This is a genomic window from Escherichia sp. S10b (genome assembly GCF_028421345.1).
In the GTDB taxonomy this organism is placed as follows: domain Bacteria; phylum Pseudomonadota; class Gammaproteobacteria; order Enterobacterales; family Enterobacteriaceae; genus ECMA0423.
This window is the reverse complement of the sequence record NZ_JAHZSO010000162.1, coordinates 1-57671: the sequence shown is the minus strand read 5'-3', so window position 1 is coordinate 57671 and position 57671 is coordinate 1. Positions and strand designations below refer to the sequence as shown.

51 protein-coding genes (1 of these 51 running past the window's edge) are annotated in these 57671 nt (G+C 52.3%); 35 read left to right on the top strand and 16 right to left on the bottom strand.

Annotation, left to right across the window (positions count from 1 at the left end; all coding sequences use genetic code 11):
- The 3 genes from leuB to leuL form a co-directional block, all read right to left on the bottom strand.
- Positions 1 to 949, bottom strand: partial view of a 3-isopropylmalate dehydrogenase gene (gene leuB / locus FTE26_RS12195; protein ID WP_000042353.1) — the 5' portion only. 143 nt of this gene lie to the left of the window's left edge; the window shows 949 of its 1092 coding nt (coding positions 1-949); its start codon is at positions 947 to 949; its stop codon lies beyond the left edge, outside the window.
- Entirely contained in the window at positions 949 to 2520 is a 1572-nt protein-coding gene (gene leuA / locus FTE26_RS12190; RefSeq protein WP_000082850.1) for a 2-isopropylmalate synthase, read from the bottom strand. The genes leuB and leuA overlap by 1 nt, the downstream gene beginning before the upstream one ends.
- A gap of 92 nt (positions 2521 to 2612) precedes the next feature.
- Positions 2613 to 2699, bottom strand: a complete 87-nt coding sequence (leuL, locus tag FTE26_RS12185; protein WP_001300467.1) for a leu operon leader peptide — start codon at positions 2697 to 2699, stop codon at positions 2613 to 2615.
- Positions 2700 to 3358: 659 nt separating this feature from the next.
- Here leuL and leuO point away from each other — a divergent pair.
- Positions 3359 to 4303 (top strand): transcriptional regulator LeuO, encoded by a 945-nt coding sequence (gene leuO, locus FTE26_RS12180; RefSeq protein WP_001115472.1) that lies wholly within the window; start codon positions 3359 to 3361, stop codon positions 4301 to 4303.
- A 154-nt stretch (positions 4304 to 4457) separates the two neighbouring features.
- On the opposite strand, the gene FTE26_RS12175 is transcribed toward leuO, so the two are convergent.
- Positions 4458 to 4502, bottom strand: a complete 45-nt coding sequence (locus FTE26_RS12175) for a protein YabR (protein ID WP_120795371.1) — start codon at positions 4500 to 4502, stop codon at positions 4458 to 4460.
- Positions 4503 to 4620: 118 nt separating this feature from the next.
- Between FTE26_RS12175 and ilvI the strand changes: the two genes are divergently transcribed.
- The 23 genes from ilvI to mutT all read left to right on the top strand — a co-directional run bounded on the left by ilvI (position 4621) and on the right by mutT (position 30436).
- Positions 4621 to 6345, top strand: coding sequence for an acetolactate synthase 3 large subunit (gene ilvI, locus FTE26_RS12170; protein ID WP_001295534.1), 1725 nt, complete (start codon positions 4621 to 4623; stop codon positions 6343 to 6345).
- Positions 6346 to 6347: 2 nt separating this feature from the next.
- Complete coding sequence (gene ilvN / locus FTE26_RS12165) at positions 6348 to 6839, top strand: acetolactate synthase small subunit (protein ID WP_001300383.1); 492 nt, start codon at positions 6348 to 6350, stop codon at positions 6837 to 6839.
- A gap of 11 nt (positions 6840 to 6850) precedes the next feature.
- Positions 6851 to 6937: a fruR/shl operon leader peptide gene (locus FTE26_RS12160; protein ID WP_001303787.1), complete on the top strand. Its 87-nt coding sequence runs from the start codon at positions 6851 to 6853 to the stop codon at positions 6935 to 6937.
- Positions 6938 to 7018: 81 nt separating this feature from the next.
- Positions 7019 to 8023 carry a catabolite repressor/activator gene (gene cra / locus FTE26_RS12155; RefSeq protein ID WP_000762401.1) on the top strand — a complete coding sequence of 335 codons (1005 nt, stop codon included), beginning with the start codon at positions 7019 to 7021 and terminating at the stop codon, positions 8021 to 8023.
- A gap of 601 nt (positions 8024 to 8624) precedes the next feature.
- On the top strand, positions 8625 to 9083 hold the full coding sequence (gene mraZ / locus FTE26_RS12150) for a division/cell wall cluster transcriptional repressor MraZ (protein WP_001295533.1): 459 nt from the start codon (positions 8625 to 8627) through the stop codon (positions 9081 to 9083).
- A 1-nt stretch (position 9084) separates the two neighbouring features.
- A complete protein-coding gene (gene rsmH, locus FTE26_RS12145; RefSeq protein WP_000970479.1) occupies positions 9085 to 10026 on the top strand; it encodes a 16S rRNA (cytosine(1402)-N(4))-methyltransferase RsmH in 942 nt (313 codons plus the stop codon).
- Positions 10023 to 10388, top strand: coding sequence for a cell division protein FtsL (ftsL, locus tag FTE26_RS12140; RefSeq protein WP_000625658.1), 366 nt, complete (start codon positions 10023 to 10025; stop codon positions 10386 to 10388). The genes rsmH and ftsL overlap by 4 nt, the downstream gene beginning before the upstream one ends.
- A gap of 15 nt (positions 10389 to 10403) precedes the next feature.
- Positions 10404 to 12182 carry a peptidoglycan glycosyltransferase FtsI gene (gene ftsI, locus FTE26_RS12135; protein WP_039023101.1) on the top strand — a complete coding sequence of 593 codons (1779 nt, stop codon included), beginning with the start codon at positions 10404 to 10406 and terminating at the stop codon, positions 12180 to 12182.
- Positions 12169 to 13656, top strand: a complete 1488-nt coding sequence (gene murE, locus FTE26_RS12130; RefSeq protein ID WP_000785139.1) for a UDP-N-acetylmuramoyl-L-alanyl-D-glutamate--2,6-diaminopimelate ligase — start codon at positions 12169 to 12171, stop codon at positions 13654 to 13656. Before ftsI ends, murE begins: the two co-directional genes overlap by 14 nt.
- Positions 13653 to 15011 carry a UDP-N-acetylmuramoyl-tripeptide--D-alanyl-D-alanine ligase gene (murF, locus tag FTE26_RS12125; protein WP_000626688.1) on the top strand — a complete coding sequence of 453 codons (1359 nt, stop codon included), beginning with the start codon at positions 13653 to 13655 and terminating at the stop codon, positions 15009 to 15011. Before murE ends, murF begins: the two co-directional genes overlap by 4 nt.
- Positions 15005 to 16087 carry a phospho-N-acetylmuramoyl-pentapeptide-transferase gene (mraY, locus tag FTE26_RS12120; protein ID WP_000964131.1) on the top strand — a complete coding sequence of 361 codons (1083 nt, stop codon included), beginning with the start codon at positions 15005 to 15007 and terminating at the stop codon, positions 16085 to 16087. Before murF ends, mraY begins: the two co-directional genes overlap by 7 nt.
- A gap of 2 nt (positions 16088 to 16089) precedes the next feature.
- Entirely contained in the window at positions 16090 to 17406 is a 1317-nt protein-coding gene (murD, locus tag FTE26_RS12115) for a UDP-N-acetylmuramoyl-L-alanine--D-glutamate ligase (RefSeq protein ID WP_000796467.1), read from the top strand.
- The gene (gene ftsW / locus FTE26_RS12110) at positions 17406 to 18650 is read left to right on the top strand and encodes a cell division protein FtsW (protein ID WP_001295532.1); all 1245 of its coding nucleotides are present in this window, start codon (positions 17406 to 17408) and stop codon (positions 18648 to 18650) included. The genes murD and ftsW overlap by 1 nt, the downstream gene beginning before the upstream one ends.
- Entirely contained in the window at positions 18647 to 19714 is a 1068-nt protein-coding gene (murG, locus tag FTE26_RS12105; protein WP_000016559.1) for an undecaprenyldiphospho-muramoylpentapeptide beta-N-acetylglucosaminyltransferase, read from the top strand. The genes ftsW and murG overlap by 4 nt, the downstream gene beginning before the upstream one ends.
- Positions 19715 to 19767: 53 nt before the next feature.
- Positions 19768 to 21243: a UDP-N-acetylmuramate--L-alanine ligase gene (gene murC / locus FTE26_RS12100; RefSeq protein WP_001096048.1), complete on the top strand. Its 1476-nt coding sequence runs from the start codon at positions 19768 to 19770 to the stop codon at positions 21241 to 21243.
- Positions 21236 to 22156 carry a D-alanine--D-alanine ligase gene (gene ddlB / locus FTE26_RS12095; protein WP_000130056.1) on the top strand — a complete coding sequence of 307 codons (921 nt, stop codon included), beginning with the start codon at positions 21236 to 21238 and terminating at the stop codon, positions 22154 to 22156. Before murC ends, ddlB begins: the two co-directional genes overlap by 8 nt.
- A 1-nt stretch (position 22157) precedes the next feature.
- Positions 22158 to 22988: a cell division protein FtsQ gene (gene ftsQ / locus FTE26_RS12090; RefSeq protein ID WP_000075744.1), complete on the top strand. Its 831-nt coding sequence runs from the start codon at positions 22158 to 22160 to the stop codon at positions 22986 to 22988.
- Positions 22985 to 24247 (top strand): cell division protein FtsA, encoded by a 1263-nt coding sequence (gene ftsA, locus FTE26_RS12085; protein ID WP_000588474.1) that lies wholly within the window; start codon positions 22985 to 22987, stop codon positions 24245 to 24247. The genes ftsQ and ftsA overlap by 4 nt, the downstream gene beginning before the upstream one ends.
- A 60-nt stretch (positions 24248 to 24307) precedes the next feature.
- Positions 24308 to 25459 carry a cell division protein FtsZ gene (gene ftsZ, locus FTE26_RS12080; protein WP_000462776.1) on the top strand — a complete coding sequence of 384 codons (1152 nt, stop codon included), beginning with the start codon at positions 24308 to 24310 and terminating at the stop codon, positions 25457 to 25459.
- Between the two features lie 100 nt (positions 25460 to 25559).
- Positions 25560 to 26477, top strand: coding sequence for a UDP-3-O-acyl-N-acetylglucosamine deacetylase (lpxC, locus tag FTE26_RS12075; RefSeq protein ID WP_000595482.1), 918 nt, complete (start codon positions 25560 to 25562; stop codon positions 26475 to 26477).
- A 230-nt stretch (positions 26478 to 26707) separates the two neighbouring features.
- Entirely contained in the window at positions 26708 to 27220 is a 513-nt protein-coding gene (gene secM, locus FTE26_RS12070) for a secA translation cis-regulator SecM (RefSeq protein ID WP_000014321.1), read from the top strand.
- Between the two features lie 61 nt (positions 27221 to 27281).
- Positions 27282 to 29987 (top strand): preprotein translocase subunit SecA, encoded by a 2706-nt coding sequence (gene secA, locus FTE26_RS12065; protein WP_000905789.1) that lies wholly within the window; start codon positions 27282 to 27284, stop codon positions 29985 to 29987.
- Positions 29988 to 30046: 59 nt separating this feature from the next.
- Positions 30047 to 30436: an 8-oxo-dGTP diphosphatase MutT gene (gene mutT, locus FTE26_RS12060; protein WP_000736013.1), complete on the top strand. Its 390-nt coding sequence runs from the start codon at positions 30047 to 30049 to the stop codon at positions 30434 to 30436.
- Positions 30437 to 30535: 99 nt separating this feature from the next.
- Here mutT and yacG read toward each other — a convergent pair whose 3' ends face one another.
- From yacG to coaE, 3 genes are read right to left on the bottom strand one after another with little or no spacing between them, the layout of a single operon-like run.
- Positions 30536 to 30733 (bottom strand): DNA gyrase inhibitor YacG, encoded by a 198-nt coding sequence (yacG, locus tag FTE26_RS12055; protein WP_000005042.1) that lies wholly within the window; start codon positions 30731 to 30733, stop codon positions 30536 to 30538.
- 9 nt (positions 30734 to 30742) lie between these two features.
- On the bottom strand, positions 30743 to 31486 hold the full coding sequence (gene zapD / locus FTE26_RS12050; RefSeq protein WP_001194734.1) for a cell division protein ZapD: 744 nt from the start codon (positions 31484 to 31486) through the stop codon (positions 30743 to 30745).
- Complete coding sequence (gene coaE / locus FTE26_RS12045; RefSeq protein ID WP_001269520.1) at positions 31486 to 32106, bottom strand: dephospho-CoA kinase; 621 nt, start codon at positions 32104 to 32106, stop codon at positions 31486 to 31488. Before coaE ends, zapD begins: the two co-directional genes overlap by 1 nt.
- A 24-nt stretch (positions 32107 to 32130) precedes the next feature.
- Here coaE and FTE26_RS12040 point away from each other — a divergent pair, with 24 nt between their 5' ends.
- Both FTE26_RS12040 and guaC read left to right on the top strand, forming a co-directional pair.
- Complete coding sequence (locus FTE26_RS12040) at positions 32131 to 32175, top strand: protein YacM (protein WP_120795372.1); 45 nt, start codon at positions 32131 to 32133, stop codon at positions 32173 to 32175.
- 155 nt (positions 32176 to 32330) lie between these two features.
- Positions 32331 to 33374, top strand: coding sequence for a GMP reductase (gene guaC, locus FTE26_RS12035; protein ID WP_001217338.1), 1044 nt, complete (start codon positions 32331 to 32333; stop codon positions 33372 to 33374).
- Between the two features lie 34 nt (positions 33375 to 33408).
- Here the strand turns inward: guaC and hofC are convergent, their stop codons facing one another.
- The 4 genes from hofC to nadC all read right to left on the bottom strand — a co-directional run bounded on the left by hofC (position 33409) and on the right by nadC (position 37532).
- The gene (gene hofC, locus FTE26_RS12030) at positions 33409 to 34611 is read right to left on the bottom strand and encodes a protein transport protein HofC (protein ID WP_000157236.1); all 1203 of its coding nucleotides are present in this window, start codon (positions 34609 to 34611) and stop codon (positions 33409 to 33411) included.
- Positions 34601 to 35986, bottom strand: a complete 1386-nt coding sequence (gspE, locus tag FTE26_RS12025; RefSeq protein WP_001025174.1) for a type II secretion system protein GspE — start codon at positions 35984 to 35986, stop codon at positions 34601 to 34603. The genes hofC and gspE overlap by 11 nt, the downstream gene beginning before the upstream one ends.
- A gap of 9 nt (positions 35987 to 35995) precedes the next feature.
- Entirely contained in the window at positions 35996 to 36436 is a 441-nt protein-coding gene (ppdD, locus tag FTE26_RS12020; protein ID WP_000360895.1) for a prepilin peptidase-dependent pilin, read from the bottom strand.
- A gap of 202 nt (positions 36437 to 36638) precedes the next feature.
- Positions 36639 to 37532: a carboxylating nicotinate-nucleotide diphosphorylase gene (gene nadC, locus FTE26_RS12015; protein WP_001135174.1), complete on the bottom strand. Its 894-nt coding sequence runs from the start codon at positions 37530 to 37532 to the stop codon at positions 36639 to 36641.
- An 87-nt stretch (positions 37533 to 37619) separates the two neighbouring features.
- Between nadC and ampD the strand changes: the two genes are divergently transcribed.
- Together ampD and ampE are read left to right on the top strand one after the other, a co-directional pair.
- On the top strand, positions 37620 to 38171 hold the full coding sequence (gene ampD / locus FTE26_RS12010) for a 1,6-anhydro-N-acetylmuramyl-L-alanine amidase AmpD (protein ID WP_000923721.1): 552 nt from the start codon (positions 37620 to 37622) through the stop codon (positions 38169 to 38171).
- Complete coding sequence (gene ampE, locus FTE26_RS12005) at positions 38168 to 39022, top strand: beta-lactamase regulator AmpE (protein ID WP_000172000.1); 855 nt, start codon at positions 38168 to 38170, stop codon at positions 39020 to 39022. Before ampD ends, ampE begins: the two co-directional genes overlap by 4 nt.
- Before the next feature lie 42 nt (positions 39023 to 39064).
- Here the strand turns inward: ampE and aroP are convergent, their stop codons facing one another.
- The gene (aroP, locus tag FTE26_RS12000; RefSeq protein WP_000969915.1) at positions 39065 to 40438 is read right to left on the bottom strand and encodes an aromatic amino acid transporter AroP; all 1374 of its coding nucleotides are present in this window, start codon (positions 40436 to 40438) and stop codon (positions 39065 to 39067) included.
- A gap of 540 nt (positions 40439 to 40978) precedes the next feature.
- Here aroP and pdhR point away from each other — a divergent pair.
- The 4 genes from pdhR to lpdA all read left to right on the top strand — a co-directional run bounded on the left by pdhR (position 40979) and on the right by lpdA (position 48223).
- Positions 40979 to 41743 carry a pyruvate dehydrogenase complex transcriptional repressor PdhR gene (gene pdhR, locus FTE26_RS11995; RefSeq protein ID WP_000331776.1) on the top strand — a complete coding sequence of 255 codons (765 nt, stop codon included), beginning with the start codon at positions 40979 to 40981 and terminating at the stop codon, positions 41741 to 41743.
- A 160-nt stretch (positions 41744 to 41903) separates the two neighbouring features.
- Positions 41904 to 44567: a pyruvate dehydrogenase (acetyl-transferring), homodimeric type gene (gene aceE, locus FTE26_RS11990; RefSeq protein WP_000003820.1), complete on the top strand. Its 2664-nt coding sequence runs from the start codon at positions 41904 to 41906 to the stop codon at positions 44565 to 44567.
- Positions 44568 to 44581: 14 nt separating this feature from the next.
- The gene (aceF, locus tag FTE26_RS11985) at positions 44582 to 46474 is read left to right on the top strand and encodes a pyruvate dehydrogenase complex dihydrolipoyllysine-residue acetyltransferase (RefSeq protein WP_000963518.1); all 1893 of its coding nucleotides are present in this window, start codon (positions 44582 to 44584) and stop codon (positions 46472 to 46474) included.
- A gap of 324 nt (positions 46475 to 46798) precedes the next feature.
- Entirely contained in the window at positions 46799 to 48223 is a 1425-nt protein-coding gene (lpdA, locus tag FTE26_RS11980; protein ID WP_000102485.1) for a dihydrolipoyl dehydrogenase, read from the top strand.
- Positions 48224 to 48293: 70 nt separating this feature from the next.
- Here the strand turns inward: lpdA and FTE26_RS11975 are convergent, their stop codons facing one another.
- Positions 48294 to 50051 carry a DUF3300 domain-containing protein gene (locus FTE26_RS11975; RefSeq protein WP_000784498.1) on the bottom strand — a complete coding sequence of 586 codons (1758 nt, stop codon included), beginning with the start codon at positions 50049 to 50051 and terminating at the stop codon, positions 48294 to 48296.
- A gap of 354 nt (positions 50052 to 50405) precedes the next feature.
- On the opposite strand from FTE26_RS11975, the gene acnB reads away from it, so the two are divergent.
- Both acnB and yacL read left to right on the top strand, forming a co-directional pair.
- A complete protein-coding gene (acnB, locus tag FTE26_RS11970; RefSeq protein WP_001307570.1) occupies positions 50406 to 53003 on the top strand; it encodes a bifunctional aconitate hydratase 2/2-methylisocitrate dehydratase in 2598 nt (865 codons plus the stop codon).
- A gap of 174 nt (positions 53004 to 53177) precedes the next feature.
- A complete protein-coding gene (gene yacL, locus FTE26_RS11965) occupies positions 53178 to 53540 on the top strand; it encodes a protein YacL (protein ID WP_000384306.1) in 363 nt (120 codons plus the stop codon).
- A 37-nt stretch (positions 53541 to 53577) separates the two neighbouring features.
- On the opposite strand, the gene speD is transcribed toward yacL, so the two are convergent.
- The 3 genes from speD to FTE26_RS11950 all read right to left on the bottom strand — a co-directional run bounded on the left by speD (position 53578) and on the right by FTE26_RS11950 (position 55707).
- Positions 53578 to 54372 (bottom strand): adenosylmethionine decarboxylase, encoded by a 795-nt coding sequence (gene speD, locus FTE26_RS11960; protein ID WP_000734287.1) that lies wholly within the window; start codon positions 54370 to 54372, stop codon positions 53578 to 53580.
- Between the two features lie 15 nt (positions 54373 to 54387).
- Complete coding sequence (gene speE / locus FTE26_RS11955) at positions 54388 to 55254, bottom strand: polyamine aminopropyltransferase (protein ID WP_000818411.1); 867 nt, start codon at positions 55252 to 55254, stop codon at positions 54388 to 54390.
- A 105-nt stretch (positions 55255 to 55359) separates the two neighbouring features.
- Positions 55360 to 55707 carry a YacC family pilotin-like protein gene (locus tag FTE26_RS11950; protein WP_001295568.1) on the bottom strand — a complete coding sequence of 116 codons (348 nt, stop codon included), beginning with the start codon at positions 55705 to 55707 and terminating at the stop codon, positions 55360 to 55362.
- Between the two features lie 165 nt (positions 55708 to 55872).
- On the opposite strand from FTE26_RS11950, the gene cueO reads away from it, so the two are divergent.
- Positions 55873 to 57423, top strand: a complete 1551-nt coding sequence (cueO, locus tag FTE26_RS11945) for a multicopper oxidase CueO (RefSeq protein ID WP_001189647.1) — start codon at positions 55873 to 55875, stop codon at positions 57421 to 57423.
- Positions 57424 to 57671: the final 248 nt, after the last annotated feature.

Below are 57671 nucleotides of genomic sequence, written 5' to 3'. Positions count from 1 at the left end.
CATCGGCATCCAGGCTGTAACGCAGCAGCAGTGCCAGCGAAAGGATTTGTGCAATCGGGTTGGCGATGTTTTTGCCTGCGATATCTGGTGCCGAGCCGCCCGCCGGTTCATACAGTCCAAAACCTTGCTCGTTCAGGCTGGCGGAAGGCAACATCCCCATCGAGCCAGTGATCATTGCGCACTCGTCAGACAGAATGTCGCCAAACAGGTTGGAGCACAGCAGAACGTCAAACTGTGATGGATCTTTAATCAGCTGCATGGTGGCGTTGTCGATGTACATATGCGCCAGTTCGACATCCGGGTATTCCGTGGCGATCTCGTTAACGATCTCCCGCCATAAAATAGAGGATTGCAGCACGTTGGCTTTATCGATCGACGTCACTTTGTGGCGACGCTTGCGAGCAGATTCAAACGCGATGCGGGCGATACGTTCGATCTCAAAACGGTGATACACCTCGGTATCAAAGGCTTTTTCATATTGTCCGCTACCTTCGCGGCCTTTTGGCTGACCGAAATAGATGCCGCCGGTCAGTTCGCGCACACACAGGATGTCGAAGCCGTTTGCGGCAATGTCTGCACGCAGCGGACAGAATGCTTCCAGCCCCTGATACAGTTTTGCCGGGCGCAGGTTGCTGAATAATTTGAAGTGCTTACGCAGAGGCAGCAGCGCGCCGCGTTCTGGTTGCTGGTCTGGTGGTAAATGTTCCCACTTCGGGCCGCCTACCGAGCCAAACAGCACGGCATCGGCTTGCTCACAACCTTCAACCGTCGCAGGCGGCAGTGGTTGCCCGTGGTTATCAATGGCTGCGCCGCCTACATCGTAATGGCTGGTGGTGATGCGCATCGCAAAGCGGTTGCGCACGGCATCCAGCACTTTCAGCGCCTGGGTCATCACTTCCGGACCAATACCGTCCCCCGGCAATACGGCAATATGGTAATTCTTCGACATCACACGGTTTCCTTGTTGTTTTCGTTGTGTTGAGCTTTGCGTTGCAACTCTTTTTCGACTTCTGCGGCACGCCAGATATTGTTCAGAACGTGCACCATGGCTTTGGCAGATGACTCGACAATATCGGTAGCCAGGCCGACGCCGTGGAAGCGGCGACCGTTGTAGTTAGCGACGATATCCACCTGACCCAGCGCATCTTTACCGTGGCCTTTGGCGGTCAGGCTGTATTTCACCAGTTCGACGTTATATTCAGTGATGCGGTTAATTGCCTGATAGACGGCATCGACCGGACCGTTACCGTTGGCGGCTTCTGCTTTGACTTCTTCGCCACAGGCCAGTTTGACGGCGGCGGTGGCGATATCGTTAGAGCCAGACTGCACGCTGAAGTAATCCAGACGGAAATGCTCCGGCTCTTCTTGCTGCTTACCGATGAAGGCCAGCGCCTCCAGATCGTAATCAAACACCTGACCTTTTTTGTCCGCCAGCTTCAGGAAAGCATCGTACAAATTGTCTAAATTATATTCACTTTCTTTATACCCCATCTCATCCATGCGATGTTTCACCGCCGCACGCCCCGAACGAGAGGTCAGATTCAGCTGGATTTGGTTCAGACCAATAGATTCTGGTGTCATGATTTCGTAGTTTTCGCGGTTTTTCAGCACGCCATCCTGGTGTATACCGGAGGAGTGTGCGAATGCGCCGCTGCCAACAATGGCTTTGTTTGCCGGGATCGGCATATTACAAATCTGGCTAACTAACTGGCTGGTGCGCCATATCTCCTGGTGATTAATGGCGGTGTGGACGTTGAGAATATCCTTACGAACTTTGATCGCCATGATGACTTCTTCCAGGGAACAGTTTCCGGCACGCTCGCCGATCCCGTTCATTGCGCCTTCCACCTGGCGTGCACCGGCATGTACCGCCGCCAGTGAGTTTCCGACCGCCAGGCCCAAATCGTCGTGGGTATGTACGGAGATAATGGCTTTGTCGATGTTAGGCACGCGTTCATACAGGCCGCTGATGATTCCGGCGAACTCAAACGGCATGGTGTAGCCCACGGTGTCCGGAATGTTGATGGTGGTGGCACCGGCATTAATCGCCGCTTCGACCACTCGCGCCAGATCGGCAATGGGTGTACGCCCGGCATCTTCGCAAGAAAATTCAACATCATCGGTGTAATTACGGGCGCGTTTCACCATATAGATAGCGCGTTCGATCACCTCGTCCAGCGTGCTGCGCAGCTTGGTGGCGATGTGCATTGGCGAAGTGGCAATAAAGGTATGAATACGGAAGGCTTCGGCGACTTTCAGGGATTCGGCCGCCACGTCGATATCTTTTTCCACGCAGCGAGCTAACGCACATACGCGGCTGTTTTTAACCTGGCGGGCGATGGTTTGCACCGATTCAAAATCGCCCGGCGAAGAGACGGGGAAACCGACTTCCATCACGTCAACACCCATACGCTCAAGGGCCAGCGCAATTTGCAGTTTTTCTTTCACACTCAAGCTTGCCTGTAACGCCTGTTCACCGTCGCGCAATGTGGTATCGAAAATAATGACTTGCTGGCTCATGGTTTGGGTCCTTGTCTCTTTTAGAGCGCCTCGCTTCGGGCATAAAAAAACCCGCGCAATGGCGCGGGTTTTTTGTTTGACTGCGTGCTGGCTTAATGCTGGATGCCGCTCACTCGTCTACCGCGCAAAGAAGATGCGTTTAGTAGTAGTAGACCGATAAAGCGAACGATGTGAGTCATTAAATCAGCTCCAGATGAATGCGATATGCTTTTAGAGTTACTGGATACAAAAACGGATGTCAACCCTGACGCAATAAAAACGTCCCGCCAGCGTGAGTTCTGCATCCGTAAAATTAGCTAATTGTGCTGCGGTGGTTAAAGTAAGCGATATTAATTTCTGCTTAACTACCGACGCTTTTCATCGGTTGACATATTTCAGCATAAATTTTTGCATCTAATCAACGAGGAAAAAGGGGACAAAATGCACGCGTTGCAAAACCTATCCTGATGATTTGTATTGAATTATATGTTTTGCGATTTTTTTTGATATTGATTTGGTGAATATTATTGATCAATTAATGTTAAGAATTAATGCATTAAATATATAAATTAATTATTAAATAAGCACATTTAATCCATTTTGTAGATGATTGAGTATTCGCGGTAGTTATGATTAGATTGTTTTCGCAACAAAAACATTATGGATTATTATGCTGTGGTAAATGACTCATTCCACGGCAATGGATTCTGTTTTTATCAGAACCCGTATCTTTATGTTTTCCGAATTTTACTCATTTTGCTTTTTCTTATTTTATATGCATGATAAATCATATTCTTCAGGATTATTTCTCTGCATTCCAATAAGGGAAAGGGAGTTAAGTGTGACAGTGGAGTTAAGTATGCCAGAGGTACAAACAGATCATCCAGAGACGGCGGAGTTAAGCAAACCACAGCTACGCATGGTCGATCTCAACTTATTAACCGTTTTCGATGCCGTGATGCAGGAGCAAAACATTACTCGTGCCGCTCATGTTCTGGGAATGTCGCAACCTGCGGTCAGTAACGCTGTTGCACGCCTGAAGGTGATGTTTAATGACGAGCTTTTTGTTCGTTATGGCCGTGGTATTCAACCGACTGCTCGCGCATTTCAACTTTTTGGTTCAGTTCGTCAGGCATTGCAACTAGTACAAAATGAATTGCCTGGTTCAGGTTTTGAACCCGCGAGCAGTGAACGTGTATTTCATCTTTGTGTTTGCAGCCCGTTAGACAGCATTCTGACCTCGCAGATTTATAATCACATTGAGCAGATTGCGCCAAATATACATGTTATGTTCAAGTCTTCATTAAATCAGAACACTGAACATCAGCTGCGTTATCAGGAAACGGAGTTTGTGATTAGTTATGAAGACTTCCATCGTCCTGAATTTACCAGCGTACCATTATTTAAAGATGAAATGGTGCTGGTAGCCAGCAAAAATCATCCAACAATTAAGGGCCCGTTACTGAAACATGATGTTTATAACGAACAACATGCGGCGGTTTCGCTCGATCGTTTCGCGTCATTTAGTCAACCTTGGTATGACACGGTAGATAAGCAAGCCAGTATCGCGTATCAGGGCATGGCAATGATGAGCGTACTTAGCGTGGTGTCGCAAACGCATTTGGTCGCTATTGCGCCGCGTTGGCTGGCTGAAGAGTTCGCTGAATCCTTAGAATTACAGGTATTACCGCTGCCGTTAAAACAAAACAGCAGAACCTGTTATCTCTCCTGGCATGAAGCTGCCGGGCGCGATAAAGGCCATCAGTGGATGGAAGAGCAATTAGTCTCAATTTGCAAACGCTAACTGATTGCAGAATAGGTCAGACATGAATGTCTGGTTTATTCTGCATTTTTTATTGAATGTAGAATTTTATTCTGAATGTGTGGGCTCTCTATTTTAGGATTAATTAAAAAAATAGAGAAATTGCTGTAAGTTGTGGGATTCAGCCGATTTATTATCAATTTAATCCTCTGTAATGGAGGATTTTATCGTTTCTTTTCACCTTTCCTCCTGTTTATTCTTATTACCCCGTGTTTATGTCTCTGGCTGCCAATTGCTTAAGCAAGATCGGACGGTTAATGTGTTTTACACATTTTTTCCGTCAAACAGTGAGGCAGGCCATGGAGATGTTGTCTGGAGCCGAGATGGTCGTCCGATCGCTTATCGATCAGGGCGTTAAACAAGTATTCGGTTATCCCGGAGGCGCAGTCCTTGATATTTATGATGCATTGCATACCGTGGGTGGTATTGATCATGTATTAGTTCGTCATGAGCAGGCGGCGGTGCATATGGCCGATGGCCTGGCGCGCGCGACCGGGGAAGTCGGCGTCGTGCTGGTAACGTCGGGTCCAGGGGCGACCAATGCGATTACTGGCATCGCCACCGCTTATATGGATTCCATTCCATTAGTTGTCCTTTCCGGGCAGGTAGCGACCTCGTTGATAGGTTACGATGCCTTTCAGGAGTGCGACATGGTGGGGATTTCGCGACCGGTGGTTAAACACAGTTTTCTGGTTAAGCAAACGGAAGACATTCCGCAGGTGCTGAAAAAGGCTTTCTGGCTGGCGGCAAGTGGTCGCCCAGGACCAGTAGTCGTTGATTTACCGAAAGATATTCTTAATCCGGCGAACAAATTACCCTATGTCTGGCCGGAGTCGGTCAGTATGCGTTCTTACAATCCCACTACTACCGGACATAAAGGGCAAATTAAGCGTGCTCTGCAAACGCTGGTAGCGGCAAAAAAACCGGTTGTCTACGTAGGCGGTGGGGCAATCACGGCGGGCTGCCATCAGCAGTTGAAAGAAACGGTGGAGGCGTTGAATCTGCCCGTTGTTTGCTCATTGATGGGGCTGGGGGCGTTTCCGGCAACGCATCGTCAGGCACTGGGCATGCTGGGAATGCACGGTACCTACGAAGCCAATATGACGATGCATAACGCGGATGTGATTTTCGCCGTCGGGGTACGATTTGATGACCGAACGACGAACAATCTGGCAAAGTACTGCCCAAATGCCACTGTTCTGCATATCGATATTGATCCTACTTCCATTTCTAAAACCGTGACTGCGGATATCCCGATTGTGGGGGATGCTCGCCAGGTCCTCGAACAAATGCTTGAACTCTTGTCGCAAGAATCCGCCCATCAACCACTGGATGAGATCCGCGACTGGTGGCAGCAAATTGAACAGTGGCGCGCTCGTCAGTGCCTGAAATATGACACTCACAGTGAAAAGATTAAACCGCAGGCGGTGATCGAGACTCTTTGGCGGTTGACGAAGGGAGACGCTTACGTGACGTCCGATGTCGGGCAGCACCAGATGTTTGCTGCACTTTATTATCCATTCGACAAACCGCGTCGCTGGATCAATTCCGGTGGCCTCGGCACGATGGGTTTTGGTTTACCTGCGGCACTGGGCGTCAAAATGGCGTTGCCAGAAGAAACCGTGGTTTGCGTCACTGGCGACGGCAGTATTCAGATGAACATCCAGGAACTGTCTACCGCGTTGCAATACGAGTTGCCCGTACTGGTGGTGAATCTCAATAACCGCTATCTGGGGATGGTGAAGCAGTGGCAGGACATGATCTATTCCGGCCGTCATTCACAATCTTATATGCAATCGCTACCCGATTTCGTCCGTCTGGCGGAAGCCTATGGGCATGTCGGGATCCAGATTTCTCATCCGCATGAGCTGGAAAGCAAACTTAGCGAGGCGCTGGAACAGGTGCGCAATAATCGCCTGGTGTTTGTTGATGTTACCGTCGATGGCAGCGAGCACGTCTACCCGATGCAGATTCGCGGGGGCGGAATGGATGAAATGTGGTTAAGCAAAACGGAGAGAACCTGATTATGCGCCGGATATTATCAGTCTTACTCGAAAATGAATCAGGCGCGTTATCCCGCGTGATTGGCCTTTTTTCCCAGCGTGGCTACAACATTGAAAGCCTGACCGTTGCGCCAACCGACGATCCGACATTATCGCGTATGACCATCCAGACCGTGGGCGATGAAAAAGTACTTGAGCAGATCGAAAAGCAATTACACAAACTGGTCGATGTCTTGCGCGTGAGTGAGTTGGGGCAGGGCGCGCATGTTGAGCGGGAAATCATGCTGGTGAAAATTCAGGCCAGCGGTTACGGGCGTGACGAAGTGAAACGTAATACGGAAATATTCCGTGGGCAAATTATCGATGTCACACCCTCGCTTTATACCGTTCAATTAGCAGGCACCAGCGGTAAGCTTGATGCATTTTTAGCATCGATTCGCGATGTGGCGAAAATTGTGGAGGTTGCTCGCTCTGGTGTGGTCGGACTTTCGCGCGGCGATAAAATAATGCGTTGAGAATGATCTCAATGCGCAATTTACAGCCCAACATGTCACGTTGGGCTTTTTTTGCGAAATCAGTGGGAACCTGGAATAAAAGCAGTTGCCGCAGTTAATTTTCTGCGCTTAGATGTTAATGAATTTAACCCATACCAGTACAATGGCTATGGTTTTTACATTTTACGCAAGGGGCAATTGTGAAACTGGATGAAATCGCTCGGCTGGCGGGAGTGTCGCGGACCACTGCAAGCTATGTTATTAACGGCAAAGCGAAGCAATACCGTGTGAGCGACAAAACCGTTGAAAAAGTCATGGCTGTGGTGCGTGAGCACAATTACCACCCGAACGCCGTGGCAGCTGGGCTTCGTGCTGGACGCACACGTTCTATTGGTCTTGTGATCCCCGATCTGGAGAACACCAGCTATACCCGCATCGCTAACTATCTTGAACGCCAGGCGCGGCAACGGGGTTATCAACTGCTGATTGCCTGCTCAGAAGATCAGCCAGACAACGAAATGCGGTGCATTGAGCACCTTTTACAGCGTCAGGTTGATGCCATTATTGTTTCGACGTCGTTGCCTCCTGAGCATCCTTTTTATCAACGCTGGGCTAACGACCCGTTCCCGATTGTCGCGCTGGACCGCGCCCTCGATCGTGAACACTTCACCAGCGTGGTTGGTGCCGATCAGGATGATGCCGAAATGCTGGCGGAAGAGTTACGTAAGTTTCCCGCCGAGACGGTGCTTTATCTTGGTGCGCTACCGGAGCTTTCTGTCAGCTTCCTGCGTGAACAAGGTTTCCGTACTGCCTGGAAAGATGATCCGCGCGAAGTGCATTTCCTGTATGCCAACAGCTATGAGCGGGAGGCGGCTGCCCAGTTATTCGAAAAATGGCTGGAAACGCATCCGATGCCGCAGGCGCTGTTCACAACGTCGTTTGCGTTGTTGCAAGGAGTGATGGATGTCACGCTGCGTCGCGACGGCAAACTGCCTTCTGACCTGGCAATTGCCACCTTTGGCGATAACGAACTGCTCGACTTCTTACAGTGTCCGGTGCTGGCAGTGGCTCAACGTCACCGCGATGTCGCAGAGCGTGTGCTGGAGATTGTCCTGGCAAGCCTGGACGAACCGCGTAAGCCAAAACCTGGTTTAACGCGCATTAAACGTAATCTCTATCGCCGCGGCGTGCTCAGCCGTAGCTAAGCCGCGAACAAAAATACGCGCCAGGTGAATTTCCCTCTGGCGCGTAGAGTACGGGACTGGACATCAATATGCTTAAAGTAAATAAGACTATTCCTGACTATTATTGATAAATGCTTTTAAACCCGCCCGTTAATTAACTCACCAGCTGAAATTCACAATAATTAAGTGATATCGACAGCGCGTTTTTGCATTATTTTGTTACATGCGGCGATGAATTGCCGATTTAACAAACACTTTTCTTTGCTTTTGCGCAAACCCGCTGGCATCAAGCGCCACACAGACGTAACAAGGACTGTTAACCGGGGAAGATATGTCCTAAAATGCCGCTCGCGTCGCAAACTGACACTTTATATTTGCTGTGGAAAATAGTGAGTCATTTTAAAACGGTGATGACGATGAGGGATTTTTTCTTACAGCTATTCATAACGTTAATTTGCTTCGCACGTTGGACGTAAAATAAACAACGCTGATATTAGCCGTAAACATCGGGTTTTTTACCTCGGTATGCCTTGTGACTGGCTTGACAAGCTTTTCCTCAGCTCCGTAAACTCCTTTCAGTGGGAAATTGTGGGGCAAAGTGGGAATAAGGGGTGAGGCTGGCATGTTCCGGGGAGCAACGTTAGTCAATCTCGACAGCAAAGGGCGCTTATCAGTGCCTACCCGTTATCGGGAACAGCTGCTTGAGAACGCTGCCGGTCAAATGGTTTGCACCATTGACATTTATCACCCGTGCCTGCTGCTTTACCCCCTGCCTGAATGGGAAATTATCGAGCAAAAATTATCGCGTCTGTCGAGCATGAACCCGGTTGAGCGCCGTGTGCAGCGCCTACTGTTAGGTCATGCCAGCGAATGTCAGATGGATGGCGCAGGTCGATTGTTAATCGCGCCAGTACTGCGGCAACATGCCGGGCTGACAAAAGAAGTGATGCTGGTTGGACAGTTCAACAAGTTTGAGCTGTGGGATGAAACAACCTGGCATCAACAGGTCAAGGAAGATATCGACGCAGAGCAGTTGGCTACCGGAGACTTATCGGAGCGACTGCAGGACTTGTCTCTATAAAATGATGGAAAACTATAAACATACTACGGTGCTGCTGGATGAAGCCGTTAATGGCCTCAATATCCGTCCTGATGGCATCTACATTGATGGGACTTTTGGTCGCGGTGGTCACTCACGTCTGATCCTCTCGCAGCTTGGCGAAGAGGGGCGTTTGCTGGCGATCGATCGCGACCCGCAGGCTATCGCCGTTGCGAAGACTATTGATGATCCGCGCTTCTCCATCATCCACGGACCTTTCTCCGCGCTGGGCGAATACGTTGCCGAGCGCGATCTTATCGGCAAGATCGACGGCATTCTCCTCGATCTTGGCGTCTCTTCACCGCAACTTGATGATGCTGAACGTGGCTTTTCCTTTATGCGCGATGGTCCGCTGGACATGCGTATGGACCCAACCCGTGGGCAGTCAGCCGCTGAATGGCTACAAACCGCAGAAGAAGCCGATATCGCCTGGGTATTGAAAACCTATGGTGAAGAGCGTTTTGCCAAACGCATTGCCCGCGCCATTGTCGAGCGTAACCGCGAACAGCCGATGACCCGCACCAAAGAACTGGCGGAAGTCGTGGCTGCTGCAACGCCGGTGAAAGATAAGTTTAAACATCCCGCGACCCGTACCTTCCAGGCGGTGCGCATTTGGGTAAACAGTGAACTGGAGGAGATAGAGCAGGCGCTAAAAAGCTCGCTCAACGTGCTGGCCCCGGGTGGGCGGCTTTCGATCATCAGCTTCCACTCGCTGGAAGACCGTATTGTGAAACGTTTTATGCGTGAAAACAGCCGCGGTCCGCAAGTTCCGGCAGGGTTACCGATGACTGAAGAGCAGCTCAAAAAACTGGGTGGCCGTCAGCTGCGAGCACTAGGCAAGTTAATGCCGGGCGAAGAAGAGGTGGCTGAGAACCCTCGTGCCCGTAGTTCAGTTCTGCGTATTGCAGAGAGGACGAATGCATGATCAGCAGAGTGACAGAAGCTCTAAGCAAAGTTAAAGGATCGATGGGAAGCCACGAGCGCCATGCATTGCCTGGTGTTATCGGTGACGATCTTTTGCGATTTGGGAAGCTGCCACTCTGCCTGTTCATTTGCATTATTTTGACGGCGGTGACTGTGGTAACCACGGCGCACCATACCCGTTTACTGACCGCTCAGCGCGAACAACTGGTGCTGGAGCGAGATGCTTTAGACATTGAATGGCGCAACCTGATCCTTGAAGAGAATGCGCTCGGCGACCATAGCCGGGTGGAAAGGATCGCCACGGAAAAGCTGCAAATGCAGCATGTTGATCCGTCACAAGAAAATATCGTAGTGCAAAAATAAGGATAAACGCGACGCATGAAAGCAGCGGCGAAAACGCAGAAACCAAAACGTCAGGAAGAACATGCCAACTTTATCAGTTGGCGTTTTGCGTTGTTATGCGGCTGTATTCTCCTGGCGCTGGCTTTTCTGCTCGGACGCGTAGCGTGGTTACAAGTTATCTCCCCGGATATGCTGGTGAAAGAGGGCGACATGCGTTCTCTTCGCGTTCAGCAAGTTTCCACCTCCCGCGGCATGATTACTGACCGTTCTGGTCGCCCGTTAGCGGTGAGCGTGCCGGTAAAAGCGATTTGGGCTGACCCGAAAGAAGTGCATGACGCTGGCGGTATCAGCGTCGGTGACCGCTGGAAGGCACTGGCTAACGCGCTCAATATTCCGCTGGATCAGCTTTCAGCCCGCATTAACGCCAACCCGAAAGGGCGCTTTATTTATCTGGCGCGTCAGGTGAACCCTGACATGGCGGACTACATCAAAAAACTGAAACTGCCGGGGATTCATCTGCGTGAAGAGTCTCGCCGTTACTATCCGTCCGGCGAAGTGACTGCTCACCTCATCGGCTTTACTAACGTCGATAGTCAAGGGATTGAGGGCGTTGAGAAGAGTTTCGATAAATGGCTTACCGGGCAGCCGGGTGAGCGCATTGTGCGTAAAGACCGCTATGGTCGCGTAATTGAAGATATTTCTTCTACTGACAGCCACGCAGCGCACAACCTGGCGCTGAGTATTGATGAACGCCTGCAGGCGCTGGTTTATCGCGAACTGAACAACGCGGTGGCCTTTAACAAGGCTGAATCTGGTAGCGCCGTGCTGGTGGATGTCAACACCGGTGAAGTGCTGGCGATGGCTAACAGCCCGTCATACAACCCTAACAATCTGAGCGGCACGCCGAAAGAGGCGATGCGTAACCGTACCATCACCGACGTGTTTGAACCGGGCTCAACGGTTAAACCGATGGTGGTAATGACCGCGTTGCAACGTGGCGTGGTGCGGGAAAACTCGGTACTCAATACCATTCCTTATCGAATTAACTATCGAATTAACGGCCACGAAATCAAAGACGTGGCACGCTACAGCAAATTAACCCTGACCGGGGTATTACAGAAGTCGAGTAACGTCGGTGTTTCCAAGCTGGCGTTAGCGATGCCGTCCTCAGCGTTAGTAGATACTTACTCACGTTTTGGACTGGGAAAAGCGACCAATTTGGGGTTGGTCGGAGAACGCAGTGGCTTATATCCTCAAAAACAACGGTGGTCTGACATAGAGAGGGCCACCTTCTCTTTCGGCTACGGGCTAATGGTAACACCGTTACAGTTAGCGCGAGTCTACGCAACTATCGGCAGCTACGGCATTTATCGCCCACTGTCGATTACCAAAGTTGACCCCCCGGTTCCCGGTGAACGTGTCTTCCCGGAATCCATTGTTCGCACCGTGGTGCATATGATGGAAAGCGTGGCGCTACCAGGCGGCGGCGGCGTGAAAGCGGCGATTAAAGGCTATCGTATCGCCATTAAAACCGGTACCGCGAAAAAGGTCGGGCCGGACGGTCGCTACATCAATAAATATATTGCTTATACCGCAGGCGTTGCGCCTGCGAGTCAGCCGCGCTTCGCGCTGGTTGTTGTTCTCAACGATCCGCAGGCGGGTAAATACTACGGCGGCGCCGTTTCCGCGCCGGTCTTTGGTGCCATCATGGGCGGCGTATTGCGTACCATGAACATCGAGCCGGATGCGCTGACAACGGGCGATAAAAATGAATTTGTGATTAATCAAGGCGAGGGGACAGGTGGCAGATCGTAATTTGCGCGACCTTCTTGCTCCGTGGGTGCCAGACGCACCTTCGCGAGCACTGCGAGAGATGACACTCGACAGCCGTGTGGCTGCGGCGGGCGATCTCTTTGTAGCTGTAGTAGGTCATCAGGCGGACGGGCGTCGATATATCCCGCAGGCGATAGCGCAAGGTGTGGCTGCCATTATTGCAGAGGCGAAAGATGAGGCGACCGATGGTGAAATCCGTGAAATGCACGGCGTACCGGTCATCTATCTCAGCCAGCTCAACGAGCGTTTATCTGCACTGGCGGGCCGCTTTTACCATGAACCCTCTGACAATTTACGTCTCGTAGGCGTAACGGGCACCAACGGCAAAACCACGACTACCCAGCTGCTGGCGCAGTGGAGCCAACTGCTTGGCGAAACCAGCGCGGTAATGGGCACCGTTGGTAACGGTCTGCTTGGGAAAGTGATCCCGACAGAAAATACTACCGGTTCGGCAGTCGATGTTCAGCATGAGCTGGCGGGGCTGGTGGAGCAGGGCGCGACGTTTTGCGCAATGGAAGTTTCCTCCCACGGGCTGGTACAGCACCGTGTGGCGGCATTGAAATTTGCGGCGTCGGTCTTTACCAACTTAAGCCGCGATCACCTTGATTATCATGGTGATATGGAACACTACGAAGCTGCGAAATGGCTGCTTTATTCTGAACATCATTGCGGTCAGGCGATTATTAACGCCGACGATGAAGTGGGCCGCCGCTGGCTGGCAAAACTGCCGGACGCGGTTGCGGTATCAATGGAAGATCATATCAATCCGAACTGTCACGGACGCTGGTTAAAAGCGATCGACGTGAACTATCACGACAGCGGTGCGACGATTCGCTTTAGCTCAAGTTGGGGCGATGGCGAAATTGAAAGCCATCTGATGGGCGCTTTTAACGTCAGCAACCTGCTGCTCGCGCTGGCGACACTGCTGGCACTCGGCTATCCACTGGCTGATCTGCTGAAAACCGCCGCGCGTCTGCAACCGGTTTGCGGACGTATGGAAGTGTTCACTGCGCTAGGCAAACCGACGGTGGTGGTGGATTACGCGCATACGCCGGATGCACTGGAAAAAGCCTTACAGGCGGCGCGCCTGCACTGTGCGGGCAAGCTGTGGTGCGTCTTTGGCTGTGGTGGCGATCGCGATAAAGGTAAGCGTCCACTGATGGGCGCAATTGCCGAAGAGTTTGCTGACGTGGCGGTGGTGACGGACGATAACCCGCGTACCGAAGAACCGCGTGCCATCATCAACGATATTCTGGCGGGAATGTTAGATGCCGGACATGCCAAAGTGATGGAAGGCCGTGCTGAAGCGGTGACTTGCGCCGTTATGCAGGCTAAAGAGAATGATGTGGTACTGGTCGCGGGCAAAGGCCATGAAGATTACCAGATTGTTGGCAATCAGCGTCTGGACTACTCCGATCGCGTCACGGTGGCGCGTCTGCTGGGGGTGATTGCATGATTAGCGTAACCCTTAGCCAACTTACCGACATTCTCAACGGTGAACTGCAAGGTGCAGATATCACCCTTGATGCTGTAACCACTGATACCCGAAAACTGACGCCGGGCTGCCTGTTTGTTGCCCTGAAAGGCGAACGTTTTGATGCCCACGATTTTGCCGACCAGGCGAAAGCTGGCGGCGCAGGCGCACTACTGGTTAGCCGTCCGCTGGACATCGACCTGCCGCAGTTAATCGTCAAGGATACGCGTCTGGCGTTTGGTGAACTGGCTGCATGGGTTCGCCAGCAAGTTCCGGCGCGCGTGGTTGCTCTGACGGGGTCCTCCGGCAAAACCTCCGTTAAAGAGATGACGGCGGCGATTTTAAGCCAGTGCGGCAACACGCTTTATACGGCAGGCAATCTCAACAACGACATCGGTGTACCGATGACGCTGTTGCGCTTAACGCCGGAATACGATTACGCAGTTATTGAACTTGGCGCGAACCATCAGGGCGAAATAGCCTGGACTGTGAGTCTGACTCGCCCGGAAGCTGCGCTGGTCAACAACCTGGCAGCGGCGCATCTGGAAGGTTTTGGCTCGCTTGCGGGTGTCGCGAAAGCGAAAGGTGAAATCTTTAGCGGCCTGCCGGAAAACGGTATCGCCATTATGAACGCCGACAACAACGACTGGCTGAACTGGCAGAGCGTAATTGGCTCACGCAAAGTGTGGCGTTTCTCACCCAATGCCGCCAACAGCGATTTCACCGCCACCAATATCCATGTGACCTCGCACGGTACGGAATTTACCCTACAAACCCCAACCGGTAGCGTCGATGTTCTGCTGCCGTTGCCGGGGCGTCACAATATTGCGAATGCGCTGGCAGCCGCTGCGCTCTCCATGTCCGTGGGCGCAACGCTTGATGCTATCAAAGCGGGGCTGGCAAATCTGAAAGCTGTTCCAGGCCGTCTGTTCCCCATCCAACTGGCAGAAAACCAGTTGCTGCTCGACGACTCCTACAACGCCAATGTCGGTTCAATGACCGCCGCTGTTCAGGTACTGGCTGAAATGCCGGGCTACCGCGTGCTGGTGGTGGGCGATATGGCGGAACTGGGCGCTGAAAGCGAAGCCTGCCATGTACAGGTGGGCGAGGCGGCAAAAGCTGCTGGTATTGACCGCGTGTTAAGCGTGGGTAAACAAAGCCATGCTATCAGCACCGCCAGCGGCGTTGGCGAACATTTTGCTGATAAAACTGCGTTAATTACGCGTCTTAAATCACTGATTGCTGAGCAACAGGTAATTACGATTTTAGTTAAGGGTTCACGTAGTGCCGCCATGGAAGAGGTAGTACGCGCTTTACAGGAGAATGGGACATGTTAGTTTGGCTGGCCGAACATTTGGTCAAATATTATTCCGGCTTTAACGTCTTTTCCTATCTGACGTTTCGCGCCATCGTCAGCCTGCTGACCGCGCTGTTCATCTCATTGTGGATGGGCCCGCGTATGATTGCTCATTTGCAAAAACTTTCCTTTGGTCAGGTGGTGCGTAACGACGGTCCTGAATCACACTTCAGCAAGCGCGGTACGCCGACCATGGGCGGGATTATGATCCTGACGGCGATAGTGATCTCCGTACTGCTGTGGGCTTACCCGTCCAATCCGTACGTCTGGTGCGTGTTGGTGGTGCTGGTAGGTTACGGTGTTATTGGCTTTGTTGATGATTATCGCAAAGTGGTGCGTAAAGACACCAAAGGGTTGATCGCTCGTTGGAAGTATTTCTGGATGTCGGTCATTGCGCTGGGTGTCGCCTTCGCCCTGTACCTTGCCGGCAAAGACACGCCCGCAACGCAGCTGGTGGTCCCATTCTTTAAAGATGTGATGCCGCAGCTGGGGCTGTTCTACATTCTGCTGGCTTACTTCGTCATTGTGGGTACTGGCAACGCGGTAAACCTGACCGATGGTCTCGACGGCCTGGCAATTATGCCGACCGTATTTGTCGCCGGTGGTTTTGCGCTGGTGGCGTGGGCGACCGGCAACATGAACTTTGCCAGCTATTTACACATACCGTATCTGCGACACGCCGGGGAACTGGTCATTGTCTGCACGGCGATAGTCGGGGCAGGACTGGGCTTCCTGTGGTTTAACACCTATCCGGCGCAGGTCTTTATGGGCGATGTAGGTTCGCTGGCGTTAGGTGGTGCGTTAGGCATTATCGCCGTACTGCTACGTCAGGAATTCCTGCTGGTGATTATGGGGGGCGTGTTCGTGGTAGAAACGCTTTCTGTCATCCTGCAGGTCGGCTCCTTTAAACTGCGCGGACAACGTATTTTCCGCATGGCACCGATTCATCACCACTATGAACTGAAAGGCTGGCCGGAACCGCGCGTCATTGTGCGTTTCTGGATTATTTCGCTGATGCTGGTTCTGATTGGTCTGGCAACGCTGAAGGTACGTTAATCATGGCTGATTATCAGGGTAAAAATGTCGTCATTATCGGTCTGGGCCTCACCGGGCTTTCCTGCGTGGACTTTTTCCTCGCTCGCGGTGTGACGCCGCGCGTTATGGATACGCGTATGACACCGCCTGGCCTGGATAAATTACCCGAAGCCGTAGAACGCCACACGGGCAGTCTGAATGATGAATGGCTGATGGCGGCAGATCTGATTGTCGCCAGTCCCGGTATTGCACTGGCGCATCCATCCTTAAGCGCTGCCGCTGATGCCGGAATCGAAATCGTTGGCGATATCGAGCTGTTCTGTCGCGAAGCACAAGCACCGATTGTGGCGATTACCGGTTCTAACGGCAAAAGCACGGTCACCACGCTAGTGGGTGAAATGGCGAAAGCGGCGGGGGTTAACGTTGGTGTGGGTGGCAATATTGGCCTGCCAGCGTTGATGCTGCTTGATGCTGAGTGCGAACTGTACGTGCTGGAACTGTCGAGCTTCCAGCTGGAAACCACTTCCAGCTTACAGGCGGTGGCGGCGACCATTCTGAACGTGACTGAAGATCATATGGACCGCTATCCGTTTGGTTTGCAGCAATACCGTGCGGCAAAATTGCGTATTTACGAAAATGCGAAAGTTTGTGTCGTCAATGCTGATGATGCCTTAACAATGCCGATTCGCGGTGCTGATGAACGCTGCGTCAGCTTTGGCGTCAACATGGGTGACTATCACCTGAATCATCAGCAGGGAGAAACCTGGCTGCGAGTGAAAGGCGAGAAAGTGCTGAACGTGAAAGAGATGAAACTTTCCGGGCAGCATAACTACACCAATGCGCTGGCAGCACTGGCACTGGCAGACGCAGCTGGTTTGCCGCGCGCCAGCAGCCTGAAAGCGTTAACCACCTTCGCCGGTCTGCCGCATCGCTTTGAAGTGGTGCTGGAGCACAATGGCGTACGCTGGATTAACGATTCGAAAGCCACTAACGTCGGCAGTACGGAAGCGGCGTTGAATGGCTTGCAGGTAGACGGCACGCTGCATTTGTTGCTGGGCGGCGATGGTAAATCGGCGGACTTCAGTCCACTGGCGCGCTATCTGAATGGCGACAACGTGCGTTTGTACTGTTTTGGTCGTGACGGTGCGCAGCTGGCGGCGCTACGCCCGGAAGTGGCAGAACAAACCGAAACTATGGAACAGGCGATGCGCTTGCTGGCTCCGCGTGTTCAGCCGGGCGATATGGTTCTGCTCTCCCCGGCCTGTGCCAGCCTTGATCAGTTCAAGAACTTTGAACAACGAGGCAATGAGTTTGCCCGTCTGGCGAAGGAGTTAGGTTGATGCGTTTATCTCTCCCTCGCCTGAAAATGCCGCGCCTGCCAGGATTCAGTATCCTGGTCTGGATCTCCACGGCGCTAAAAGGCTGGGTGATGGGCTCGCGGGAAAAAGATACCGACAGCCTGATCATGTACGATCGCACCTTACTGTGGCTGACCTTCGGCCTTGCGGCGATTGGCTTTATCATGGTGACCTCGGCGTCAATGCCCATAGGGCAACGCTTAACCAACGATCCGTTCTTCTTCGCGAAGCGTGATGGCGTCTATCTGATCCTGGCATTCATTCTGGCGATCATTACGCTGCGTCTGCCGATGGAGTTCTGGCAACGCTACAGTGCCACGATGCTGCTCGGATCTATCATCCTGCTGATGATCGTGCTGGTAGTGGGTAGCTCGGTTAAAGGGGCATCGCGTTGGATCGATCTCGGTTTGCTGCGTATCCAGCCTGCGGAGCTGACAAAACTGTCGCTGTTTTGTTATATCGCCAACTATCTGGTGCGTAAAGGCGACGAAGTACGTAATAACCTGCGCGGCTTCCTGAAACCGATGGGCGTGATTCTGGTGTTGGCAGTGTTACTGCTGGCACAGCCAGACCTTGGTACGGTGGTGGTGTTGTTTGTGACTACGCTGGCGATGTTGTTCCTGGCGGGAGCGAAATTGTGGCAGTTCATTGCCATTATCGGTATGGGCATTTCAGCGGTTGTGTTGCTGATACTCGCCGAACCGTACCGTATCCGCCGTGTTACCGCATTCTGGAACCCGTGGGAAGATCCCTTTGGCAGCGGCTATCAGTTAACGCAATCGCTGATGGCGTTTGGTCGCGGCGAACTTTGGGGACAAGGTTTAGGTAACTCGGTACAAAAACTGGAGTATCTGCCGGAAGCGCACACTGACTTTATTTTCGCCATTATCGGCGAAGAACTGGGGTATGTCGGTGTGGTGCTGGCACTTTTAATGGTATTCTTCGTCGCTTTTCGCGCGATGTCGATTGGCCGCAAAGCGTTAGAAATTGACCACCGTTTTTCCGGTTTTCTCGCCTGTTCTATTGGCATCTGGTTTAGCTTCCAGGCGCTGGTTAACGTAGGCGCGGCGGCGGGGATGTTACCGACCAAAGGTCTGACATTGCCGCTGATCAGTTACGGTGGTTCGAGCTTACTGATTATGTCGACAGCCATCATGATGCTGTTGCGTATTGATTATGAAACGCGTCTGGAGAAAGCGCAGGCGTTTGTACGAGGTTCACGATGAGTGGTCAAGGAAAGCGATTAATGGTGATGGCAGGCGGAACCGGTGGACATGTATTCCCGGGACTGGCGGTTGCGCACCATCTAATGGCTCAGGGTTGGCAAGTTCGCTGGCTGGGGACTGCCGACCGTATGGAAGCGGACTTAGTGCCAAAACATGGCATCGAAATTGATTTCATTCGTATCTCTGGTCTGCGTGGAAAAGGTATAAAAGCACTGATAGCTGCGCCGCTGCGTATCTTCAACGCCTGGCGTCAGGCGCGGGCGATTATGAAAGCGTACAAACCTGACGTGGTACTCGGTATGGGCGGCTATGTATCAGGTCCAGGTGGTCTGGCCGCGTGGTCGTTAGGCATTCCGGTTGTACTTCATGAACAAAACGGTATTGCGGGCTTAACCAATAAATGGCTGGCGAAGATTGCCACCAAAGTGATGCAGGCGTTTCCAGGCGCTTTCCCTAATGCGGAAGTGGTGGGTAACCCGGTGCGTACCGATGTACTGGCGCTGCCGTTGCCGCAGCAACGTTTGGCTGGACGTGAAGGTCCGGTTCGTGTGCTGGTAGTGGGTGGTTCCCAGGGCGCACGCATTCTTAACCAGACAATGCCGCAGGTTGCTGCGAAACTGGGTGATTCAGTCACTATCTGGCATCAGAGCGGTAAAGGTTCGCAACAATCCGTTGAACAGGCGTATGCCGAAGCGGGGCAACCGCAGCATAAAGTGACGGAATTTATTGATGATATGGCGGCGGCGTATGCGTGGGCGGATGTCGTCGTTTGCCGCTCCGGTGCTTTAACGGTGAGTGAAATCGCCGCGGCAGGACTACCGGCGTTGTTTGTGCCGTTTCAACATAAAGACCGCCAGCAATACTGGAATGCGCTACCGCTGGAAAAAGCGGGCGCAGCCAAAATTATCGAGCAGCCACAGCTTAGCGTGGATGCTGTCGCCAACACCCTGGCCGGGTGGTCGCGAGAAACCTTATTAACCATGGCAGAACGCGCCCGCGCTGCATCCATTCCGGATGCCACCGAGCGAGTGGCAAATGAAGTGAGCCGGGCTGCCCGGGCGTAATTGTAGCGATGCCTTTTGCATCGTATGAATTTAAGAAGTTAATGGCGTAAAGAATGAATACACAACAATTGGCAAAACTGCGTTCCATCGTGCCCGAAATGCGTCGCGTTCGGCACATACATTTTGTCGGCATCGGTGGTGCCGGTATGGGCGGTATTGCCGAAGTTCTGGCCAATGAAGGTTATCAGATCAGTGGTTCCGATTTAGCGCCAAATCCGGTCACGCAGCAGTTAATGAATCTGGGAGCGACGATTTATTTCAACCATCGCCCGGAAAACGTACGTGATGCCAGCGTGGTCGTTGTTTCCAGCGCCATTTCTGCCGATAACCCGGAAATTGTCGCAGCTCATGAAGCGCGTATTCCGGTGATCCGTCGTGCCGAAATGCTGGCTGAGTTAATGCGTTTTCGTCATGGCATCGCCATTGCAGGAACGCACGGCAAAACGACAACCACCGCGATGGTTTCCAGCATCTACGCAGAAGCGGGGCTCGACCCAACCTTCGTTAACGGCGGGCTGGTAAAAGCGGCGGGGGTTCATGCGCGTTTGGGGCATGGTCGGTACCTGATTGCCGAAGCAGATGAGAGTGATGCATCGTTCCTGCATCTGCAACCGATGGTGGCGATTGTCACCAATATCGAAGCCGACCACATGGATACCTACCAGGGCGACTTTGAGAATTTAAAACAGACTTTTATTAATTTTCTGCACAACCTGCCGTTTTACGGTCGTGCGGTGATGTGTGTTGATGATCCGGTGATCCGCGAATTGTTACCGCGAGTGGGACGTCAGACCACGACTTACGGCTTCAGCGAAGATGCCGACGTGCGTGTAGAAGATTATCAGCAGATTGGCCCGCAGGGGCACTTTACGCTGCTGCGCCAGGACAAAGAGCCGATGCGCGTCACCCTGAATGCGCCAGGTCGTCATAACGCGCTGAACGCCGCAGCTGCGGTTGCGGTTGCTACGGAAGAGGGAATTGATGACGAGGCTATTTTACGTGCGCTGGAGAGCTTCCAGGGGACTGGGCGCCGTTTTGATTTCCTCGGTGAATTCCCGCTGGAGCCAGTGAATGGTAAAAGCGGTACGGCAATGCTGGTCGATGACTACGGCCACCACCCGACGGAAGTTGACGCCACCATTAAAGCGGCGCGCGCAGGCTGGCCGGATAAAAACCTGGTAATGCTGTTTCAGCCGCACCGTTTTACCCGTACGCGCGACCTGTATGATGATTTCGCCAATGTGCTGACGCAGGTTGATACCCTGTTGATGCTGGAAGTGTATCCGGCTGGCGAAGCGCCAATTCCGGGAGCGGACAGCCGTTCGCTGTGTCGCACAATTCGTGGACGTGGGAAAATTGATCCCATTCTGGTGCCGGACCCTGCGCAGGTAGCCGAGATGCTGGCACCGGTATTAACCGGTAACGACCTGATTCTCGTTCAGGGGGCTGGTAATATCGGAAAAATTGCCCGTTCTTTAGCTGAAATCAAACTGAAGCCGCAAACTCCGGAGGAAGAACAACATGACTGATAAAATCGCGGTCCTGTTGGGCGGGACTTCCGCTGAGCGGGAAGTTTCTCTGAATTCTGGCGCAGCGGTGTTAGCCGGGCTGCGTGAAGGCGGTATTGATGCGTATCCTGTCGACCCGAAAGAAGTCGACGTGACGCAACTGAAGTCGATGGGTTTTCAGAAAGTGTTTATCGCGCTACACGGTCGCGGCGGTGAAGATGGTACGCTGCAGGGCATGCTCGAGCTGATGGGCTTGCCTTATACCGGCAGCGGAGTGATGGCATCTGCGCTTTCAATGGATAAACTACGCAGCAAACTGCTGTGGCAAGGTGCCGGTTTACCGGTCGCGCCGTGGGTAGCGTTAACCCGCGCAGAGTTTGAAAAAGGCCTGAGCGATAAGCAGTTAGCAGAAATTTCTGCTCTGGGTTTGCCGGTTATCGTTAAGCCGAGCCGCGAAGGTTCCAGTGTGGGAATGTCAAAAGTAGTAGCAGAAAATGCTCTACAAGATGCATTAAGATTGGCATTTCAGCACGATGAAGAAGTATTGATTGAAAAATGGCTAAGTGGGCCGGAGTTCACGGTTGCGATACTCGGTGAAGAAATTTTACCGTCAATACGTATTCAACCGTCCGGAACCTTCTATGATTATGAGGCGAAGTATCTCTCTGATGAGACACAGTATTTCTGCCCCGCAGGTCTGGAAGCGTCACAAGAGGCCAATTTGCAGGCATTAGTGCTGAAAGCATGGACGACGTTAGGTTGCAAAGGATGGGGACGTATTGACGTTATGCTGGACAGCGATGGACAGTTTTATCTGCTGGAAGCCAATACCTCACCGGGTATGACCAGCCACAGCCTGGTGCCGATGGCGGCACGTCAGGCAGGTATGAGCTTCTCGCAGTTGGTAGTACGAATTCTGGAACTGGCGGACTAATATGTCGCAGGCTGCTCTGAACACGCGAAACAGTGAAGAAGAGGTTTCTTCTCGCCGCAATAATGGAACGCGTCTGGCGGGGATCCTTTTCCTGCTGACCGTTTTAACGACAGTGTTGGTGAGCGGCTGGGTCGTGTTGGGCTGGATGGAAGATGCGCAACGCCTGCCGCTCTCAAAGCTGGTGTTGACCGGTGAACGCCATTACACGCGTAATGACGATATCCGGCAGTCGATCCTGGCATTGGGTGAGCCGGGTACCTTTATGACCCAGGATGTCAACATCATTCAGACGCAAATAGAACAACGCCTGCCGTGGATTAAGCAGGTGAGCGTCAGAAAGCAGTGGCCTGATGAATTGAAGATTCATCTGGTTGAATATGTGCCGATTGCGCGGTGGAATGATCAACATATGGTAGACGCGGAAGGAAACACCTTCAGCGTGCCGCCAGATCGCACCAGCAAGCAGGTGCTTCCAATGCTGTATGGCCCGGAAGGCAGCGCCAATGAAGTGTTGCAGGGCTATCGCGAAATGGGGCAGATGCTGGCAAAGGACAGATTTACTCTGAAGGAAGCGGCGATGACCGCGCGGCGTTCCTGGCAGTTGACGCTGAATAACGATATTAAGCTCAATCTTGGCCGGGGCGATACGATGAAACGTTTGGCTCGCTTTGTAGAACTTTATCCGGTTTTACAGCAGCAGGCGCAAACCGATGGCAAACGGATTAGCTACGTTGATTTGCGTTATGACTCTGGAGCGGCAGTAGGCTGGGCGCCCTTGCCGCCAGAGGAATCTACTCAGCAACAAAATCAGGCACAGGCAGAACAACAATGATCAAGGCGACGGACAGAAAACTGGTAGTAGGACTGGAGATTGGTACCGCGAAGGTTGCCGCTTTAGTAGGGGAAGTTCTGCCCGACGGTATGGTCAATATCATTGGCGTGGGCAGCTGCCCGTCGCGTGGTATGGATAAAGGCGGGGTGAACGACCTCGAATCCGTGGTCAAGTGCGTACAACGTGCCATTGACCAGGCAGAATTGATGGCAGATTGTCAGATCTCTTCGGTATATCTGGCGCTTTCTGGTAAGCACATCAGCTGCCAGAATGAAATTGGTATGGTGCCTATTTCTGAAGAAGAAGTGACGCAAGAAGATGTGGAAAACGTCGTCCATACCGCGAAATCGGTGCGTGTGCGCGATGAGCATCGTGTGCTGCATGTGATCCCGCAAGAGTATGCGATTGACTATCAGGAAGGGATCAAGAATCCGGTAGGACTTTCGGGCGTGAGGATGCAGGCAAAAGTGCACCTGATCACATGTCACAACGATATGGCGAAAAACATCGTCAAAGCGGTTGAACGTTGTGGACTGAAAGTTGACCAACTGATATTTGCCGGACTGGCATCAAGTTATTCGGTATTGACGGAAGATGAACGTGAACTGGGTGTCTGCGTCGTCGATATCGGTGGTGGTACAATGGATATCGCCGTTTATACCGGTGGGGCATTGCGCCACACTAAGGTAATTCCTTATGCTGGCAATGTCGTGACCAGTGATATCGCTTACGCCTTTGGCACGCCGCCAAGCGACGCCGAAGCGATTAAAGTTCGCCACGGTTGTGCGCTGGGTTCCATCGTTGGAAAAGATGAGAGCGTGGAAGTGCCGAGCGTAGGCGGTCGTCCGCCGCGGAGTCTGCAACGTCAGACCCTGGCAGAGGTGATCGAGCCGCGCTATACCGAGCTGCTCAACCTGGTCAACGAAGAGATATTGCAGTTGCAGGAAAAGCTTCGCCAACAAGGGGTTAAACATCACCTGGCGGCAGGCATTGTATTAACCGGTGGCGCAGCGCAGATCGAAGGTCTTGCAGCCTGTGCTCAGCGCGTGTTTCATACGCAAGTGCGTATCGGCGCGCCGCTGAACATTACCGGTTTAACGGATTATGCTCAGGAGCCGTATTATTCGACGGCGGTGGGATTGCTTCACTATGGGAAAGAGTCACATCTTAACGGTGAAGCTGAAGTAGAAAAACGTGTTACAGCATCAGTTGGCTCGTGGATCAAGCGACTCAATAGTTGGCTGCGAAAAGAGTTTTAATTTTTATGAGGCCGACGATGATTACGGCCTCAGGCGACAGGCACAAATCGGAGAGAAACTATGTTTGAACCAATGGAACTTACCAATGACGCGGTGATTAAAGTCATCGGCGTCGGCGGCGGCGGCGGTAATGCTGTTGAACACATGGTGCGCGAGCGCATTGAAGGTGTTGAATTCTTCGCGGTAAATACCGATGCACAAGCGCTGCGTAAAACAGCGGTTGGACAGACGATTCAAATCGGTAGCGGTATCACCAAAGGACTGGGCGCTGGCGCTAATCCAGAAGTTGGCCGCAATGCGGCTGATGAGGATCGCGATGCATTGCGTGCGGCGCTGGAAGGTGCAGACATGGTCTTTATTGCTGCGGGTATGGGTGGTGGTACCGGTACAGGTGCAGCACCAGTCGTCGCTGAAGTGGCAAAAGATTTGGGTATCCTGACCGTTGCTGTCGTCACTAAGCCTTTCAACTTTGAAGGCAAGAAGCGTATGGCATTCGCGGAGCAGGGGATCACTGAACTGTCCAAGCATGTGGACTCTCTGATCACTATCCCGAACGACAAACTGCTGAAAGTTCTGGGCCGCGGTATCTCCCTGCTGGATGCGTTTGGCGCAGCGAACGATGTACTGAAAGGCGCTGTGCAAGGTATCGCTGAACTGATTACTCGTCCGGGTTTGATGAACGTGGACTTTGCAGACGTACGCACCGTAATGTCTGAGATGGGCTACGCAATGATGGGTTCTGGCGTGGCGAGCGGTGAAGACCGTGCGGAAGAAGCTGCTGAAATGGCTATCTCTTCTCCGCTGCTGGAAGATATCGACCTGTCTGGCGCGCGCGGCGTGCTGGTTAACATCACGGCGGGCTTCGACCTGCGTCTGGATGAGTTCGAAACGGTAGGTAACACCATCCGTGCATTTGCTTCCGACAACGCGACTGTGGTTATCGGTACTTCTCTTGACCCGGATATGAATGACGAGCTGCGCGTAACCGTTGTTGCGACAGGTATCGGCATGGACAAACGTCCTGAAATCACTCTGGTGACCAATAAGCAGGTTCAGCAGCCAGTGATGGATCGCTACCAGCAGCATGGGATGGCTCCGCTGACCCAGGAGCAGAAGCCGGTTGCTAAAGTCGTGAATGACAATGCGCCGCAAACTGCGAAAGAGCCGGATTATCTGGATATCCCAGCATTCCTGCGTAAGCAAGCTGATTAAGAATTGACTGGAATTTGGGTTTCGAGGCTCTTTGTGCTAAACTGGCCCGCCGAATGTATAGTACACTTCGGTTGGATAGGTAATTTGGCGAGATAATACGATGATCAAACAAAGGACACTTAAACGTATCGTTCAGGCGACGGGTGTCGGTTTACATACCGGCAAGAAAGTCACCCTGACGTTACGCCCTGCGCCGGCCAACACCGGGGTCATCTATCGTCGCACCGACTTGAATCCACCGGTAGATTTCCCGGCCGATGCCAAATCTGTGCGTGATACCATGCTCTGTACGTGTCTGGTCAACGAGCATGATGTACGGATTTCAACCGTAGAGCACCTCAATGCTGCTCTCGCGGGCTTGGGCATCGATAACATTGTTATCGAAGTTAACGCGCCGGAAATCCCGATCATGGACGGCAGCGCCGCTCCGTTTGTATACCTGCTGCTTGACGCCGGTATCGACGAGTTGAACTGCGCCAAAAAATTTGTTCGCATCAAAGAGACTGTTCGTGTCGAAGATGGCGATAAGTGGGCTGAATTTAAGCCGTACAATGGTTTTTCGCTGGATTTCACCATCGATTTTAACCATCCGGCTATTGATTCCAGCAACCAGCGCTATGCGATGAACTTCTCCGCTGATGCGTTTATGCGCCAGATCAGCCGTGCGCGTACGTTCGGTTTCATGCGTGATATCGAATATCTGCAGTCCCGTGGTTTGTGCCTGGGCGGCAGCTTCGATTGTGCCATCGTTGTTGACGATTATCGCGTACTGAACGAAGACGGCCTGCGTTTTGAAGACGAATTTGTGCGTCACAAAATGCTCGATGCGATCGGTGACTTGTTCATGTGTGGTCACAATATTATTGGTGCATTTACCGCTTATAAATCCGGTCATGCACTGAATAACAAACTGCTGCAGGCTGTCCTGGCGAAACAGGAAGCCTGGGAATATGTGACCTTCCAGGACGACGCAGAACTGCCGTTGGCCTTCAAAGCGCCTTCAGCTGTACTGGCATAACGACATTTATACTGTCGTATAAAATTCGACTGGCAAATCTGGCACTCTCTCCGGCCAGGTGAACCAGTCGTTTTTTTTTGAATTTTATAAGAGCTATAAAAAACGGTGCGAACGCTGTTTTCTTAAGCACTTTTCCGCACAACTTATCTTCATTCGTGCTGTGGACTGCAGGCTTTAATGATAAGATTTGTGCGCTAAATACGTTTGAATATGATCGGGATGGCAATAACGTGAGTGGAATACTGACGCGCTGGCGACAGTTTGGTAAACGCTACTTCTGGCCGCATCTCTTATTAGGGATGGTTGCGGCGAGTTTAGGTTTGCCTGCGCTCAGCAACGCCGCCGAACCAAACGCGCCCGCAAAAGCGACAACCCGCAACCACGAGCCTTCAGCCAAAGTTAACTTTGGTCAATTGGCCTTGCTGGAAGCGAACACACGCCGCCCGAATTCGAACTATTCCGTTGATTACTGGCATCAACATGCCATTCGCACGGTAATCCGTCATCTTTCTTTCGCAATGGCACCGCAAACACTGCCCGTTGCTGAAGAATCTTTGCCTCTTCAGGCGCAACATCTTGCATTACTGGATACGCTCAGCGCGCTGCTGACCCAGGAAGGCACGCCGTCTGAAAAGGGTTATCGCATTGATTATGCGCATTTTACCCCACAAGCAAAATTCAGCACGCCCGTCTGGATAAGCCAGGCGCAAGGCATCCGTGCTGGCCCTCAACGCCTCACCTAACAACAATAAACCTTTACTTCATTTTATTAACTCCGCAACGCGGGGCGTTTGAGATTTTATTATGCTAATCAAATTGTTAACTAAAGTTTTCGGTAGTCGTAACGATCGCACCCTGCGCCGGATGCGCAAAGTGGTCAACATCATCAATGCCATGGAACCGGAGATGGAAAAACTCTCCGACGAAGAACTGAAAGGGAAAACCGCAGAGTTTCGTGCACGTCTGGAAAAAGGCGAAGTGCTGGAAAATCTGATCCCGGAAGCTTTCGCCGTGGTACGTGAGGCAAGTAAGCGCGTCTTTGGTATGCGTCACTTCGACGTTCAGTTACTCGGCGGTATGGTTCTTAACGAACGCTGCATCGCCGAAATGCGTACCGGTGAAGGTAAAACCCTGACCGCAACGCTGCCTGCTTACCTGAACGCACTAACCGGTAAAGGCGTGCACGTAGTTACCGTCAACGACTACCTGGCGCAACGTGACGCCGAAAACAACCGTCCGCTGTTTGAATTCCTTGGCCTGACTGTCGGTATCAACCTGCCGGGCATGCCAGCACCGGCAAAGCGCGAAGCTTACGCAGCTGACATCACTTACGGTACGAACAACGAATACGGCTTTGACTACCTGCGCGACAATATGGCGTTCAGCCCTGAAGAACGTGTACAGCGTAAACTGCACTATGCGCTGGTGGACGAAGTGGACTCCATCCTGATCGATGAAGCGCGTACACCGCTGATCATTTCCGGCCCGGCAGAAGACAGCTCGGAAATGTATAAACGCGTGAATAAAATTATTCCGCACCTGATCCGTCAGGAAAAAGAAGACTCCGAAACCTTCCAGGGCGAAGGCCACTTCTCGGTGGACGAAAAATCTCGCCAGGTGAACCTGACCGAACGTGGTCTGGTGCTGATTGAAGAACTGCTGGTGAAAGAGGGCATCATGGATGAAGGGGAGTCTCTGTACTCTCCGGCCAACATCATGCTGATGCACCACGTAACGGCGGCGCTGCGCGCTCATGCGCTGTTTACCCGCGACGTCGACTACATCGTTAAAGATGGTGAAGTTATCATCGTTGACGAACACACCGGTCGTACCATGCAGGGCCGTCGCTGGTCCGATGGTCTGCACCAGGCTGTGGAAGCGAAAGAAGGTGTGCAGATCCAGAACGAAAACCAAACGCTGGCTTCGATCACCTTCCAGAACTACTTCCGTCTGTATGAAAAACTGGCGGGGATGACCGGTACTGCTGATACCGAAGCTTTCGAATTTAGCTCCATCTACAAGCTGGATACCGTCGTTGTTCCGACCAACCGTCCAATGATTCGTAAAGATCTGCCGGACCTGGTCTACATGACTGAAGCGGAAAAAATTCAGGCGATCATTGAAGATATCAAAGAACGTACTGCGAAAGGCCAGCCGGTGCTGGTGGGTACTATCTCCATCGAAAAATCGGAGCTGGTGTCAAACGAACTGACCAAAGCCGGTATTAAGCACAACGTCCTGAACGCCAAATTCCACGCCAACGAAGCGGCGATTGTTGCTCAGGCAGGTTATCCGGCTGCGGTGACTATCGCGACCAATATGGCGGGTCGTGGTACAGATATTGTGCTCGGTGGTAGCTGGCAGGCAGAAGTTGCCGCGCTGGAAAATCCGACCGCAGAGCAAATTGAAAAAATTAAAGCCGACTGGCAGGTACGTCACGATGCGGTACTGGAAGCAGGTGGCCTGCATATCATCGGTACCGAGCGTCACGAATCCCGTCGTATCGATAACCAGTTGCGCGGTCGTTCTGGTCGTCAGGGGGATGCTGGTTCTTCCCGTTTCTACCTGTCGATGGAAGATGCGCTGATGCGTATTTTTGCTTCCGACCGAGTATCCGGCATGATGCGTAAACTGGGTATGAAGCCAGGCGAAGCCATTGAACACCCGTGGGTGACTAAAGCGATTGCCAACGCCCAGCGTAAAGTTGAAAGCCGTAACTTCGACATTCGTAAGCAACTGCTGGAATATGATGACGTGGCTAACGATCAGCGTCGCGCCATTTACTCCCAGCGTAACGAACTGCTGGATGTCAGCGATGTGAGCGAAACCATCAACAGCATTCGTGAAGATGTGTTCAAAGCCACCATTGATGCCTACATTCCGCCACAGTCGCTGGAAGAAATGTGGGATATTCCGGGGCTGCAGGAACGTCTGAAGAACGATTTCGACCTCGATTTACCAATTGCCGAGTGGCTGGATAAAGAACCAGAACTGCATGAAGAGACGCTGCGTGAGCGCATTCTGGCGCAGTCCATCGAAGTGTATCAGCGTAAAGAAGAAGTGGTTGGTGCTGAGATGATGCGTCACTTCGAGAAAGGCGTCATGCTGCAAACGCTTGACTCCCTGTGGAAAGAGCACCTGGCAGCGATGGACTATCTGCGTCAGGGTATCCACCTGCGTGGCTATGCACAGAAAGATCCGAAGCAGGAATACAAACGTGAATCGTTCTCCATGTTTGCAGCGATGCTGGAGTCGTTAAAATATGAAGTTATCAGCACGCTGAGCAAAGTCCAGGTACGTATGCCTGAAGAGGTTGAGGAGCTGGAACAACAGCGTCGTATGGAAGCCGAGCGTTTAGCGCAAATGCAGCAGCTTAGCCATCAGGATGACGACTCTGCAGCCGCAGCTGCACTGGCGGCGCAAACCGGTGAGCGCAAAGTAGGACGTAACGATCCTTGCCCGTGCGGTTCTGGTAAAAAATACAAGCAGTGCCATGGTCGCCTGCAATAAAAGCTAACAGTTGAAGTAAAAGGCGCAGGATTCTGCGCCTTTTTTATAGGTTTAAGACAATGAAAAAGCTGCAAATTGCGGTAGGTATTATTCGCAACGAGAACAATGAAATCTTTATAACGCGTCGCGCAGCAGATGCGCACATGGCGAATAAACTGGAGTTTCCCGGCGGTAAAATTGAAATGGGCGAAACGCCGGAACAGGCGGTGGTGCGTGAACTTCAGGAAGAAGTCGGGATTACCCCACAACATTTTTCGCTATTTGAAAAACTGGAATATGAATTCCCGGACAGGCATATAACTCTGTGGTTCTGGCTGGTCGAAAGCTGGGAAGGGGAGCCGTGGGGTAAAGAAGGGCAACCCGGTGAGTGGATGTCGCTAGTCGGTCTTAATGCCGATGATTTTCCGCCAGCCAATGAACCGGTAATTGCGAAGCTTAAGCGTCTGTAGGTCGGATAAGGCGTTCACGCCGCATCCGACATTTGCACAAGATGCCTGATGCGACGCTGTCCGCGTCTTATCAGGCCTACGTGCGGCATCAGACAAATGTCACTGCTTTGGCTCTTCGCTCCAGTCATCGCTTTCGGAAAGATCGCCACTGCTGGGGATTCGTTTTTCTTCAGCAGCCCATTCTCCGAGGTCGATCAACTGACAACGTTTGGAGCAAAATGGCCGAAACGGGCTGATTTCACCCCACACCACCGTTTTCCCGCAGGTTGGGCAATTCACCGTAATAGTTTCTGACATTTTCACTCCTTAGCAACAGGCCAGTTCGAAATCCAGACGTTCCGGTACCTGTCCGTTTTCAGTGTCCAGCGGCATAAAACGAATGGCAAAACGGCTCTTATGTCCGGAAATTTGCGGATAAAGCTGTGAATCGAGCGACAGATTCAGGCGCAGCAAGTCGGCATCGCCACCGTTATCCTGATAAAAACCATTCAGGCTGGTTTGTTTACGGAAGGGAGCCGACTGGCGAATTAAATCCAGCACCATGGTAAGTGCCTGGGTGAGCGGGTTCAGGCTGGCAATCCAGGTTTCTACCTGGCTGTCGCGCTGCGCCTGGGGTAGATGCAGCCAAATGTGCAATGTAGGTAAATCAAAGCTGCAACAGCCGCCTGGGATGCTCAGTCGCTGACGCACCAGAGCAATCAAACGATCTTCACGCAGAAATTGCCCGATACGCGGCGCGGAAATTAATACGCTCCCCGCCGCTTTTAACTGCTGAATTAATGCTTCAATACGGCTCTGGTCCACGCCAGGCACGCCAATCCAGGTCTGGAGTTTACGTTGCTGCCGGTCAAGTTCTTTCAACAGCTCAGTGCGGACTTCGCCGCGCTCGAAAACATCCAGTAATTCACTGACATTACGGAAGAAATGCAGCGCGCCAGCGTGGTCAACGATGGGTAAATTAACGGTGAGTTGCTGAATCAAAAACTCAATGCGCAGCCATGTACGCATTTTTTCATTTAGTGGATGTTCAAAAAGGACCTGGGTCTGCATTACGGTTTTTCCTGTGAGACAAACTGCGACGCAAGCTGCAAATAGTGTGCGTGCAGGCGGGCAACATCCGATGCGATAGCATCCGGTGCGCCGTTATTATCAATGACGTCATCTGCCACGGCAAGGCGGGCTTCGCGCGTTGCCTGAGCAGCAAGGATTTGTTCGACATGCTCGCGAGTTACATCATCGCGCTGCATGGTGCGCTTAAGTTGCGTTTCTGGGCTGACATCCACCACCAGCACTCGATTCGCTTTTTTATACAGTGAGTTTTCTACCAGCAATGGCACAACCCACAGTACATAGGGGGAAGTAGCTTGCTGGATCTGGTGTTGCGTCTCTTGCTGAATCAGCGGATGCAGCAGGGCGTTAAGCCAGTTTTTCTCTTCCGGGTTGGCGAAGATCCGCTCGCGCAAGGCCCGGCGCTGCAATGTTCCATCAGCAGCAATCATGTTAGCGCCAAAGTGATCAGCAATGGCATGTAGCGCAGGTGCACCTGGTTCAACCACCTGACGCGCAATAATATCGGCATCAATGACGTTAATTCCGAGATCAGCAAACGCATTGGCAACGGTACTCTTGCCACTGCCAATGCCTCCCGTTAAGGCAACTATATACCTCATAATTTATATTCCCGGGAATTCATCATGATTATCAAAACGTTAAAAATGAGTGCACGAAAGCGAAATTGATGAAACGTTCGCTCACTATTTACCAGGTAAATTTATGGGATTGTAGCGTAAAAAAAGACAATTTCGCAGTCTTGCGCCGCATTGATTAGTGCGTATGATAGCGTCACTGGAGTTGCGCTCTTACCCTTATAGCCATTAACCCCAGGAATCCGCACATGCGTATTGAAGAAGATCTGAAGTTAGGTTTTAAAGACGTTCTCATCCGCCCTAAACGCTCCACTCTTAAAAGCCGTTCCGATGTTGAACTGGAACGTCAATTCACCTTCAAACATTCAGGTCAGAGCTGGTCCGGCGTGCCAATTATCGCCGCAAATATGGACACCGTAGGTACATTTTCTATGGCCTCTGCGCTGGCTTCTTTTGATATTTTGACTGCTGTGCATAAACACTATTCTGTCGAAGAGTGGCAAGCGTTTATCAACAATTCTTCCGCTGATGTGCTGAAACATGTGATGGTTTCTACCGGTACGTCTGATGCGGATTTCGAAAAAACTAAACAGATTCTCGACCTGAACCCGGCATTAAACTTCGTTTGTATTGATGTGGCGAATGGTTATTCCGAACACTTCGTGCAGTTCGTTGCGAAAGCGCGTGAAGCGTGGCCGACCAAAACCATTTGTGCTGGCAACGTAGTGACTGGTGAAATGTGTGAGGAGCTTATCCTCTCCGGTGCTGATATCGTTAAAGTTGGCATTGGCCCAGGTTCTGTTTGTACAACTCGCGTCAAAACAGGCGTCGGTTATCCGCAGCTTTCTGCGGTAATCGAATGTGCCGATGCGGCGCACGGTCTGGGCGGAATGATCGTCAGCGACGGTGGCTGCACCACGCCGGGCGATGTCGCAAAAGCCTTTGGCGGCGGTGCCGATTTCGTCATGCTTGGCGGCATGCTGGCGGGCCACGAAGAGAGCGGCGGTCGCATCGTTGAGGAGAACGGCGAGAAATTTATGCTGTTCTACGGCATGAGCTCCGAGTCTGCGATGAAACGTCACGTTGGCGGCGTTGCGGAATATCGCGCAGCAGAAGGTAAAACCGTTAAGCTGCCGCTGCGAGGCCCGGTTGAAAATACCGCGCGTGATATTTTGGGCGGCTTGCGTTCAGCTTGTACATACGTTGGGGCTTCACGCCTGAAAGAACTGACCAAGCGCACCACGTTTATTCGGGTGCAGGAACAAGAAAACCGCATCTTCAACAACCTGTAATCTCCCAACGCTGGCGTGGAGCAACACGCCAGCGTTATCCCATCCCACTCATCGCATCGCCTAAATGGAAAATTGGCAGATACATCGCCACCACCAGCGTACCGATAATTCCTCCCGTTATGATCAGCAACGCCGGTTCCAGTAAGGCTGCGAGGTTATCCGCCAGCGCCATTGTGTTATCCCGATGATGATGGGCGAGGTTGTCTAACATGAGATCCAGCGAGCCGGATGCCTCTCCCGTTCTCACTAATTGCAAACAGAGCGGGCTAAACTCACCGGCATTTTTTAGCGCCAGCCAGATGGGATGACCGTTACTGATATCGTGCTGGATTTGTGTCAGAAGTTGCACCCAGTACGGGCAGCGCATTGTTTCTCTGACGCTCTCTACGCCCTGTAAAAAAGTAATGCCTGCACTTTGTGTCAGCGCCAGAATCGTAAAGATCTGCGTGAGTTTTTGTCCCCTCATCAGTGAACCCATAATCGGGATTCGTAACAACAATTTCTGCCGCGCGATAAGCCAGGTAGGGCGGCGCATCAGCAACTTATTGGCTATCGCCAGCAGAAAGCCGAACAACACCAGCAGCCAGCCCCATTCGCCACTAAAGTCTGCCAGCGTCATGATCCCCTGCGTTAGTGCCGGTAGTGGGGTGTTGAAGGTCTTATAGATAGCGGCAAACTCCGGCAGAACAAAATGCAGCATTGCCACAACCACCATGATTGCCATCGCTAAAATGATGATGGGATAGCGCAACGCTGATTTCACTTTTTCGGTCAACTGACGCTGGGCTTTTTGCTGACGCGCCAGTTCAAAGCAGCATTCATCCAGCTTACCGGTCAGTTCACCCGTGCGGATCATCGCCTGATAGAGTGGCGGAAATACCTCTGACCAGGGTAATAAGGCATTGGAAAAAGCAATGCCCTGTTCGAGATCGTGCGCCAGCGATTGCAGCAACGCTTGCCATTGCTTACTGGGATGCTGTTCCGCCAGCAGTGCCAGCCCTTCAGAAAGCGTTAACCCGGCTTTGAGTAGCGTCGCCAGTTGATGAATGACTTCCGCGCTTTTATCTCCTCGCCACTGCGCAGAATTGATGGCGATTCGCTTCAGGCTAAGTGGGGTAACCATCTGTTGCTGTAGTGCCATGAGCAGCAAAGCACGGCTCTCTGCCCATAGCATCCCATCTTGCGCATTGCCGTCGCCGGTTATGCCATGCCAGCGCCAGAGTTGCTTACTCGCCATGCGGCATCCCCAGTACGCGGATTAACTCTTCAAAGGTGGTTAAGCCTTGCTCCACGGCCAGGCAGCCGTTTTCAAAAAGCGTACACATACCCGCCTGTCGTGCGTGCGTTTCCAGCGATTCAACGTCGGTATTAGCGGAAATAAGCTGACGAATGACCGGCGTTATGGGCAGAACTTCAAATAAGGCCGTACGACCATAAAAACCGTGGTAGCAATGTACACAACCGGGTGCCTGCCAGTGGGGCAGCGGCGACGGCCATACATTGACTGGAATATGGATGGGCTCCCCTTGCTGCCGGCGACAATGTGGGCAAAGTTTGCGTACCAGACGCTGGGCTATTACCAGCGTAAGCGCCGATGATAGCATCCAGCGGGCGACCCCCATTTGCTGTAAACGTACCAGCGTTTCGCAGGTGGAATTAGTGTGTAGGGTAGACAACACCAGGTGACCAGTTTGCGCCGCTTTAATAGCGATCTCTGCTGTTTCGCCATCGCGGATCTCTCCGATCATGATGACGTCAGGATCCTGGCGCAATAACGCACGCAAAACGCCCTGAAAGGTGAGCCCGGCACGCGGATGGATTTGCGTCTGGTTTAGTCCGGCTATGGGGATCTCAACCGGATCTTCGACGCTACAAATATTAATGTCAGCGGTATTCAGCGTTTGCAGGGCACTATAAAGCGTGACCGTTTTGCCGCTGCCGGTAGGGCCAGTTACCAGCACCAGTCCCTGTGGTTGTTGCAAGGCATGAGCAAAGTCCGCCAGTTGTAACGGCTGCATTCCAAGCGTGTTGACATCCAGTGCCTGACCCACCTGCTGTAACAACCTTAATACCACCTTTTCACCACCCCGACATGGTAAGGTCGCAATACGAAATGAGACGGCGTTTCCTGCCAGTTCGACAGTGAATTGCCCGTCCTGCGGCAGGCGATGTTCCGCAATATCCAGGTTTCCCAGCACTTTTAATCTGGCGGTTAATGCGACTCCGGCATCCGGTGAAACATCCGGTAAAGGATGCAATACGCCGTCGATACGCAAGCGGATGCGGTAGGCATTGTCCGCTGGTTCGATATGAATATCAGACGCGCGTTGTTCCAGCGCAGATTGTAACGTTCGAGCTAGCAACTCTGCTTTGGGCTGATGCTTCTCCTGAACAGCTACGGGCAATGTCTGTTGTGTGCGACTGGCGTGACCTTCCATTTGTTGGCGCGTCCAGCAGGTGATCTCAATACGTTTGGTGGTAGCGAAATGCAATGCGTCCAGCAACTCATGTGAGGGGGCATCGACCACCGCAACATGAACCACTTCTTCGCTGGCATCCAGCAAGACTCCCTGATAACGCAGACACAGGGCCGTGAGCTGTGGAATATTCATTGCCGCTCCTTAGTTGGCGTCATCAAAGCGGAAGACATCTTCGCAGGCTTGCTGCAATGCGCTGTCACTTTGAATATTGCAGTTGCGCGTCCAGCCGGTGACGCCGTTTGCGTTATCCCAACCCGGTGTCATGACGACGCTTAGTCCATTGAGACTTTCTTGCCCGGTCAGCGACACCACGCCTTTTGCCACACTCATGGCTGAAACATAGTGGGTGGTGGTAGGCGAGGGAATGCCATTGCTGCCACCGTCGCAGGTATCTAATCCACCATGTTCCAGCGCGCACAACTCTACGGCGGTACGGTAAGGCACAAAGGTTTGTAGCATGTCGGTGAGTGCGGCTTTGCGCAGGTAGTTTTGATAAGCGGGAATACCAATGGCGCTTAAAATGGCAATGATGCCAATAACCACCATCAGTTCGATAAGTGTAAAACCGCGTTGCTTGTCCATCTGTTTCGCTCCTTGATTTGGTTGGCGCTACTTTGGCAAACGCCATCAGCACAGGCGAGGGGCAAAAAACGAAACGGGAAAGCAGATTCCGAGGTTTTTTATTTCGTTGCAGCGAAAGACAAGAAATTTGCGAGGCGTTACGAAGAAAGTTGGGGAAGGGGAGATTATCCGCCCGCGATGGAGCGGATAAATCTGTCAACTATTAGCGAAAACGCATTGAAAGGTCGAGTGCTTGTACGTGTTTAGTTAGCGCACCGACGGAGATAAAGTCCACGCCCGTTTCGGCAAATTCACGCAGTGTTTTGTCAGTGACGTTGCCAGACACTTCCAGTAGCGCCTTGCCGTTGGTGCGTTTGACGGCTTCGCGCATCTGTTCTGTTTCGAAGTTATCCAGCATGATGATATCGGCTCCTGCTTTCAGGGCTTCATCAAGTTCTTCCAGATTCTCTACTTCGACTTCTACTGGCGCATCCGGGTGCAGCCAGGACGCTTTTTCGACCGCCTGGCGCACTGAGCCGGAGGCAATAATATGGTTTTCTTTGATCAGGAAGGCATCAGAAAGCCCCAGACGGTGATTCGCTCCGCCGCCGCAAAGTACCGCGTATTTCAGAGCTGAACGCAGGCCGGGTAAGGTTTTGCGCGTATCCAACAACTGCGTGTTGGTGCCTTCCAGCAATTCGACATAGTGGCGTACCTTACTGGCAACTCCTGAAAGGGTTTGCACAAAATTAAGCGCAGTGCGTTCGCCCGTTAACAGCACGCGGGATGGGCCTTCAAGTTCGAACAAGGATTGATTGGCATTGATGACATCGCCGTCATCCACATGCCAGATTATGGTGACATCGTCGCCTGCCAGTTGAATAAACACCTCTTCAACCCAGCGTTTGCCGCAAAAGACGCCATTCTCGCGGGTGATCACCGTGGCATGAGAGCGAGAATTTTCCGGTAAAAGTTTTGCCGTAATATCATTGTTGGCATCGACTGTTCCGCCTAAATCTTCCCGCAGCGCCTGGGCTACCGCGCCGGGGATATCGAGATTAATGCGTTCCAGCAGCTCGTCACGTCGGGTGTCAGGGTTATAGCGGCGAGGCGGCATGTTAAAACTCCAGATAGCTAACGAATCATAAGGTAGAAACATGCTACTCTGAACCGGGTATTAGCACCACATATAAGGAGATCCTGCATGTTGTTAGAACAGGGGTGGCTGGTTGGCGCGCGCCGCGTTCCCTCACCACATTACGATTGCCGCCCGGATGACGAAACACCCACCCTGCTGGTGGTGCACAATATTAGCCTGCCGCCAGGCGAATTTGGCGGTCCGTGGATCGACGCATTATTCACTGGAACTATTGATCCGCAGGCACATCCTTTCTTTGCTGAGATCGCCCATTTGCGCGTCTCCGCTCACTGTTTGATTCGCCGTGATGGTGAAATAGTCCAGTATGTTCCTTTCGATAAACGTGCATGGCATGCGGGAGTCTCTCAGTATCAGGGGCGCGAACGCTGCAATGATTTTTCTATTGGGATTGAGCTTGAAGGCACCGATACGCTGGCGTATACCGATGCGCAGTATCAACAGCTTGCGGCGGTTACGCGGGCACTGATTGATTGCTATCCGGATATCGCTAAAAACATGACGGGCCATTGTGATATTGCGCCGGATCGGAAAACCGATCCCGGTCCTGCATTTGATTGGGCACGGTTTCGTGTGCTGGTCAGCAAGGAGACAACATGACGCTATTTACAACCTTACTGGTGTTAATTTTCGAGCGCCTGTTTAAGTTGGGCGAGCACTGGCAGCTTGATCATCGTCTTGAAGCGTTCTTTCGGCGGGTGAAACATTTTTCTCTCGGGCGCACGTTAGGCATGACCATTATTGCGATGGGCGTGACTTTTTTACTGTTACGCGCATTGCAGGGAGTATTGTTCAACGTTCCCACGCTACTGGTGTGGCTGCTGATTGGTTTGCTGTGTATTGGCGCAGGTAAAGTTCGTCTTCATTATCATGCTTATCTGACAGCTGCTTCACGTAATGATAGCCATGCCCGTGCCACGATGGCTGGCGAACTCACCATGATTCACGGCGTCCCGGCAGGCTGCGACGAACGTGAGTATTTGCGTGAGCTGCAAAATGCATTGCTGTGGATTAACTTTCGTTTTTATCTTGCAGCGCTGTTCTGGCTGATTGTGGGGGGAACCTGGGGACCCGTTACGCTGATGGGGTATGCGTTTTTGCGTGCATGGCAATACTGGCTGGCGCGATATCAGACGCCGCATCATCGTTTACAGTCCGGCATTGATGCCGTGCTTCATGTACTGGATTGGGTGCCGGTTCGTCTTGCGGGTGTGGTATATGCCTTGATCGGTCATGGTGAGAAAGCGTTACCGGCCTGGTTTGCTTCGCTGGGTGATTTCCATACTTCGCAGTATCAGGTGTTAACGCGTCTGGCGCAGTTCTCTCTGGCGCGTGAACCGCATGTCGATAAGGTGGAGACGCCGAAGGCAGCGGTTTCAATGGCGAAGAAAACCTCGTTCGTGGTCGTGGTGGTGATTGCACTACTGACGATTTACGGGGCGTTGGTGTAAAGATTATTGCCCTCACCCTGTACGGGTGAGGGCGTAGAGAGATTAATGCGCTTTTACGGCTTTGGCGGTTTTCTCTTTAAACAGATAGCCGATACCTAACACGATCAGCCATACCGGGATCAGGTATACCGAAATCGCCATTCCTGGGGTCATCAGCATAATCACCAGTACCGCCGCCATAAACAGCAGGCAGATCCAGTTACCCAGCGGATAAAGCAGAGCAGGGAAGCGAGTTACCACGCCTTGTTCCTGCTTGGCGCGACGGAATTTCATATGCGCCAGGCTAATCATCGCCCAGTTGATTACCAGTGCAGATACCACCAGCGCCATTAACAGTCCGAAAGCGGACTCTGGGGCAAGGTAGTTAATCAGTACGCACAACGCCGTTACCAGTGCAGACACCAGAATGGTATTTACTGGTACACCACGTTTATCGACAGACGCCAGCGCTTTTGGCGCATTACCCTGTTGTGCCAGACCAAACAGCATACGGCTGTTGCAATATACGCAGCTGTTGTACACGGAGAGCGCCGCAGTCAGTACCACGATGTTCAGCGCATTCGCCACAAAGGTATCGCCTAACTCGTGGAAGATCAGCACAAACGGACTGGTATCGGCGGTAACGCGGGTCCACGGCATCAGTGAGAGCAGAACGGCTAACGAACCAATATAGAAAATCAGGATGCGGTAGATAACCTGGTTAGTTGCTTTCGGTATACTTTGCTCCGGGTTATCAGCTTCTGCTGCGGTGATCCCCACCAGTTCCAGACCACCGAACGAGAACATGATAATCGCCATCATCATCACCAGCCCGGTGAAGCCGTGCGGCAGGAAACCACCCTGATCCCACAGGTTGCTAACGGTCGCCTGCGGGCCGCCGTTGCCACTGAATAGCAGCCAGCCGCCGAAGATGATCATCGCTACCACCGCGATAACTTTGATAATGGCAAACCAGAACTCCATCTCGCCAAACACTTTAACGTTGGTCAGGTTGATGGCGTTAATCACCACAAAGAATACGGCGGCAGAAACCCAGGTGGGGATTTCCGGATACCAGAACTGAATGTATTTACCCACGGCAGTCAGCTCAGCCATGGCAACTAAAACGTACAGTACCCAGTAGTTCCAGCCAGAGGCGAAACCGGCAAAACTGCCCCAGTATTTATAAGCAAAGTGGCTAAAGGAGCCTGCGACAGGTTCTTCGACCACCATTTCACCCAGCTGACGCATGATCAGAAAGGCGATAAAACCAGCAATGGCGTAACCCAGGATAATCCCTGGCCCTGCGGACTGTATTACGGAGGCGCTACCTAGGAATAACCCGGTCCCTATCGCGCCACCCAGCGCGATAAGCTGAATATGGCGGTTTTTAAGGCCGCGCTTTAGCTGCTCGCCGTGCTGTTGACCTTCCATCATGAAACCTCGTGCGGTGGTTGTTTTTTTGATCTACGCAGTGATGCGTGTGTAAGTTTGCAATTCCGTTTGTTGTATTAATTTGTTTACATCAAAGAAGTTTGAATTGTTACAAAAAGACTTCCGTCAGATCAAGAATAATGGTATGCGGCAGCGAATGCACCCGCTTTATGCATGGTTGAAGATGAGTTGCTTAAAAAGAAACCGTTTGTAAAGCTCAGCCTCAACCCCTCTCAATATGTAGAATGAATTTAAATTCGTTTTAATTGAATTAAAAATCACAAAATTGGTAAGTGAATCGGTTCAATTCGGATTTTTATAGTTTAATAATCGTTAAAAAACTCCTTTCCTACGTAAAGTCTACATTTGTGCATAGTTACAACTTTGAAACGTTATATATGTCAAGTTGTTAAAATGTGCACAGTTTCATGATTTCAATCAAAACCTGTATGGACATAAGGTGAATACTTTGTTACTTTAGCGTCACAGACATGAAATTGGTAAGACCAATTGACTTCGGCAAGTGGCTTAAGACAGGAACTCATGGCCTACAGCAAAATCCGCCAACCAAAACTCTCCGATGTGATTGAGCAGCAACTGGAGTTTTTGATCCTCGAAGGCACTCTCCGCCCGGGCGAAAAACTCCCACCGGAACGCGAACTGGCAAAACAGTTTGACGTCTCCCGTCCCTCCTTGCGTGAGGCGATTCAACGTCTCGAAGCGAAGGGCTTGTTGCTTCGTCGCCAGGGTGGCGGCACTTTTGTCCAGAGCAGCCTATGGCAAAGCTTCAGCGATCCGCTGGTGGAGCTGCTCTCCGACCATCCTGAGTCACAGTATGACTTGCTCGAAACACGACACGCCCTGGAAGGTATCGCCGCTTATTACGCCGCGCTGCGTAGTACCGATGAAGACAAGGAACGCATCCGTGAACTCCACCACGCCATAGAGCTGGCGCAGCAGTCTGGCGATCTGGACGCGGAATCAAACGCCGTACTCCAGTATCAGATTGCCGTCACCGAAGCGGCCCACAATGTGGTTCTGCTTCATCTGCTAAGGTGTATGGAGCCGATGTTGGCCCAGAATGTCCGCCAGAACTTCGAATTGCTCTATTCGCGTCGCGAGATGCTGCCGCTGGTGAGTAGTCACCGCACCCGCATATTTGAAGCGATTATGGCCGGTAAGCCGGAAGAAGCGCGCGAAGCATCGCATCGCCATCTGGCCTTTATCGAAGAAATTTTGCTCGACAGAAGTCGTGAAGAGAGCCGCCGTGAGCGTTCTCTGCGTCGTCTGGAGCAACGAAAGAATTAGTGATTTTTCTGGTAAAAATTATCCAGAAGATGTTGTAAATCAAGCGCATATAAAAGCGCGGCAACTAAACGTAGAACCTGTCTTATTGAGCTTTCCGGCGAGAGTTCAATGGGACAGGTTCCAGAAAACTCAACGTTATTAGATAGATAAGGAATAACCCATGTCAGAACGTTTCCCAAATGACGTGGATCCGATCGAAACTCGCGACTGGCTCCAGGCGATCGAATCGGTCATCCGTGAAGAAGGTGTTGAGCGTGCTCAGTATCTGATCGACCAACTGCTTGCTGAAGCCCGCAAAGGCGGTGTAAACGTAGCCGCAGGCACAGGTATCAGCAACTACATCAACACCATCCCCGTTGAAGAACAACCGGAGTATCCGGGTAATCTGGAACTGGAACGCCGTATTCGTTCAGCTATCCGCTGGAACGCCATCATGACGGTGCTGCGTGCGTCGAAAAAAGACCTCGAACTGGGCGGCCATATGGCGTCCTTCCAGTCTTCCGCAACCATTTATGATGTGTGCTTTAACCACTTCTTCCGTGCACGCAACGAGCAGGATGGCGGCGACCTGGTTTACTTCCAGGGCCACATCTCCCCGGGCGTGTACGCTCGTGCTTTCCTGGAAGGTCGTCTGACTCAGGAGCAGCTGGATAACTTCCGTCAGGAAGTTCACGGCAATGGCCTCTCTTCCTATCCGCACCCGAAACTGATGCCGGAATTCTGGCAGTTCCCGACCGTATCTATGGGTCTGGGGCCGATTGGTGCTATTTACCAGGCTAAATTCCTGAAATATCTGGAACACCGTGGCCTGAAAGATACCTCTAAACAGACCGTTTACGCGTTCCTCGGCGACGGTGAAATGGACGAACCGGAATCCAAAGGTGCGATCACCATCGCTACCCGTGAAAAACTGGATAACCTGGTCTTCGTTATCAACTGTAACCTGCAGCGTCTTGACGGCCCGGTCACCGGTAACGGCAAGATCATCAACGAACTGGAAGGCATCTTCGAAGGTGCTGGCTGGAACGTGATCAAAGTGATGTGGGGTAGCCGTTGGGATGAACTGCTGCGTAAAGATACCAGCGGTAAACTGATCCAGCTGATGAACGAAACCGTTGACGGCGACTACCAGACCTTCAAATCGAAAGATGGTGCGTACGTTCGTGAACACTTCTTCGGTAAATATCCTGAAACCGCAGCACTGGTTGCAGACTGGACTGACGAGCAGATCTGGGCACTGAACCGTGGTGGTCACGATCCGAAGAAAATCTACGCTGCATTCAAGAAAGCGCAGGAAACCAAAGGCAAAGCGACAGTAATCCTTGCTCATACCATTAAAGGTTACGGCATGGGCGACGCGGCTGAAGGTAAAAACATCGCGCACCAGGTTAAGAAAATGAACATGGACGGCGTGCGTCACATCCGCGACCGTTTCAATGTGCCGGTGTCTGATGCAGATATCGAAAAACTGCCGTACATCACCTTCCCGGAAGGTTCTGAAGAGCATACCTATCTGCACGCACAGCGTCAGAAACTGCACGGTTATCTGCCAAGCCGTCAGCCGAACTTCACCGAGAAGCTTGAGCTGCCGAGCCTGCAAGACTTCGGCGCGCTGCTGGAAGAGCAGAGCAAAGAGATCTCTACCACTATCGCTTTCGTTCGTGCCCTGAACGTAATGCTGAAGAACAAGTCGATCAAAGATCGTCTGGTACCGATCATCGCCGACGAAGCGCGTACTTTCGGTATGGAAGGTCTGTTCCGTCAGATTGGTATTTACAGCCCGAACGGTCAGCAGTACACCCCGCAGGACCGCGAGCAGGTTGCTTACTATAAAGAAGACGAGAAAGGTCAGATTCTGCAGGAAGGGATCAACGAGTTGGGCGCAGGTTGTTCCTGGCTGGCAGCGGCGACCTCTTACAGCACCAACAATCTGCCGATGATTCCGTTCTACATCTATTACTCGATGTTCGGCTTCCAGCGTATCGGCGATCTGTGCTGGGCGGCTGGCGACCAGCAAGCGCGTGGCTTCCTGATCGGCGGTACTTCCGGTCGTACCACCCTGAACGGTGAAGGTCTGCAGCACGAAGATGGTCACAGCCACATTCAGTCGCTGACTATCCCGAACTGTATCTCTTACGACCCGGCTTACGCTTACGAAGTTGCTGTCATTATGCATGACGGTCTGGAGCGTATGTACGGTGAAAAACAAGAGAACGTTTACTACTACATCACTACGCTGAACGAAAACTACCACATGCCGGCAATGCCGGAAGGTGCTGAGGAAGGTATCCGTAAAGGTATCTACAAACTCGAAACCATTGAAGGTAGCAAAGGTAAAGTTCAGCTGCTGGGCTCCGGTTCCATCCTGCGTCACGTCCGTGAAGCGGCAGAGATCCTGGCGAAAGATTACGGCGTAGGTTCTGACGTTTATAGCGTGACCTCCTTCACCGAACTGGCGCGAGATGGTCAGGATTGTGAACGCTGGAACATGCTGCACCCGCTGGAAACTCCGCGCGTTCCGTATATCGCTCAGGTGATGAACGACGCTCCGGCAGTGGCATCTACCGACTATATGAAACTGTTCGCTGAGCAGGTCCGTACTTACGTACCGGCTGACGACTACCGCGTACTGGGTACTGATGGCTTCGGTCGTTCCGACAGCCGTGAGAACCTGCGTCACCACTTCGAAGTTGATGCTTCCTACGTGGTTGTAGCGGCGCTGGGCGAACTGGCTAAACGTGGCGAAATCGATAAGAAAGTGGTTGCTGACGCAATCGCCAAATTCAACATCGATGCAGATAAAGTTAACCCGCGTCTGGCGTAAGAGGTAAAAGAATAATGGCTATCGAAATCAAAGTACCGGACATCGGGGCTGATGAAGTTGAAATCACCGAGATCCTGGTCAAAGTGGGCGACAAAGTTGAAGCCGAACAGTCGCTGATCACCGTAGAAGGCGACAAAGCCTCTATGGAAGTTCCGTCTCCGCAGGCGGGTATCGTTAAAGAGATCAAAGTCTCTGTTGGCGATAAAACCCAGACCGGCGCACTGATTATGATTTTCGATTCCGCCGACGGTGCAGCAGACGCTGCACCTGCTCAGGCAGAAGAGAAGAAAGAAGCAGCTCCGGCAGCAGCACCAGCGGCTGCAGCGGCAAAAGACGTTAACGTTCCGGATATCGGCAGCGACGAAGTTGAAGTGACCGAAATCCTGGTGAAAGTTGGCGATAAAGTTGAAGCTGAACAGTCGCTGATCACCGTAGAAGGCGATAAAGCGTCTATGGAAGTTCCGGCTCCGTTTGCTGGCACCGTGAAAGAGATCAAAGTGAACGTGGGTGACAAAGTGTCTACCGGCTCGCTGATTATGGTCTTCGAAGTCGCGGGTGAAGCAGGCGCGGCAGCTCCGGCGGCTAAACAGGAAGCGGCTCCGGCAGCGGCCCCTGCACCAGCGGCTGGCGTGAAAGAAGTTAACGTTCCGGATATCGGCGGTGACGAAGTTGAAGTGACCGAAGTGATGGTGAAAGTGGGCGACAAAGTTGCCGCTGAACAGTCACTGATTACCGTAGAAGGCGACAAAGCTTCTATGGAAGTTCCGGCTCCGTTTGCAGGCGTCGTGAAGGAACTGAAAGTCAACGTTGGCGATAAAGTGAAAACTGGCTCGCTGATTATGATCTTCGAAGTTGAAGGCGCAGCGCCTGCGGCAGCTCCTGCGAAACAGGAAGCGGCAGCGCCGGCTCCGGCAGCAAAAGCTGAAGCTCCGGCAGCAGCACCGGCTGCGAAAGCGGAAGGCAAATCTGAATTTGCAGAAAACGACGCTTACGTTCACGCGACTCCGCTGATCCGCCGTCTGGCACGCGAGTTTGGCGTTAACCTGGCGAAAGTGAAGGGCACTGGCCGTAAAGGTCGTATCCTGCGCGAAGACGTTCAGGCTTACGTGAAAGAAGCTATCAAACGTGCAGAAGCAGCTCCGGCGGCGACTGGCGGCGGTATCCCAGGCATGCTGCCGTGGCCGAAGGTGGACTTCAGCAAGTTTGGTGAAATCGAAGAAGTGGAACTGGGCCGTATCCAGAAAATTTCTGGTGCGAACCTGAGCCGTAACTGGGTGATGATCCCGCATGTTACTCACTTCGACAAAACCGATATCACCGAGCTGGAAGCGTTCCGTAAACAGCAGAACGAAGAAGCGGCGAAACGTAAGCTGGATGTGAAGATCACCCCGGTTGTCTTCATCATGAAAGCCGTTGCTGCAGCTCTTGAGCAGATGCCTCGCTTCAACAGTTCGTTGTCGGAAGACGGTCAGCGTCTGACCCTGAAGAAATACATCAACATCGGTGTGGCGGTGGATACCCCGAACGGTCTGGTTGTTCCGGTATTCAAAGACGTCAACAAGAAAGGCATCATCGAGCTGTCTCGCGAGCTGATGACTATTTCTAAGAAAGCGCGTGACGGTAAGCTGACTGCGGGCGAAATGCAGGGCGGTTGCTTCACCATCTCCAGCATCGGCGGCCTGGGTACTACCCACTTCGCGCCGATTGTGAACGCGCCGGAAGTGGCTATCCTCGGCGTTTCCAAGTCCGCGATGGAGCCGGTGTGGAATGGTAAAGAGTTCGTGCCGCGTCTGATGCTGCCGATTTCTCTCTCCTTCGACCACCGCGTGATCGACGGTGCTGATGGTGCCCGTTTCATTACCATCATTAACAACACGCTGTCTGACATTCGCCGTCTGGTGATGTAAGTAAAAGAGCCGGCCCAACGGCCGGCTTTTTTCTGGTAATCTCATGAATGTATTGAGGTTATTAGCGAATAGACAAATCGGTTGCCGTTTGTTGTTTAAAAATTGTTAACAATTTTGTAAAATACCGACGGATAGAACGACCCGGTGGTGGTTAGGGTATTACTTCACATACCCTATGGATTTCTGGGTGCAGCAAGGTAGCAAGCGCCAGAATCCCCAGGAGCTTACATAAGTAAGTGACTGGGGTGAGGGCGTGAAGCTAACGCCGCTGCGGCCTGAAAGACGACGGGTATGACCGCCGGAGATAAATATATAGAGGTCATGATGAGTACTGAAATCAAAACTCAGGTCGTGGTACTTGGGGCAGGCCCCGCAGGTTACTCCGCTGCCTTCCGTTGCGCTGATTTAGGTCTGGAAACCGTAATCGTAGAACGTTACAACACCCTTGGCGGTGTTTGCCTGAACGTCGGCTGTATCCCTTCTAAAGCACTGCTGCACGTAGCAAAAGTTATCGAAGAAGCCAAAGCGCTGGCTGAACACGGTATCGTCTTCGGCGAACCGAAAACCGATATTGACAAGATTCGTACCTGGAAAGAGAAAGTGATCAATCAGCTGACCGGTGGTCTGGCTGGTATGGCGAAAGGCCGCAAAGTCAAAGTGGTCAACGGTCTGGGTAAATTTACCGGGGCTAACACCCTGGAAGTTGAAGGTGAGAACGGTAAAACCGTGATCAACTTCGACAACGCGATCATTGCAGCGGGTTCTCGCCCGATCCAACTGCCGTTTATTCCGCATGAAGATCCGCGTATCTGGGACTCCACTGACGCGCTGGAACTGAAAGAAGTACCAGAACGCCTGCTGGTAATGGGTGGCGGTATCATCGGTCTGGAAATGGGCACCGTATACCACGCGCTGGGTTCACAGATTGACGTGGTTGAAATGTTCGACCAGGTTATCCCGGCAGCTGACAAAGACATCGTTAAAGTCTTCACCAAGCGTATCAGCAAGAAATTCAACCTGATGCTGGAAACCAAAGTTACCGCCGTTGAAGCGAAAGAAGACGGTATTTATGTGACGATGGAAGGCAAAAAAGCACCCGCTGAACCGCAGCGTTACGACGCCGTGCTGGTAGCGATTGGTCGTGTGCCGAACGGTAAAAACCTCGACGCAGGCAAAGCTGGCGTGGAAGTGGACGACCGTGGTTTCATCCGCGTTGACAAACAGCTGCGTACCAACGTACCGCACATCTTTGCTATCGGCGATATCGTCGGTCAGCCGATGCTGGCACACAAAGGTGTTCACGAAGGTCACGTTGCCGCTGAAGTTATCGCCGGTAAGAAACACTACTTCGATCCGAAAGTTATCCCGTCCATCGCCTATACCGAACCAGAAGTTGCATGGGTAGGTCTGACTGAGAAAGAAGCGAAAGAGAAAGGCATCAGCTATGAAACCGCCACCTTCCCGTGGGCTGCTTCTGGTCGTGCTATCGCTTCCGACTGCGCAGACGGTATGACCAAGCTGATTTTCGACAAAGAATCTCACCGTGTGATCGGTGGTGCGATTGTCGGTACCAACGGCGGCGAGCTGCTGGGTGAAATCGGCCTGGCAATCGAAATGGGTTGTGATGCTGAAGACATCGCACTGACCATCCACGCGCACCCGACTCTGCACGAGTCTGTGGGCCTGGCGGCAGAAGTGTTCGAAGGTAGCATTACCGACCTGCCGAACCCGAAAGCGAAGAAGAAGTAATTGTTCGTTTGCCGGAACATCCGGCAATTAAAAAAGCGGCTAACCACGCCGCTTTTTTTACGTCTGCAATTTACCTTTCCTGTCGCCTTGCTCCGCGCTCAGAGAGACGTTCGCGTACTGCTGACCGTTGCTCGTTATTCAGCCTGACAGTATGGTTACTGTCGTTTAGACGTTGTGGGCGGCTCTCCTGAACTTTTTCCCGAAAAACCTGACGTTGTTCAGGTGATGCCGATTGTATACGCTGGCGGGCGTTATCACGTTGCTGTTGGTTCAGTGGGCGCTGCTGTACTTTTTCCTTAAATACCTGGCGCTGTTCGGGAGTTGCAGACTGAATACGCTCACGCGCTGCCTCTCTTCGCTGCTGGTTCTGTGGGTTAGTCTGCATTTTCTCGCGAACCGCCTGGCGCTGCTCAGGCGAGGCGGACTGATAACGCTGACGAGCGGCGTCCTTTTGTTGCTGGGTCAGGGGTTGGCGACGGCTGAAGTCGCGGAAGTCGTCATAGCTCCCATAGTGTTCAGCTTCATTAAACCGCTGTGCCGCTGCCTGACGTTGGGTATCTCGTGTAATGACGGGGGCGGCGTGTGTTCGTTGCTGAAACTGACTTGCTGCCGCCTGACGCTGGCTGTCGCGTGTTGGAGCAGGTAGCTGCGTGGCACTCATTCCGCCGTTGACATCGGTTTGATGAAACCGCTTTGCCATATCCTGATCATGATAGGGCACACCATTACGGTAGTTTGGATTGTGCCGCCATGCCATATTCTTATCAGTAAGATGCTCACCGGTGATACGGTTGAAATTGTTGACGTCGATATTGATGTTGTCGCCGTTGTGTTGCCAGCCATTACCGTCACGATGACCGCCATCGTGGTGATGATAATCATCATCGTCATGATGATGATGGTCATGATCGTCGTCGTCCCAGTCGATGCTGCTGAATAGTGCGTACGTGGTAGCAACACCCATGCTATAGCCGAATCCGCGCACAAAGCTGTCAATAAACGGTTCTCCGGCTGGTGGTGGCAGATAAACCGGCGGATACGCAGTATTGGCCCAGTTCCCGTAAACCACGGTTGGGTTGTAGTTGGGAATATAGACCACATCAGGATTGGCGGGCTCAATGGAAATGACGGTTGTTGCAGGCTCTGTAATGATGGGGCTGGCAGTTGAAACGGTATTGGATGGTATGGCGGGAGCCGTGACTGTCTGTGTTACCGGTACAGCTTTCTTCGTTGTGGTAATAACTTTCTGTTCGGTTGATGACTTCAGCGAGCCGGTTTGTTGCGCCAGTTGCCGCAATCGCTGTACCGAGTCCATCACGTCCTGCGGCTGCGCCAGAAAAGCATCGCCCAGGTTTTGCACCCATTGCGGGTTTTCGCCCATCAATGCCATCAATTGTGGAAAGGCCACCAGTGATTTAACGCTGGCGTCCCACGGCTGGTCAGATACTGCCTGAATAGCAGCATCGCCTTGTTTAAGTGGATTATCGTGCGACCATTGCACTGCTTGAGCAACGTTTGCCGGATAGGTTGATGCCATTAACACTTGTGAAAGCAGAGAATCGGGGTACAGCGCGACAGGCGCAACCCATTGATCGATTTGTGCAGTGCTGAATGCGGATTTGACGACGGCGGGCGTTACGGGCGGTGCGGAAACCGTTGCAGGAAGCGTAACTGCGGTGATGTCAGGCGCAGTCTGTTGTGTCGATTGCGGTTCCACAGGCGCTTCCACTGTGCGGCTTTTTATATATAGCCCGGTAGAGGCGGCACAAAGCCCGGCACTGCAAATTAGCGCCAGCACATGGGGTTTAAACGGCAAAGTCATTTTCATAATTCGGATCTCAAGGAAATCGCAATGGTCGGCGAACTGCCACCCGCAGGTGCTGTGAATCCGAGTATAAAGAGGCGGTAGTTTAAATTTTGACTAATCTTGGGATTCGTTGAGAAAGGTGATTATCACCATGCGAATTAACGAAGTTTTTACGGAGGGAAACAATCTCTAGACCATCCTTAACGATTCAGCCACTTTTTTATGTTGCTTTTTTGTAAACAGATTAACACATCGTCAAAATCCTGCTATTCTGCCCGTTGCGGTACTGGGCATTTACCCTACAAACTGCTGTCTCACAGGAGCGTGAAGAGAATCGCCTGCCGCACTATGACAATGAGAGCGAGGAGAACCGTCGTGCTAGAAGAATACCGTAAGCACGTAGCTGAGCGTGCCGCTGAGGGGATTGCGCCCAAACCCCTGGATGCAAACCAAATGGCCGCACTTGTAGAGCTGCTGAAAAACCCGCCCGCGGGCGAAGAAGAATTCCTGTTAGATCTGTTAACCAACCGTGTTCCCCCTGGCGTCGATGAAGCCGCCTATGTCAAAGCAGGCTTCCTGGCTGCTATCGCGAAAGGCGAAGCCAAATCCCCTCTGCTGACTCCGGAAAAAGCCATCGAACTGCTGGGCACCATGCAGGGTGGTTACAACATTCATCCGCTGATCGACGCGCTGGATGATGCCAAACTGGCACCGATCGCTGCCAAAGCACTTTCTCACACACTGCTGATGTTCGATAACTTCTATGACGTAGAAGAGAAAGCGAAAGCAGGCAACGAATATGCGAAGCAGGTAATGCAGTCCTGGGCGGATGCCGAATGGTTCCTGAATCGCCCGGCGCTGGCTGAAAAACTGACCGTTACCGTCTTCAAAGTCACTGGCGAAACCAACACCGATGACCTTTCTCCGGCACCGGATGCGTGGTCGCGCCCGGATATCCCACTGCACGCGCTGGCGATGCTGAAAAACGCCCGTGAAGGTATTGAGCCAGACCAGCCAGGTGTTGTTGGCCCGATCAAACAGATTGAAGCTCTGCAACAGAAAGGTTTCCCGCTGGCGTACGTCGGTGACGTTGTGGGTACGGGTTCATCGCGTAAATCCGCCACGAACTCCGTTCTGTGGTTTATGGGCGATGATATTCCACATGTGCCGAACAAACGCGGCGGTGGTTTGTGCCTCGGCGGTAAAATTGCACCCATCTTCTTTAACACGATGGAAGACGCGGGTGCACTGCCAATCGAAGTCGACGTCTCTAACCTGAACATGGGCGACGTGATTGACGTTTACCCGTACAAAGGTGAAGTGCGTAACCACGAAACAGGCGAACTGCTGGCGACCTTCGAACTGAAAACCGACGTGCTGATTGATGAAGTGCGTGCTGGCGGCCGTATCCCGCTGATTATCGGGCGTGGCCTGACCACCAAAGCGCGTGAAGCACTTGGTCTGCCGCACAGTGATGTGTTCCGTCAGGCGAAAGATGTCGCTGAGAGCGATCGCGGCTTCTCGCTGGCGCAGAAAATGGTAGGCCGTGCCTGTGGCGTGAAAGGCATTCGTCCGGGCGCGTACTGCGAACCGAAAATGACTTCTGTAGGCTCTCAGGACACCACCGGCCCGATGACCCGTGATGAACTGAAAGACCTGGCGTGCCTGGGCTTCTCGGCTGACCTGGTGATGCAGTCTTTCTGCCACACCGCGGCGTATCCGAAGCCAGTTGACGTGAACACGCACCACACGCTGCCGGACTTCATTATGAACCGTGGCGGTGTGTCGCTGCGTCCGGGTGACGGCGTAATCCACTCCTGGCTGAACCGTATGCTGCTGCCGGATACCGTCGGTACCGGAGGTGACTCCCATACCCGTTTCCCGATCGGTATCTCTTTCCCGGCGGGTTCTGGTCTGGTGGCATTTGCAGCCGCAACAGGCGTAATGCCGCTGGATATGCCGGAATCCGTTCTGGTGCGCTTCAAAGGCAAAATGCAGCCGGGCATCACCCTGCGCGATCTGGTACACGCGATCCCGCTGTATGCGATCAAACAAGGTCTGCTGACCGTTGAGAAGAAAGGCAAGAAAAACATCTTCTCTGGTCGCATTCTGGAAATTGAAGGTCTGCCGGATCTGAAAGTTGAGCAGGCATTTGAACTGACCGATGCGTCCGCTGAGCGTTCTGCCGCTGGTTGTACTATCAAGCTGAACAAAGAACCGATCATCGAATACCTGAACTCTAACATCGTCCTGCTGAAGTGGATGATCGCGGAAGGTTATGGCGATCGTCGTACCCTCGAACGTCGTATTCAGGGCATGGAAAAATGGCTGGCGAATCCTGAGCTGCTGGAAGCCGATGCAGATGCGGAATACGCGGCAGTGATTGACATCGATCTGGCGGATATTAAAGAGCCAATCCTGTGTGCTCCGAACGACCCGGATGACGCGCGTCCGCTGTCTGCGGTACAGGGCGAGAAGATCGACGAAGTATTTATCGGTTCTTGCATGACTAACATCGGTCACTTCCGTGCTGCGGGTAAACTGCTGGATGCGCATAAAGGCCAGTTGCCGACCCGCCTGTGGGTGGCACCGCCAACCCGTATGGACGCCGCACAGTTGACTGAAGAAGGCTACTACAGCGTCTTCGGTAAGAGCGGGGCTCGTATCGAGATCCCGGGCTGTTCTCTGTGTATGGGTAACCAGGCGCGTGTAGCAGACGGTGCGACGGTGGTTTCCACCTCTACCCGTAACTTCCCGAACCGTCTGGGGACTGGCGCGAATGTCTTCCTGGCTTCTGCAGAACTGGCGGCTGTTGCGGCGCTGATTGGCAAACTGCCGACGCCGGAAGAGTACCAGACCTACGTTGCGCAAGTAGATAAAACTGCCGTTGATACTTATCGTTATCTGAACTTCAACCAGCTTTCTCAGTACACCGAAAAAGCCGATGGGGTGATTTTCCAGACTGCGGTGTAATAAGTAAGCGCACGCGCTGCGCATAAACGACACAATGCCCGGTGAATGAGATTCCCGGGCATTTTTTATTTCTAAACCATCGCCGTTCCGCTGTTTTTCTCCGGTAAGGCTGCGATAATTACATCAATGGCGCGATGCGATTTCGGCGCATTGCCGGGAGCAGAGGAACACACTATGGATTACGAATTTCTGCGCGATATTACCGGAGTGGTAAAGGTGCGTATGTCCATGGGGCATGAAGTGGTCGGGCACTGGTTTAATGAAGAGGTGAAAGAAAACCTGGCCTTGCTTGATGAAGTGGAACAAGCAGCGCACGCACTGAAAGGTAGCGAACGGTCCTGGCAACGGGCAGGGCATGAATACACCCTGTGGATGGACGGTGAAGAGGTGATGGTTCGCGCCAATCAACTGGAATTCGCTGGCGATGAAATGGAAGAGGGGATGAACTACTACGACGAAGAAAGCCTGTCGCTATGCGGCGTTGAGGATTTTCTGCAGGTCGTGGCGGCTTACCGCAATTTCGTGCAGCAGAAGTAAATAAATCTGGCGGAGCCTGGGAGCTCCGCCAGAGCCGTTAAACAGCTGGCATATTGCGCCCGTAATAAATCTCGCGCATTTCTTTCCACAGCGCAGCGGTAATTTCCTGGCGCTCGCTGTCGGTTAAATCTTCCGGTTTGGTGTGGAACATGTAGTGCTTAAGGTCGAACTCTTTAAGCAACATCTTGGTATGGAAGATATTTTCCTGATAGACGTTCACATCCACCATGTCATACAGCGCCTTCATATCGTCAGACATAAAGTTCTGAATCGAATTAATCTCATGGTCGATAAAGTGCTTCATACCGTTAATGTCGCGGGTAAAACCGCGCACGCGATAATCAATGGTTACGATATCGGACTCAAGCTGGTGGATCAGGTAATTCAGCGCCTTCAGCGGAGAAATCACGCCGCAGGTAGAGACTTCAATATCGGCGCGGAAGGTACATAAACCGCCTTCAGGATGACTTTCCGGGTAGGTATGTACGCAAATATGACTTTTATCGAGATGGGCAACGACCGTTTCTGGCAGTGGGCCGGGGTGTTCTGTTTTGTCGATGAGTTTCGGGTCAACCGGTTCTTCACTCACCAGAATAGTGACGCTGGCACCCTGTGGTTCGTAATCCTGGCGGGCGATGTTAAGAATATTGGCCCCGATAATGGAACAGGTTTCTGACAGGATTTCGGTCAGACGGTTGGCATTATAGAGTTCATCGATATAAGCAATATAACCGTCGCGCTCTTCGGCAGTTTTGGCGTAGCAGATATCGTAAATACAAAAACTCAGACTTTTGGTCAGATTATTAAAGCCATGCAGTTTCAGTTTTTTCAATTTCTTATCTTCTCCTTAGGACGGCTGTGAAGCCAGTGCGTCTTGCAGATACTGAGGTAAGGCAAAAGCTGCCGTATGGATTGCCGGATTGTAATAACGGCATTTCAGGCCAGAGGCGAGAAAACGCGCCTGAATAATTTCGGTTGAGAGATGGCGTAAGGCGTCGTTATCTGTCGCCCATGCAAAAGTCATGATACCGCCGTAATAGGTCGGGATCGCCGCCTGATAAAAGCCAACGTCGCTGAAGTAATGGCTGAGTTTGCGATGGCTGTCGATGGCTTCTTCCTGCTGTAAAAAGCAGACGCCGTTTTGTGCGACGAAGATACCGCCAGGATTCAGGCAACGTTTGCAGCCTTCATAAAATGCCGAAGTGAAAAGGCTTTCGCCGGGACCGATAGGATCGGTGCAGTCGGAGATAATGACATCAAAGGTCTGGCTGGTTTGATTAACGAAATTGACGCCATCGTCGATCACCAGCTTAAAGCGCGGATCGTCGTAGCTACCGGCGTTATGGTTGGGCAGATACTGACGGCAGAACGACACGACACCCGCATCGATTTCCACCATCGTGATTGACTCAACGTTTTTATGTCGGGTTACTTCACGCAGCATGGCACCGTCGCCGCCGCCGATAATCAGCACATGTTTCGCGTGACCGTGGGCCAGTAGCGGAACATGGGTCATCATCTCATGATAGATAAACTCGTCGCGCTCGGTGGTTTGTACTACGCCATCCAGCGCCATTACGCGACCAAATGCAGCGTTCTCAAAAATGATCAGATCTTGGTGATCGGTCTTTTCATGATACAGAACGTTATCTACCGCAAAGTACTGCCCAAACTGGTCGTGTAGCGTTTCATGCCACTGTTTTTTTTCGGCCATGGGTTGATACCTCCTTTGTTAACACCCGTAAAAAAAGGGCGCAACATAATAGCTAACATTGACCGCGGATGCACGGTCAATATTTCTACAAAAAGGTATCAGGGATTATTTGACGTAGGCAAGCAGGCTTAAGGAATCGCGGGCCAGGGCTTTGCACTTTTTAGCGACGGGAATGCCAATGCCGCTGAGATCGCGGTAGCTGTCTTCACCGAGGGCTTTCATGTCGAAGGTGTCGTAATTACTGAGGTCCCACTGGTTTTGCTGAGCGAAAAAGACCAGTGCGCGACGAATTTGCCCGTTAGGTAAGTTCTGGTAACCACAATCGTTCTTCAGAAAGACAAAAACTGCCGTTAAATCGGCCATATCTTCGGCTTCAGACTCGCTGAGCGCGTAACTGTTTGCGCAGACGGCCATCAGGCTGCCGAATAACACTGTTCTGAAAAACGTCTTCATTGCTTCTACCAGGGGCTTAAAGAAGATAAACGTTAGCACACTGCGAGCGAGGCGACGACCATTATTGTCGATTAAATTGTGTCTGCGGCTTGACCTTCCCGTAAGGGGAAGGACTATGCTCAACGTTTGATTTTGTTTCGCCTGCTTAAGAATAAGGAAATAACTATGCAACGTCGTGATTTCTTAAAATATTCCGTCGCGCTGGGTGTGGCTTCGGCTTTGCCGCTGTGGAGCCGCGCAGTATTTGCGGCAGAACGCCCAACGTTACCGATCCCTGATTTGCTCACGACCGATGCCCGTAATCGCATTCAGTTAACTATTGGCGCAGGCCAGTCCACCTTTGGCGGGAAAACTGCAACTACCTGGGGCTATAACGGCAATCTGCTGGGGCCGGCGGTGAAATTACAGCGCGGCAAAGCGGTAACGGTTGATATCTACAACCAACTGACGGAAGAGACAACGTTGCACTGGCACGGGCTGGAAGTACCGGGTGAAGTCGACGGCGGCCCGCAGGGAATTATTCCGCCAGGTGGCAAGCGCTCGGTGACGTTGAACGTTGATCAACCTGCCGCTACCTGCTGGTTCCATCCGCATCAGCACGGCAAAACCGGGCGACAGGTGGCGATGGGGCTGGCTGGGCTGGTGGTGATTGAAGATGACGAGATCCTGAAATTAATGCTGCCAAAACAGTGGGGTATCGATGATGTTCCGGTGATCGTTCAGGATAAGAAATTTAGCGCCGACGGGCAGATTGATTATCAACTGGATGTGATGACCGCCGCCGTGGGCTGGTTTGGCGATACGTTGCTGACCAACGGTGCAATCTACCCGCAACACGCTGCCCCGCGTGGTTGGCTGCGCCTGCGTTTGCTCAATGGCTGTAATGCCCGTTCGCTCAATTTCGCCACCAGCGACAATCGCCCGCTGTATGTGATTGCCAGCGACGGTGGTCTGCTACCTGAACCAGTGAAGGTGAGCGAACTGCCGGTGCTGATGGGCGAGCGTTTTGAAGTGCTGGTGGAGGTTAACGATAACAAACCCTTTGACCTGGTGACGCTGCCGGTCAGCCAGATGGGGATGGCGATTGCGCCGTTTGATAAGCCTCATCCGGTAATGCGGATTCAGCCGATTGCTATTAGTGCCTCCGGTGCTTTGCCAGACACATTAAGTAGCCTGCCTGCGTTACCTTCGCTGGAAGGGCTGACGGTACGCAAGCTGCAACTCTCTATGGACCCGATGCTCGATATGATGGGGATGCAGATGCTAATGGAGAAATATGGCGATCAGGCGATGGCCGGGATGGATCACAGCCAGATGATGGGCCATATGGGGCACGGCAATATGAATCATATGAACCACGGCGGGAAGTTCGATTTCCACCATGCCAACAAAATCAACGGTCAGGCGTTTGATATGAACAAGCCGATGTTTGCGGCGGCGAAAGGGCAATACGAACGTTGGGTTATCTCTGGCGTGGGCGACATGATGCTGCATCCGTTCCATATCCACGGCACGCAGTTCCGTATCTTGTCAGAAAATGGCAAACCGCCAGCGGCTCATCGCGCGGGCTGGAAAGATACCGTTAAGGTAGAAGGTAATGTCAGCGAAGTGCTGGTGAAGTTTAATCACGATGCACCGAAAGAACATGCTTATATGGCGCACTGCCATCTGCTGGAGCATGAAGATACGGGGATGATGTTAGGGTTTACGGTATAAAAAGACCGTATTCGGAAATATGCCCGGATCTCTCCGGGCATTAAACTGATGACAAACGCAAATCTGCCTGATGCGCTACGCTTATCAGGCCTTGTATTATCCCTCCAGTGCAGAGAAAATCGGCCAGTTTTCTCTGCCTGCAGTCCGCATGCCGTATCGGGCCTTGGTAGTGGTCAAGTAATATTGGCCACGGTTTTACAGTAAAAATGGTATCTGTTCTCTGACTCTTCCGGCGTCAGCCCACCGTT

Bases quoted from the DNA above. Each gene is read 5' to 3' on its own strand.
- leuA (WP_000082850.1), bottom strand. From the start codon at position 2,520: ATGAGCCAGCAAGTCATTATTTTCGATACCACATTGCGCGACGGTGAA.
- leuL (WP_001300467.1), bottom strand. From the start codon at position 2,699: ATGACTCACATCGTTCGCTTTATCGGTCTACTACTACTAAACGCATCT.
- leuO (WP_001115472.1), top strand. From the start codon at position 3,359: ATGCCAGAGGTACAAACAGATCATCCAGAGACGGCGGAGTTAAGCAAA.
- ilvI (WP_001295534.1), top strand. From the start codon at position 4,621: ATGGAGATGTTGTCTGGAGCCGAGATGGTCGTCCGATCGCTTATCGAT.
- ilvN (WP_001300383.1), top strand. From the start codon at position 6,348: ATGCGCCGGATATTATCAGTCTTACTCGAAAATGAATCAGGCGCGTTA.
- FTE26_RS12160 (WP_001303787.1), top strand. From the start codon at position 6,851: ATGCGCAATTTACAGCCCAACATGTCACGTTGGGCTTTTTTTGCGAAA.
- mraZ (WP_001295533.1), top strand. From the start codon at position 8,625: ATGTTCCGGGGAGCAACGTTAGTCAATCTCGACAGCAAAGGGCGCTTA.
- rsmH (WP_000970479.1), top strand. From the start codon at position 9,085: ATGATGGAAAACTATAAACATACTACGGTGCTGCTGGATGAAGCCGTT.
- ftsL (WP_000625658.1), top strand. From the start codon at position 10,023: ATGATCAGCAGAGTGACAGAAGCTCTAAGCAAAGTTAAAGGATCGATG.
- ftsI (WP_039023101.1), top strand. From the start codon at position 10,404: ATGAAAGCAGCGGCGAAAACGCAGAAACCAAAACGTCAGGAAGAACAT.
- murF (WP_000626688.1), top strand. From the start codon at position 13,653: ATGATTAGCGTAACCCTTAGCCAACTTACCGACATTCTCAACGGTGAA.
- mraY (WP_000964131.1), top strand. From the start codon at position 15,005: ATGTTAGTTTGGCTGGCCGAACATTTGGTCAAATATTATTCCGGCTTT.
- murD (WP_000796467.1), top strand. From the start codon at position 16,090: ATGGCTGATTATCAGGGTAAAAATGTCGTCATTATCGGTCTGGGCCTC.
- ftsW (WP_001295532.1), top strand. From the start codon at position 17,406: ATGCGTTTATCTCTCCCTCGCCTGAAAATGCCGCGCCTGCCAGGATTC.
- murG (WP_000016559.1), top strand. From the start codon at position 18,647: ATGAGTGGTCAAGGAAAGCGATTAATGGTGATGGCAGGCGGAACCGGT.
- murC (WP_001096048.1), top strand. From the start codon at position 19,768: ATGAATACACAACAATTGGCAAAACTGCGTTCCATCGTGCCCGAAATG.
- ddlB (WP_000130056.1), top strand. From the start codon at position 21,236: ATGACTGATAAAATCGCGGTCCTGTTGGGCGGGACTTCCGCTGAGCGG.
- ftsQ (WP_000075744.1), top strand. From the start codon at position 22,158: ATGTCGCAGGCTGCTCTGAACACGCGAAACAGTGAAGAAGAGGTTTCT.
- ftsA (WP_000588474.1), top strand. From the start codon at position 22,985: ATGATCAAGGCGACGGACAGAAAACTGGTAGTAGGACTGGAGATTGGT.
- ftsZ (WP_000462776.1), top strand. From the start codon at position 24,308: ATGTTTGAACCAATGGAACTTACCAATGACGCGGTGATTAAAGTCATC.
- lpxC (WP_000595482.1), top strand. From the start codon at position 25,560: ATGATCAAACAAAGGACACTTAAACGTATCGTTCAGGCGACGGGTGTC.
- secA (WP_000905789.1), top strand. From the start codon at position 27,282: ATGCTAATCAAATTGTTAACTAAAGTTTTCGGTAGTCGTAACGATCGC.
- mutT (WP_000736013.1), top strand. From the start codon at position 30,047: ATGAAAAAGCTGCAAATTGCGGTAGGTATTATTCGCAACGAGAACAAT.
- yacG (WP_000005042.1), bottom strand. From the start codon at position 30,733: ATGTCAGAAACTATTACGGTGAATTGCCCAACCTGCGGGAAAACGGTG.
- zapD (WP_001194734.1), bottom strand. From the start codon at position 31,486: ATGCAGACCCAGGTCCTTTTTGAACATCCACTAAATGAAAAAATGCGT.
- coaE (WP_001269520.1), bottom strand. From the start codon at position 32,106: ATGAGGTATATAGTTGCCTTAACGGGAGGCATTGGCAGTGGCAAGAGT.
- guaC (WP_001217338.1), top strand. From the start codon at position 32,331: ATGCGTATTGAAGAAGATCTGAAGTTAGGTTTTAAAGACGTTCTCATC.
- hofC (WP_000157236.1), bottom strand. From the start codon at position 34,611: ATGGCGAGTAAGCAACTCTGGCGCTGGCATGGCATAACCGGCGACGGC.
- gspE (WP_001025174.1), bottom strand. From the start codon at position 35,986: ATGAATATTCCACAGCTCACGGCCCTGTGTCTGCGTTATCAGGGAGTC.
- ppdD (WP_000360895.1), bottom strand. From the start codon at position 36,436: ATGGACAAGCAACGCGGTTTTACACTTATCGAACTGATGGTGGTTATT.
- nadC (WP_001135174.1), bottom strand. From the start codon at position 37,532: ATGCCGCCTCGCCGCTATAACCCTGACACCCGACGTGACGAGCTGCTG.
- ampD (WP_000923721.1), top strand. From the start codon at position 37,620: ATGTTGTTAGAACAGGGGTGGCTGGTTGGCGCGCGCCGCGTTCCCTCA.
- ampE (WP_000172000.1), top strand. From the start codon at position 38,168: ATGACGCTATTTACAACCTTACTGGTGTTAATTTTCGAGCGCCTGTTT.
- aroP (WP_000969915.1), bottom strand. From the start codon at position 40,438: ATGATGGAAGGTCAACAGCACGGCGAGCAGCTAAAGCGCGGCCTTAAA.
- pdhR (WP_000331776.1), top strand. From the start codon at position 40,979: ATGGCCTACAGCAAAATCCGCCAACCAAAACTCTCCGATGTGATTGAG.
- aceE (WP_000003820.1), top strand. From the start codon at position 41,904: ATGTCAGAACGTTTCCCAAATGACGTGGATCCGATCGAAACTCGCGAC.
- aceF (WP_000963518.1), top strand. From the start codon at position 44,582: ATGGCTATCGAAATCAAAGTACCGGACATCGGGGCTGATGAAGTTGAA.
- lpdA (WP_000102485.1), top strand. From the start codon at position 46,799: ATGAGTACTGAAATCAAAACTCAGGTCGTGGTACTTGGGGCAGGCCCC.
- FTE26_RS11975 (WP_000784498.1), bottom strand. From the start codon at position 50,051: ATGAAAATGACTTTGCCGTTTAAACCCCATGTGCTGGCGCTAATTTGC.
- yacL (WP_000384306.1), top strand. From the start codon at position 53,178: ATGGATTACGAATTTCTGCGCGATATTACCGGAGTGGTAAAGGTGCGT.
- speE (WP_000818411.1), bottom strand. From the start codon at position 55,254: ATGGCCGAAAAAAAACAGTGGCATGAAACGCTACACGACCAGTTTGGG.
- FTE26_RS11950 (WP_001295568.1), bottom strand. From the start codon at position 55,707: ATGAAGACGTTTTTCAGAACAGTGTTATTCGGCAGCCTGATGGCCGTC.
- cueO (WP_001189647.1), top strand. From the start codon at position 55,873: ATGCAACGTCGTGATTTCTTAAAATATTCCGTCGCGCTGGGTGTGGCT.